Raw genomic sequence first — 54,780 nt, 5'->3', positions numbered from 1 at the left:
CGGGAGAACTCGGCCATGCGCTCCAGCCACAGCGGGATGGAGCGGCTGCGCAGCCCCAGCGTCCGGCCATACTCGAACAGGTCCGCGTACGCCTCGGAGGGCATGGGGCCGAGGCACTGCGTGGCGAAGTAGGTGCGCTCGGAGAAGATGGGGAAGCGGGCGCGCAGCGCGGCGAAGTCCGGGCCGCTCATGGGAAGCTCTGCCGATAGAGGGTGTCGAAGAAGGCGCGCGCCGCGGTGGACAGCGACTTCGCTCCACGCCAGGCGGCCTCGCTGGCCGCACCCGGGGGGATGAGCCGCGCGATGTCCAGGGACTCGTCGACGTGCTCCACCTCCAGGTTCTCGTGCAGGTGCAGCCACTCCAGCGCCGAGGGCGGAATCTGGCTCTGGCGGCGGAACTGCTCCGCGATGAACGTGTCCACCTGCTTGCCATGGACCTCGGCCACGAGGCTCGCGCCCACGCCTTCATACGGCTCGGCGTTCACGTAGCACCGCTCCAGCTCCGCGCCGAACACGCGGCCCGGCGCCAGCACCTCGTCCGTCTCCGGCGGAGCCCAGGGCGACACCACCTCCAGCATCCGCTCGAAGAGCCCGCGGTGGGCGCGCGTGAAGTCGCCATCGCCCAGCTCGTCGTTGAGCTGCTTGGCCAGCTTGCAGCGGATGCGCTCGTCTCCGACGCGAGCGGTGAGCCACGCCAACCGGCGCGAGAAGTCCTGGGTGATGCCCACCCGGAAGTTGCTCAAGATGCGCGCCAGCACCTCCAGCCGCACCGGCTCCCGGCTCAGCCGCGCGAAGAAGGGGTGGTCCGCGATGGAGTGCGTCTCGAAGTGCTCGATGATCTCCGTCGCCGGCCGCACGATCCGCGCCTGGGGTGCTTGTCTCTCGGGCTTCTGCATTCCGTAGATCTCGGGTGAGAAGTAGACGGTCATCCGGGGCCGCCCCTGCCACCGCATCGCGGCGTAGGTGTGGATGCCCGTGCCCGCCTCCAGGGGGCGGCGGGCACAGGCCTCGAGCGCCCCCAGGTACGGTGCGCTGGCCAGCCCCTGCGCGTGGAGGAAGTCGGTGATGCGCTGGCGGATCTCCCGATCGTCGCGCGCATGGTGCGACACGGGGAAGTAGGCCGTCACGGCCTTGGGCCGCGCGTCGGAGGGGTCCGTGAAGCTGAAGCACGTGACCGGACCCTTGCCGCCATAGGGGCCCTCGTCGCCACCGGCCATCTTCCGGCAGAAGCCGGCGGTGGCTCCCGGCGAGTGGTGGTGCGCCACCGCGCACAGCTCGTCGAGGAAGGCCGCGGTCGCCTGGTGGTGACGGAAGTAGAGCTTCACCCGCGCGTCGGAGCGGGAGGACAGGTCCAGCGCGAGGTAGACGAGCTCATCCGCCCCCACCTCCCGGCGCCCCAGGATCGAGGCCACCGTGGGCCAGGCCGCGTGGAAGCCGAGCTGGTGCAGGGCCTCCTCGGCCAGCCTCGGCGCGCGCCCCGGGCCCTGGACGTGGAGGTTGAAGTACGCCTTGAAGTCCAGCGATTGCCCCGGGCTGAACGCCGCCGAGTACCACCCGACGAATCGGCCCCGTGCTCCCGCCGGCAGCAGCGACTTCTCCAACGCGCGCACCCGCTCGAGCTGGAGGCCGTACTCCCTGGCGAGCACCTCGTGCAGGCGCAGACTCGCGGCGCGATTGGCCTCGAGCGAGGGCGGCGCATCCATGGGCTCCACCAGCACGCGCAGCTGCGGCCCTTCGGCGTCGAGGGCCATGGACAGCTCGAAGGGCGAGTGGTCGTCACACACGTCGGAGAGCCACGGCGGAGTCCCCCCCGCGGGAAGCTCGCGCCAGCTCGCCGCCAGCGTTCGAAATACCTCCCGCATCGACTGGGTGTGGGGCTCATCGAACCCCAACACCCGGGCGAGCGCGGTCAGCCGTTCACTCCCCGAGGTGATGAGGGTCCCGGTGGGTTCGTTCCGTGGCATGTCTGTCTCCTCCCAGCAAAGGACGAGGCGAGACCGTGCCCATCGAAAGCGGAACGGTTGGCCCCTCCCCTTTTCTCAAGGCTCGGGAGCCAAGGTACCGCTGGCCTTGGAGAGTTGTCCACGCGAGGCCCCCGCTACCCACCCGGGTCAGCGGGGCTTCACCGCCACGAACATCCCCACCGTGAAGACACCCGCGGCGCGCGCCTCATCCAGGGTCTTCTTTCCCTGCTGGAACATTTCGCCCTCGGGCCCTTCATACCCGAGCCACTGCACCTGTTCCTCGGACGTGGCGCTGCCCTTGGACAGGGTGCCCTCGTACAGGTCCCGGGCCACCAGCACCTGGAGTCCCGCTTCCTCCATCATCCGCGTGTAGCTCCCGACGCTGCCATGTCCGGGAATGGCGGTGGAGTCGTTGAGGGGCTGCATGAACCGGAGGATCTGCTCCTCCGTCTGGTACTGGCCGAAGGGCCGCTGAAGCCAGTCCATGCCCCCCAGACGACCTCCCGGCTTGAGGATGCGAGCGAGCTCGCGGAAGAGCGCCGCCTTATCCGGGATGTGGCACACCGACTCGTAGAAGGTGACGGCGTCGAAGGTGCCCTCCGGGAAGGGAAGGTGCTTGTAGTCGGTGTCGCCGAGGGTGACGAAACGGACCTTGTGGGCGAGACCGGCCTGGGCGGCCTTCTCCCGTGCCTTCTGGTTGAGCCGCTCGTTGTTGGTCACCCCCACGAAGGACGCGGAGGACACCTGGGCCATGTGGAGCGTGGGGCCCCCAATGCCGGAGCCGAAGTCGAGCGCCCAGCTCCCCTCCTTCAGGCCGAGCTGCGAGACGATCTTCTCCTCGAGCACCTCGCAGGCCCGCAGGGGCGGCAGACCACTGGCCTCCGCCTCGGGGTCGCCGTGGTGCCAGCGGTCCCCCATGAACCGCTGATAGCAGTGGAACGCGTTGTCGTAGAACTCCCGAACCTTCGACTCGTAGCTCATCCTGGCCTCGTCCCCGGCGCTGGTGGGGTTCGAGCCGACTGTAGTTCAGCTCGAACCCTGGGACGAGACGGGGCCCCGTACCGCTCAAGCGCTCGCGGAGGCCGAGGCCAGGACCCCCGGGGCTGGGGCAGCCATGACGCGGCGCGGCTGGAGGGCACGCCGCAGCTTGGCGGCCAGCACGTCCGGGTTGACCGGGTAGGTGAGGACGTCATCCGCGCCCGCGTCCAACCCGGCCTCCACCAGCCCGGGATCCTCCGGGGGCGCCAGCACGAAGATGGGCAACGAGGCGGTGTCCGCCACGGAGCGCAGCGAGCGGGTGAGCGCGGCACCGTCCCCGTCCGGAAGCTTCGAGGCCACCACGAGGGCCTGGCTGCCCTCCGACAGCAGCACGCGGGCCCGGGCCGCGGAGTCGGCGAGCACCACCCGCACCCCGTCCGCGAGGAAGCGCGCCTGGAGGGCCGAGGCCCGCGCGGCGTTGGGCTCGGCGAGTACCACCGTATGCGCGGTGCTCTCCCCCAGCACCAGCTCCGTCACCTCCGCGGAGAGGGCCTCGAGGGCCGCCGCGGGCAGCTTGTTCTCCGCGCGCAGCTTCACGAGCGACTGCGAGGCGGCCGAGGCCACCAGGGTGGCCGTCCCCGCCACCTCCAGCAGCGACACCGCCGCGGCCAGCGCGAGCGCGGCCCGGCTGGAGCTGTCCGGCAACGGCGAGGCGTCCCGGGTGCAGGCGCCGATGAGGCCCGCCAGCTCGCCCGCGTCCCGACCGAGGATGGCGCGCATCGCCTCACACGAGGGCCGCGTGAAGGGCGCTCCCTCCTCCGACTCCTGGAAGGCCGCGAGCGCCAGCGCATAGGCCACCGCGGAGGCCCGTTCGGCCTCGGCACGCCCGGCCCCCAACCTGCGGGCCACGCGCCGCGCCAGCTTGGCGAGCGCCGCGCCCTGCACGCCCACGCCTCCGAGTTCGGCGAGCGCCGCGTCCACCACCCGCGCATGCAGCCGTGCCGCGCGGCCCAATGGACCGGCCTCGCCCCCGAGCGCCTCGGCGAACGAGGGCAGTACGCGCACCTCCATCGTGGGCGCCACCGTCATCAGCCGCGCCACCAGCGCCGGCGCGTCCGGGACGGTGTCCGCGGCCACCAGCGCCACCTCGGTACCACCGAGCGCCACGGCCCTCTCCACGTCCGCGGCGCCGCAGCTGGAGGCCGCCACGCCCTGGCGCGTGAGCAGGCGCACCGCGGCCTCGCGCAGCTCCATATCGTCCGACACCACCAGCATGGTGCGCGCCAGCGAGGCGGGCGCGAGCGTCACGGGCTGGGGTGCGGGCGTGGCCACCGGCTCGAGCACGGGTGGTGACGCCGAGGGCGGAGGCGCGGGCACCGCCGCCACCTCCACGAAGGCGGACTCGTCCAGCAGGCGCTCGCGCGTGCGGGTGTGCTTGTCCGCATAGGGCGTCACGCCCGTCTCCGACTCGGAGCCGGCCAGCGGCATCGCGTTGTTGGACCAGTCGCCCATCTGGTCCGGGTCATCGCCCCGGTAGAAGCGGCCGATGCCGCGGCGGATGGCGCCCTCGGTCGCGTAGATGCCGCGCACGGGGCTGCCGGTGATGAACTTCAGCTCGTCGAGCCGGGCCAGGTCGCGCGGCTCGCGCATGGCGCACACCAGCTCCTTGCCCTGCTGCGCCACCGGCACCGCCTCCAGCCGCTCGGCCTTCTCCAGCGGCAGCAGCGACAGCAGCGCCTTGGGCACCGGCATGGTGCGCAGCACCTTGTCCGAGACGAACGGGATGCCGCCCTGCTCGCTCAGCATCCGGACCACGTCCTCCTCGGTGACGAGCCCCTCGGCGACGAGCAGCTCGCCAATGCGTCCGCCGGTGCGCTTCTGCCGCTCCAGCGCGCCCTTGAGCTGCGCCTCCGACAGCTTGCCGAGCGCCATCAGCATCTCGCCCAGCTTGCGACGCGCCGGGCGCATGACGCGCGTGGCCGTCGGCAGGGAGAGGGTGGAGACGGCGCCCGTCACCGCGCGTGCCATCACGGGCGGCGGCACCGTCAGGGTCACCGACGTCCCGGCCGGCGGAGGCGGAGGCTGCATCCGCTGCGATTCCGTCAAGGGCCGCGTGGTGGGAATCGAGGGCGTCCCCGGCCTCGGTCCCCCGGGGAACGGCGGGCGCGAGCGCACCGAGGTGAGCGTCTGCGGGCGTTGGATTCCCGCGTCCGAGCCGAGGCGGATCTCCTCACCCCGCACCTCGCTCTCGCCCTCCAGCGGCGAGCGGCGCTCGGGGAAGCAGCGTGAGAAGAGCGCCGCCACGTCCTGCGGGCCCACGCGCAGCCGGTGGTCGAAGAGGAAGTTCTGGAGCGAGTCGGAGATGTCGCGCGCCCGCTGGAAACGGGCCGTCGGGTCCGGCGCGAGCGCCCGGGTGACGATGCTCCACAGCGCCGGAGGCACGCCCGGCACCGGCGCGAGGCTCTTCACGTCGAACTGGGCGATGTTGCGCAGCGTGGCGAAGTAGTCCGTGCCACCGAAGACCTGCCTGCCGGCGAGCAATTCGTAGAGCATCAGGCCGATGAGGAAGAGGTCCGCGCGCTGATCCACCTCCAGGCCCTTGACCTGCTCCGGGGCGAGGTAGCCCGCCTTGCCCTTCACCACGCCCACCTGCGTGCCGTTCTGCGCGTTGGCCGCCTTGGCGATGCCGAAGTCCGCCAGCTTCACCTCGCCGCTGCTGGCCACCATCACGTTGGATGGGTTCACGTCCCGGTGGATGATGTTGAGAGGGCGGCCCGCCGCGTCCGAGCGCCCGTGCGCGTACGCCAGGCCCTCGGTCACCTGCTGGACGATGAAGCACACCTCGCGCAGCCCCAGCGACACCTGGCTGGACGCCGCGCCGCGCTGCACGGCCCGGAGGTTCTCCCCGTCCACGAACTCCATCACCATGTAGTACTGGCCGTTGATGGAGCCCAGGTCGAACACCTGCACCACGTTCGCGTGCTGGAGGCAGACCGTCAGCTTGGCCTCGCGCAGGAACAGCTCCACGAACTCCCGGTCCTGCGCCATCGACGGCAGGACACGTTTGACAGCGACCGGCTTCTCGAAGCCCTCGGCCCCGACCACCTTGGCCAGGAACACCTCCGCCATGCCGCCCGCTGCCAGCTTGCGGATGAGTCGGTATGTGGCCATGCCGGCACCTCCCCCATCTCCCTAGGTTGCGTGCTCGGTATGGGCACGGGGGGGCGGGTTGGTGAGTGCCCATCGCCGCGGGACAGCATGAACGTCCACCCACGGGCACTCCGCCCTCGCGCCACGCTCTCGCGCCGTTCACCGCTGGGCAGCGGCCTGCGACTCCAGGGACGGTGGGGCCCTCTGCGGCACGGGGGGAGGTGGCGGTACATCCGCCTTCATCCGAAACGCGAAGAGGGCCACGGGGAGGATCTGGAGATCCTCACGCCATGGCCCTCTTTCACGGGGGAACCCGAGGTGGCAGGTCCCCTCACCTGGCTCAGCCGAAGAGCTCGCGCACCTTGTCGAAGAAGTTCTTCGAGTGCGGGTGCGCCTCGTCTCCGCTCGACTCGGCGAACTTCTCGAGCAGGTCGCGCTGCTTCGCCGTCAGCCCCGTCGGCGTCTCCACGATGACGCGCACGTGCTGATCCCCGCGCTGCCCGCTGTGCAGGTGCGGAATCCCCTTGCCCTTGAGCCGGAACACCTTGCCCGACTGCGTGCCCTCGGGGATCGTCATCTTCACCTTCCCATCCAGCGTGGGCACGTCGATCTTCGCCCCCAGCGCCGCCTGCGTGAAGGAGATGGGCACCTCGCAGAAGACGTCGTAGTCCTCGCGCTGGAAGAGCGGGTGCTCGCGCACGATGACCGTCACGTAGAGGTCGCCCGCGGGCCCGCCCCGATCACCCGGCTCGCCCATGCCCGTCAGTCGCACCCGCGTCCCGTTGTCCACGCCCGGGGGGATGTTGACCTCGATGACCTCCTCGTTGGGCACCTTGCCCGAGCCCTTGCACTTGGCGCACGGGTCCGGCACCACCGCGCCCGTGCCGCCGCAGTCGCTGCACGGCCGGCTCACCGCGAAGAAGCCCTGGGTGAAGCGCAGCTCGCCCGAGCCCCCGCACGTGCCACACGCCTTGGGGCCCGCGCCGCTCTTGCTGCCCGAGCCCGTGCACGTCTCGCACTTCTTCGGGCGCGGAATCGGCACCTTCGGGCGGCAGCCGAACGCCGCCTCCTCGAAGGAAATCTCCAGGTTGAAGCGCAGGTCCGAGCCCCGGTTGCTCACCCGGCCCCGGCCACCTCCGCGCCCCCCGAAGATGTCTCCGAAAATCTCCCCGAAGATGTCGTTGATGTTGACGCCCTGGAAGCCGCCGCTGAACGGATCGCCCCCGGCCGCTCCGCCCACGCCCGCGTGGCCGAACCGGTCATAGCGGGCCCGGCGATCCGGGTCGCTCAGCACCTCATAGGCTTCGGAGGCCTCCTTGAACTTCTCCTCGGCCTCCTTGTTCCCGGGGTTCCGGTCCGGGTGGTACTGCAGGGCCACCTTTCGGAACGCGCTCTTCAACTCCTGCGCCGAGACGGTCTTCTGGACCCCCAGTACTTCGTAGTAGTCGCGCTTCTGTGCGCCCGCCGCCGCTGGCATTGCGTCAAACCCCTGGAATTATTGGACTTTCTACGCTCGCGTAGTCTTCGGAACCACTATAACGCAGGCGAGAGGTCCGGCAATCCGCGCCCGCCCCGGTGAAGGGGGCGGGCGCCTGGGGTCGAACGCTCGGACGAGAGAATCAGACAGTCCAGACGCGATTGGCCGTCAGTTCCATGCGTGCGAGCCGCCGCTTGAGCACAGGGTCGACGGCTCCCCTGGGTGCCCACTTGGGGACCACGAAGTGCAGCTCCGCGTTGTAGAGCTTCGCGGCGCTGGACAGCAGGCTCCACCGGTTCTCCGTCGCCGGGTCCTCCACCATATTGGGCGTGACGATCTCCAAGATGATGGGCGTGCGGGCCGAGTCGGACTGACGGCAGGTGAAGTCCGGCCGATGATCCTCGATGGTCCCCGAGAGGATCGGTGGAGGCATGAAGCCGGGGAGCCGGGCTTTGATGTCCGAGCAGCCGATGGTGCGGAAGTACTCCGCCATCAGCCACAGGAGCCGGCGGCGCTCCTCATTCTCCACCACGGGCTCACAGCCCGGACTGAACAGCGCCTCTTTCCCTTGATTGTTGGTGTCCATGGCTGGGACAAAGCTGGCCGCCCCTTCCCGGCTCAGCAATGAAAGGGCCAAACCCGACTAACTGGTGGGCAGCAGTGCAGGCAGGGAAGCATGCCACTTTGTCGTACATCGGGCTTTGAAGTGGAGCGACCAGGATGCGACAGTGGGCGCTCGCCGTGGCCCCCCGACCCTCCTCGCACGTCTACCTCCGCCTGCTGGGCTATCTCCGTCCCTACCGCCGCCTGCTCGCGGCGGGCGTGAGTGCCTCGCTGGTGACCGCCGCCGCCACCTCCGCCTACGCCTGGCTGGTGGGTCCCCTGCTGCGCGCCGTCCTCACCCGGGCCCCGGTGGAGTTCGCCGGCCTCACCCTGCCGAGCGACCGACTGCTCGGCGTGCTGCCCGCCATGGTGGTGGCCGTGGCGGTGGTGAAGGCGACGGCCGGCTTCCTGCAGGGTGGGTTTATGCAGCGGCTGGGGCAGCGGGTGATGGCGGACCTGCGCGGCTTCCTCTACTCGCGGCTGCTCTCCCAGCCCCCGGCCTTCTTCGAGCGGCAGCACTCGGGCGAGCTGCTCACCCGCTTCACCACCGACGTGCCCCTGGTGGAGTTCGCGGTGACGCAGGCGCTCTCCTCGTATGTGAAGGACGGGCTGCAGATCCTCACGCTGCTCGTCACCTGCCTCCTCATCGACGCGAAGCTCTTCCTGCTCACCTTCGTGGTGATGCCCCTCACGGTGCTGCCGGTGCGCAGCTTCGCCCGCTCGCTGAAGAAGGTGGCCAACCGCTCGCAGAACAGCCTCGGGGCCCTCACCGCGCTCACCGCGGAGCAGCTCCAGGCGCTTCCCGTCGTGCAGGCCTACGGCGGCGCGCCCCGGGCGCTGGGGGCCTTCGAGGTCGAGTCGGAGCGCTACCTCGGGGAGATGCGCCGCTCGCTCTTCCTGCGCGGCGCGTACAGCCCCACGGTGGAGGTGATGGGCATTGCCGGCGTCGCGGTGGCGGTGGCCTGGGGCGCGCGCGCCATCTCCGTGGACCCGGGGCTCTCCGGGCGGCTGCTCTCCTTCCTCGCCGCGGTGCTGCTCCTCTACCAGCCGGTGAAGTCGCTCAGCGGTACCCTCTCGCAGGTGCTGACGGGCCTGGTGGGCGCCGAGCGCCTCTTCGCGCTGGCGGACGCGCCGGTGCCGCCCGACGAGGGTGAGCCGGCCGGTGCCCTCACCCGTGCGCTGACGCTGGAGGGCGTGCGCGCCACCTACCCGGACGGCCGCGAGGCCCTGCGGGGAGTGGACCTCACGGTACCGGCGGGCGCCCGGGTGGCGCTGGTGGGGGCCTCGGGGGCGGGCAAGACGACGCTCTTCTCCGTGCTGCTGGGCTTCGTCCCCCCGAGCGGCGGCACGGTGCGCTGGGACGGCACGCCCCTGTCCCAGCTCAAGCCCTCGAGCGTGCGCGGTCAAATGGCGTGGGTGCCCCAGGAGCCGGTGCTCTTCTCCGGCAGCGTGCGGCACAACCTGCTGCTCGGCCGGCCCGAGGCCACCGACGCCGAGCTGTGGGAGGCGCTGCGGCTGGCCCACGCGGAGGACTTCGTGCGCACCCTGCCCGGCGGCCTGGACGAGCCGGTGGGTGAGCGGGGCGCGCGCCTGTCGGGGGGTCAGCGGCAGCGGCTCGCCCTGGCGCGGGCCTTCCTGTGCCGGCCCTCGGTGCTGCTGCTGGACGAGCCCACCAGCGCCCTGGACGCCCAGAGCGAGGCCGCCGTGGGCGCGGGCCTGGCCGCCCTGATGAAGGGCCGCACGGTGCTCGTCATCGCCCACCGCCTCTCCACCGTGCGCGACGCCGACCTCATCGCCGTCCTGGACTCGGGCCGGGTGGTGGAGGCGGGCACCCACACGGAACTCCTCGCCCGCGGGGGGCGCTATGCCCAGCTCCTCGGTGAAGGCGCCGTGGCGGCTTGACGGCCGCTCGCTCGCTCCCCCTTCCACCTACCTTTCGGCATGTCAGACCCCTGGATTACCCTCCGGGCAGGCAGGCAATTCAAACTTCTGCACGAATTCTGGAATTCCTGGCTGAGTCAGTATAGTCCTCCAGGCATGTTGGTCCCCGCCAAGCTGAATCCCCTCCCCGGTCTCGCTCTCGCCGCCCTGCCGCCCGTGTCGGTGCTGGGCTTTGGTCTCGCCTTCCTGTCTTTCGTGGGTGGGCGCACCGAGCTGTGGCGCATGGTGGACGTGGCGGGCGCCTACAGTGTGCTGATGGTGCTGGCCGGGGTGGTGATGACGCTCCTGCTCTCGGCGATGCTGTGCATGGGCCTGACGGGGCGGCACGCGCCGCTGGTGGTGCTGGTGGGGCTGGGCATGCTGCCGTGGCTCCTGGGCATCGCCGGCACCGAGGATGCCGTGGAGAAGGTGCTGGCGGCGCTGCCGGACATGGGCGCGGGCCAGGGCCTCGCCGTGCTGGTGACCGGGACGGGTGAGGCCATGGTGACACGCCTGCTGGGAGCGTGGACGAGCGCGGCGCTGCTGGTGGCCGTGGCGGTGGGCATCGCCCTGCTCTGCAAGCAGGCGGCGTTCCTGGGCGAGGACACGGGCCGACTGCTGGGCGCGGGGCTGAGCCTGGTGCTGGGAGGCATCGCGCTGCTGGTGGCGCTCGAGGCCTACCAACTCTTCGAGCTGCTCACCTCCGTGGCCACCCAGTCCTCGGAGGCGCACGCCGGGCTGATCGCCGCGGGCATCCGGAGGCTCTCGCAGCTCCAGACGTTGCGCTCGGCGACCCAGGGGGCGCTGGGCGTGCTGGCGCTCGCGCTGGTCTGCTGGCAGTTCTTCATTCGCCCGGAGGCCGTGGGGCAGTGGGCGGGCAGCCTGATGCTCGCCGCGCTCGCCGCGGCCGTGCTGATGATGGACGCGCGCCCCCTGCGGCTCGCCGCCACCATGGCCCAGGAGGCGGGCCTGCCCCGCAGCCTGCTGTCGACGCTGGCGCAGAACGACATCCTCGCGCTCGGCAAGGCGTTTCCGGGCCGTCTCCAGGCACCGGCTACCCACTCCCCCACGCCTTGAGCGCGAGGCCCGCGGTGGGCCTCAGATGAGCCAGAGCAGCAGCCCCACGCCCAGGACGAGGCCCACGCCGAGGACGATGAGCATCGTCAGGCCCTCGGTCTTCTGCCGCTGGAGCATGACGGGGTCCACGGACGGCGGCGGCACCTGGGACACGGACGGCGCGAGGGGCGCCGGGCCCTGGGACGGAGCCCTGGAAGGCGCGGAGGGGGTGGTGGCGCCTCCGGAGAGGACGAGTCCCTGGCGCGCGAGCGCGAGCACGCGCTGGATGTGGAGGATGTAGCGGTCGTTGCCCTGGTAGGCCTCGAGGGCGAGCGCGGCGCGCAACAGCCGGGCGGGGACGAGCTCGGCGTCCGGGTGGACGATGTTCGACTCGGTGCGCGCGGCGCCCTCGTGCTCCACGCGGCCGGTGCGCAGGCCCACGCCACTCGTCCACACGCAGTGCTCCTCCAGCAGCGTGAGCTCCTGGCGCTGCACGCGCCCCTCGGGGTCGACGAAGGAGAGCAGCTCCGCGCCCTGGGGGGACAGGTGCCAGACGGAGCGCTGCCCGTCATCCCCGGGAGGACCCTCCACCGGACGCGACTGGAACAGCGCCTGGACGGCGGCCTTCAATCGTTCCGAGGACGGGTCGCTCATATGCGGGGGGCGAGACTAGGGTCGGAAGGGCGGAAACGGAAGGCACTCGTGCATGCCGCTGGCTCCCTGGCCGGTCTACCTGGGGCAACCCGGGCCATGGCGGGCGGGCATCCCTATGGTTGGGGCTGGAGGAGCCCACCCATGGCCAACGACAAGATCAAACCCATCGAAGCGCCCTTCGTGGTGCCCGCCAACCGGACGGCGGTGACAGGGGAGCCGGAGCGCACGAGGACGGGCTATGACCCCCAGTACCCGGACGTGAGCTGGCTCGGCACGGAGCAGTACGGCGGAGGCCACATGCCGGAGGACTACCAATGGCCCACCAACCCCAAGGAGCGCCAGGACGAGCTGATGGGCGACTCGCCGCACTGAGTCGCGTGCCTCCTCGCCGTCCGAGCGCTACGGTGCGCACCCCATGAGCCGCTCCCGTTCCAAGCGAATGGATTTCCTCCACGAGTTCGAGGGCCCGCAGGTGCTCGATGGGCTGCTGGATCTCGCGGGGACCTCCCACGACACCCTGACGGTGCTGACGCACATGAGGCAGGCGCATGCCGAGGGCCGCCCCTCGCAAGAGGTGATTCCCAGCCTCTTCGAGCGCGAGCCCCGCTTCGAGTCCCCCGACCTGGCGCGCCGCCTCTTCCAGAACCTGCTGGGCCTGTGGGACATGGTCCAGGAAGGCAAGTCGGTCCGCCTGGAGGACGGCCCCCGGCCCCCGCGCCCGAAGAAGCAGAAGACCGAGCCGCCCAAGCCCTTCGCCCCGGACGAGCCGGACACGGCATTCGTGGAGGCGGCCTGGCGTTATCTGGAAGACGACGAGAAGGCGCGCACCCGGCTGCACGATGCGTTCGAAAACAAGCAGGACGCGCTGCTGGGTGAACTTGACGCCGCGGGGCTCACCGACGAAGGATACGCTGTCGCCCGTCACCTGCTCTTCGAGCTGCACGGCATGCTGGAGCTCGGCTGGCCGCAGGGGCTCGCGAGCGTGCCCGCGGTGGCGATGCGAGAAGACAAGGGTACGGAGGCTCCCCCCGTGCCCGCGGCCCTCACCGCGTACGCGGACGAGGCGCTGTTCGAGGCGGAGCAGGACGAGGAGCACCCCCTGTCACCCCAGGAGCTGGAGAAGGTCCGCCCCCTGGTGAAGCGCGGCATGGTGGCGCTGTGGAGTGCTCGGAAGGGAAGATGAAGAATGGCACGTGACAATGACGATGATCGGGGCGGCGGGGGCTTCTCCGGCAAGCGGACGAAGACCTGGCGCGAACTCGACGCGTCGCGCGGCAAGGGCCGCGGCCACACCTCACGGCAAGACGACCCGGCGCAGCAGCGCATCGAGCGCAGCGCGTCCTACCAGAAGTACAAGGCGGCGGCGGACTCGCTCTTCACGGGTGGGGAGCTGCCGGAGGGTCTGGCCAAGACGTTCGACCCGGAGGGCAAGCGCAAGGCCCAGAAGCAGGCCATGCAGAAGCTGATGGAGTCCGCCGAGGATCCGCGGGCCTGGGCGCAGGGCGTGCTGGACTACCTGGAGAAGTACCCCGAGCTGCCGGAGGATCCCTACTTCCTGGACAGCCTGCTGGGCCACCCGCGCGAGCGCATCGTCGACAAGGCGCTGGTCAAGCTGGAGGGGCTGGAGGCGGAGGGCAAGCTGGTGAAGACGAAGGTGCCCAGGAGCCTGGATCAGCGGCTGAAGGGAATCGAGATCACCAGCCTGGACCCGGACATGCAGAGCCGGGCCAAGATGCTGCGCGAGAAGCTGCGCGCCTGAGAAGGGCTCAGCGGTTGATGACGAAGCCACAGGCGGAGTCGAGCACCACCTTCGCCCCCGTCAGCGCCGTCAGCAACCGCTCGTAGTGCATGCGCTCGGCGGAGAGCTGCGCCTCCACCGCCGCCGCCTCCAAGCCCTGGTGCGTCAGCGACAGCCGCATCCGCTCCAGTGCCGCGTCCCGCTCGGCTTCGATCGCCTTGCGCGCCCGCCCCTGCAGCTTCGTCAGCTCCGCCTCGGCCGCCTTCTGCGCCACCGGCACGCCGTTCTCCACGAAGGCGCCGAAGCCCGGGAACATGCGCAATAGCTCGTCGCCCTTGAGCGACTTGCCCTCGGCCTCCAGCGCGGAGAGCACCGCGGTGTCCGCCTTCGGGCCCGTGGGGCCTTCCACCACCGCCACGTGCAACAGCGTCCGATCCAGGAACCGGGCGATCTGCCGGCTCGGCACGCGCGCACCCGGCGAGGTGTCCTCGGGCTCGGGGAGCTGCACGTGGTAGAGCAGCTCCACGCCCTTGGCCTTCATCGGCCCCCGCTTCTCGATGAAGCGTGCCCCGCTGCGCCCGTACGGCCCGTCCCGCAGGAAGCCGAACAGTGCCTCGACGATGGGATGGCCCGTCGCGAAGTACTCCAGCTCCTCGGCCTCCACCGCCGTGTCGCGCCAGAAGGAGCCCAGCACCGTCCGGTCCTCGGTGATGTCGATGCCCGGCAACCCCTCCACCTTCAGCGCGTGGCCGAAGTGCAGGGCGCACTGGAAGGCATCCACCTGCTCGTCCGTGTCCACGCCGATGCCCACCCGGCGCGCCAGCTCCGTCACCGACTCCTCGAGCCGCTCGTCGAGGTCTCTCGCCACGCTCCACAGGCCTTCCTCGAGGCTCGACTCCTCCTCCTCGTCGGCCTCCACGCCCATGCGCTCCTGGGCGCGCGTCACCAGCCGCGCCACCGCCTCGCGGTCGAACGAGCGGATGTCCAGCAGCGGGTCATACGCGCGCTTCACGTGCGCCCGAGCCGTCTCCACCTTCTGCTTCAGCTCCGAGGCGTATGCCACCCGTGACTCGCGTGGCAGCAGCGCCAGCTCCGCGAGCCGGGCCTCCACCTCCTCCAACACCGCGTCCAGGCCCCCCACCGTCTCGCCGAACACGCCCACCGCGTCCGCCAGCAGCATCAGCACGTCCGAGGCCAGCGTGCCCGCCGGGTCGAAGACGTGGATCTCCACCGGGTGGTTCTGTCCGATGCGGTCCAGGCGCCCGATCCGCTGCTCCACCGTCGACGGGCTCCACGGCAGATCGTAGTGCACCAGGTGGTGGGCGAACTGGAAGTTGCGGCCCTCGCCGCCGACCTCGGTGCACAGCAGCACCTTGGGGCCCTCGGGGTCGCGGAAGCGCGCCACCTGCCGGTCCCGCTCCACCATGTCCAGGTCGCCATGGTACGCGAGCGCTTCGATGCCCTCGCGCCCCAGCTCCGCGCGCAGGGCCTCCAGGGTGTCGCGGCTCTCGGTGAAGACGAGCACCTTGGCGTTGGGCTCCGAGCCCCACACCCCGCGCAGCACCCCCAGGAAGGTGCTGAACTTCGCATCGCGCGAGGGCAGCTTGAGGCTGTCGGCCACGCCGGCCAGGGACTTGTTGGTGCGCAGGGCCTCACCGAAGGCGGCGGGGCTGGACTCCAGCCGGCGCAGCAGGTTGCCCAGCGGCGCGCCGCGCAGGTTCGAGGAGGCGAGCGCGGCCAGGGCGGCGTCACGCGTCTTCAGCTCCTCGGCGGACAGCGTCACCGGGTGGCGGTGCAGGCGCCGCGTGGAGAAGCCGCCCACCACCGCGCGCCGGTTGCGCACCAGCCGGTCCGACAGGCTGTACGTCTCCGCCAGGTGCTGGAGCAGCGCGTCGCGCTCCTCGAGCCCCTGGAGCTTCGGATCCTCCGGGAAGCGCGCGGCCAGGGCCTTCACCGCGCCCGCCGCGTCCTTGCCCTCCAGCAGCCCGCGCACCGCGGCGCTCAGCTCCTCCTGGCGCGCCAGCCGCTGCTCGAAGCCCTTCACCGTGGGCGCCGTGGCCGCGTCGATGAGCGTGAGCAGCCCGTGGTACTCCGCCGGATCCAACTGCATGGGCGTGGCCGTCAGCAGCAGCAGGCCCCAGCTGTTGCCCGCCAGGCCCTCGGCGGCCTCGAAGGCCTTCTCGCCCTTGAGGTGGTGCGCCTCGTCGATGATGACCAGGTCCCAGAAGGCGCCCTCGTCGGCCACGGCACGCCGGTGCTCCTCGCCGCGCGCGAGCATCTCCAGGCTCGTCACCACCAGGGGGAAGCGCGCCCACGGCGACACCGTGGGCATCTCCTTGAGGGACTGCGCGTAGCGGTCCGAGTCCATCAACGTGAAGAGCTGGTTGAACTTGTGGAAGAGCTCCACCAGCCACTGCACGGAGAGGTGGCTGGGGGCCACCACCAGCACGCGCCGGGCGAGGCCCGACAGGCGCAGGGCGCTGAACACCATGCCCGCTTCGATCGTCTTGCCCAGGCCCACCTCGTCGGCGAGCACGAAGCGCGGCCGGCGCGCGCTCAGCACGCGCTGCACCACGCCCACCTGGTGCGGCTTCACCATCACCCGGCTGGCCAGCAGCGCGCCCAGCGCGTCACACCGCCGCTCGTCGTCCAGCACCAGCGCCTGCTTGCGCAGGGCGAAGGCGCGCGAGTCCCCCACCCGGCCCTCGCGCAGCGTGGAGAGCAGGTCCGAGCGCGGCGCGAGCGCGTGCAGCTCCGACTCGGGCATCTCGTCCTCGCCCCCCCCGTCCGCGTAGCGGATGACGTAGCGGCGCAGACCCCGGGCGCCTTCCTCCTCGCCCAGCACGGTGGCGCGCCGGCCCTTGGCCGTCTGCACCGGCTCGCCCTTGGAGAGCGCGTAGTGCACCAGGGCGCCCCCCTTGGTGGACACCAGCACCGGGTCTCCCTCCCGGGCGGGGAAGAGGACGAGCGCCTTGGCGCCCTCCTCCTGAAGCGACACGAGGTGCCCCACGCCCCACTCGGGCTGGGGGAGATAGCGGACCTTGTTGCCTGGAACGAGGGACATGGTCTGGAGCGGAACCTTCGAGAATCGTTGAAAAGAGGGTCCGCACATAACCTCGGGACATCCCCGATGCCATCCCGCGAACCCCTTGAATTCCGGGGTGGCCTCGTACTCCGGGGCGATGCGGCTGTCACCAATTGGACACCGACCTGTCCGCGAGGGTGATGTCTCGACACCCCCGCCCCAGGCAAGGTGGACGAGCCTGCGGCCCGACGATGGGGCCACTGGGGGGGAAAGCCACATGACGGATCTGCTCGTGGAGAACGCGCGGCTGCGCGCCCAGCTCCAGGCGGCCCTGGAATTGGTGGGCGAGGCCGCGCACGACCTGGGCACCCCATTGATGTCGCTCCAACTCCGCCTGCACCGGCTGCGCACCCTCCTGCCGCCCGATACCCAGGCCCGGGAGGGGCTCGCCAGCGCCGAGCGCGAGGCGACCCGCATGGGCCGGCTGGTGCATGACCTGTTGGACCTCTCGCGCCTGTCCGCCGGCCGGCTCTCGCTGGAGTTGGAGGAGTTGGACCTGGCCGCCCTCGCGCACGAGGTGGCCGAGCGCTTCGCCGACCAGGCCGCCGCCGGGGCCGCCCCGCTGGTGCTGCACACGTCCGGCCCGGTGCGCGGCCTCTGGGACCGGCAGCGACTGGACCGCGTGGCCACCAACCTGTTGAGCAACGCCCTCAAGTTCGGCCAGGGCCAGCCCGTCGAGGTGCACGTCCTCGCCGAGGGCTCCCGCGTCCGCCTCGTGGTACGCGACCACGGCATGGGCATCCCCCTCGAGTCCCAGGGGCGCCTCTTCCGTCGCTTCGAGCGTCTGGGCGATACCGGACACCCCGGCTCCGGGCTCGGCCTCTACATCGTCCGCCAGCTCGTCGAGGCCCACGGCGGCACCGTCCACGTCTCCAGCCGCCCCGGCGACGGCGCCACCTTCACCGTCGAGCTCCCTTCCTCGCCTCCTTGACTGACGCGCTGCGTCCTTTTCCACATCTGACGCGGCGCTTCCTCCAGAACCGCACACATGGAACTTCGCGGAAACCTGAATCTTTACCCCGGAAGTTGAAATTCCAGATGAAAACCCTCTATTCTGTCGTTGCGCGAATAAAGCTGTTTCCTGAGTAACAGGGGATCGCTCGGAAGCCAGCGGTGAGGACCGGGCCGGTCCAGGCGGGGGTCGCTGGCGCGAAGTGAAGCCCGGGCGTGTCCGCGCCCGTCGCAACGACTGCAAGGAGGGGACGCCATGAGCGGAAATGGAGCACTGTGTGTGCCGTCGGAGTCGTCTGTCCGCACCCCGGGTCTGAAGCACTCCCGGCGCGGCCTGTGGCTCGCGGCCCTGGCTCTGTTCGGCACGGCCTGCACCCAGCAGGACGGGGCCTCCGGGACCTCCTCCAGCGCCATCGCCCAGAACGTGGACGAGGTCGCGGCCATGCGCCCCGCGCCCGCCCAGCAGCAGCCCGTGGGACTCGCGCTCGAGGTGGACAACGGGGCCGGCGTTCCCCTGCGCGTCAAGGCCGGGCAGAGCTTCTTCATCAACCAGTTGGACGTGCGCGCCGCCATCCAGACCGCGGTGGACCAGGGCGTGGATGGGCTGCGCACCACGGGCGACTTCGCCTCGCTGGCCTGGCAGGGCGTGAAGCTGGAGGACGATGACCGCCTCCTGGCCGCCAACCCGGACGGCACCTTCACCCGCCGCCGCTTCTTCCGCGCCGCCCACTGGATGGAGCAGCCCAGCGTCTTCACCGTGCAGCCCGTGGACGCCCAGGGCCGCCCCACCGGCAAGGCCCTGCCGCTTCACATCGGCAGCGGTGACCAGCGCAAGTCCAACGACGACTTCTTCATCCGCCGCCTGCGCGCCATCCAGTGGGCCCATGACTGCCGCTCCGGCCAGGAGTGCACGGGCGCCACCCGCTTCACCGAGGAGGCCCTCGTCGAGGTGCGCAACGCTCGCACCGGCTATGCGACCTTCACCTTCTCCCCGGACACCCGTGCCCTGCACTTGAGCTGGTCGGCGCGCCCCGGCGCCCCCTACGTCATCCCCGTGGAGCAGGTGGAGAGCCCGGCCTGGTCCTACGGCTTCGCCATCGACATCAAGCCCGTCACCCCGCCGCGCGCGGATGGCACCTACGCCCCCGGGTCGGCGGTGACCTTCCAGATGACGCTCAAGGACGGGGCAGGCAAGCCCCTGCACCCGGCCGGCAAGCTGCCCACCTACTTCGAGTTCCTCGCGGGGCAGAATGAGTCCGGCATCCAGTACTATCGGGGCTTTTCCGAGCCGTCCGCCACGTACTATCGTCGCAAGCATCGCGAGCGTAACTTCTCGGTGTCCTTCATCGGTCCTGCCCAGCGCATTCAGCCCATCCGCAGCATCGTCGAGTTGGAGTCCTTCCTGGGCCCCGAGGACGTCATCACCATTGCCACGCCCGAGCAGGATGGCGTCTTCGGCCAGGCCATGACGATGCCCCCGGCGAACGACCTCTTCGGAGGCGCCTTCGACCCGACGCACGCGGGCTGGGCCGCGCCCGTGAGCGACTCCTGGACGAACAAGATTCCGGCCAACGCCGAGCCCGGCACCTACCTGGTGACGGTGAAGGCCCGCCGCGTCTACCTGGGCGAGGACGTCCCCGCCACCCGCACCATCGAAATCCAGGTGGGCACGACCCAGCACACCGAGGCGAAGCTCACCACCGGCCCCTGCAACACCTGCCACGCCCAGGGCGGCGAGCTGGGCAAGGTGCTGCACGCCAACGACGACCGCGCCACGTGCACCACCTGCCACGCCCCGCTCTCCTTCGAGCTGGAGGGGCCCGTCGCGGTGCGCACCCACTTCGTCCACTCGCGCGGCCGCTTCGACGCGCCGCTGGCCAAGTGCTCCTCCTGCCACCTGACGCAGGAGAGCACCGAGCGCACCAGCAAGGCCGCCTGCCTCTCGTGCCACAAGAGCTACCCCTCCTCCCACGTGGAGAAGTTCGGGCCCATCGAGAACATGTACGTGGGCGGCGGGCGTGAGTCCTTCCAGCAGTGCACCGGCAGTTGTCACAAAACCCACCCGGGCAGCGGCTTCTAGCGCCGCCGCCCGCCCCCCGGAGGTCTCCTTGGCGATCGTGAAGATGCAGACGGCCCGCACCACGCAGTCGGATCCCATCGCGGCCGCCGAGGACCTCATCAGACAGTTGGAAGGGGGAGCGACCCCCCGGCTCGTCACCCTCTTCGCCTCGCGGGACCGCGACCAGCTCGCGCTCAACCGCGCCGTGCGCGAGCGGCTCCCCGCGGGCACTCGCCTGGTGGGCGCCACCACCGGCGGCGAGCTGGACAACCAGGGCATCTACCAGGGCAGCGTAGTGCTGGGCGCGCTCTCCGGTGACTTCGAGGTGGGCCTGGGCCTGGGCACCGGCCTGTCCGTGGACGCGGTGGGCGCCGGCGGCACCGCCATGAAGCGCGCCGCACAGGACCTGGGCGTGCGCCAGCAGGACATCGACCCGCGCAAGTACGTGGGCCTCGTCATCGACGACGGCTTCCGTTACAAGAAGGAGGAGCTGCTCCTCGGCATCCTCGAGAAGAACCCCACGCTCATCCTCGTGGGCGGCGGCGCCTCCGACCACGAGCTGGACCCGGCCAGGTGTTCCGCCCTCCTCCATGTGGACGGCGAGGTGGCCACGGATGGCGTGCTGGTGGCCCTCTTCAAGACGAGCGCCCCCTGGGCCGCCCTGCGCTCGCACTGGTACCAGCCCACCGGTGAGCGCGTCATCATCACCAAGGTGGACGAGAGCGCCCAGCGCGCCCTGGAGATCGACGGCAAGCCGGCCGCCCTGCGCTACTCCGAGCTGCTCGGCGTCCCCGTGGAGGAGCTGGAGTACGGCAAACCCCGGGGCTTCGCCGGCCACCCCACCGCCCTCAAGGTGGGCCGCGAGTACTTCATCCGCGCCCCCTGGAAGGCGCTGCCCGACAACTCCATCGTCTTCGCCAACCTCCTGGAGGAGGGCACCGAGCTGGAGCTGATGAAGGTGGGCGACATGGCCGCCGCCACCCGCGCCTTCTTCCAGGAGGAGCTGCCCCGCCGCGTCCAGAACCCCCAGGCCGCCCTGCTTTTCCATTGTGGCGGACGCATGTACTATTCCCATACGACTGGAACGACGGCGCAACTGGCCGACACCTTGCGCCACGCACCCACGGCGGCTGGAATGAATGTGCACTTCGAAATCTATTCGGGGTTCCACATCAACACGACGCTGACGGTTCTGGCGTTCGGGGGAAATTGACCGATGAGCACACAGGCTCTTGCTATGCCGGGCGCTGAGCTGCCCCGACTGCTCTTCGTCACGAGCGAAGGTGAGTCCACGCAGATCCTGGAGCTGCTACGCCGCGCGGGCCTGGAGGTGGCCGCCGAGCGCGTGTCCACTCCCGAGGAGCTGAAGGCGGCGCTGGAGAAGTCCTGGGATCTGGCCCTGTGCGGCGAGCTGCCGGGGCTGGGCTTCCGCGAGGTGGCGCCGCTGCTGCGCGAGAAGGCGCCCGAGCAGCCCTTCCTCGTGCTCGCCTCCCGCTGGGACGAGGCGCAGATGCACGTGGCCATGGAGGAGCTCGGCGCCAGCAGCTACCTGGAGCTGGACCGGCTCTCGCTGGTGGTACCCGTGGTGCGCCGCGAGCTCAAGCGCATCATCGAGCGCCGTCAGCACCAGGAGGCCGAGGCCGAGCAGCGGCGCTCGCGCTGGCTGCTCGAGCAGGTCGTCGACAACCTCCCCTTCGTCCTCTTCGCCAAGGACGCCAAGGAGCGGCGCTTCCGGGTCATCAACAAGACCCTGGCCGACAGCTTCCAGCTCTCCAAGGAGGAGCTGATCGGCAAGCGGGATCATGACTACATGCCCGCGGAGATCGCCGACACCTTCGTCGCCATCGATACGGAGATCATCGAGACGAAGCGGATGAAGACCTTCGAGGAGGTGGCGCTCAAGGGCACGGAGGAGCGCATCTTCGCCACCCGCAAGCTGCCGCTGCTGGACGAGGCCGGTGAGGTCCGCTACGTGCTGGGCATCACCGACGACGTCACGGATCGCAAGCGCGCCGAGGAGAACCTGCGCAAGTCCCAGGCCGAGCTGCAGCAGGCCAACAAGCTGCTGGCGGAGAACCTGGAGGAGCTCAAGAAGAGCCGCGCCGTGTCCGCGCGCACGCTGGCCAGCTACCAGCAGCGCGCCCTGCAGATGGAGATCATCCGTCAGCAGAACGAGGATCTGGATCGGCTGGCCACGGAGCTGGCCATCGCCAAGCGCAACGAGGAGGAGCGCGCGCGCGAGGCCGAGTCCTCCGCCCGCCTCAAGAGCGAGTTCCTCGCCAACTTCAGCCATGAGATCCGCACGCCGCTCAACGGCATCATCGGCTACTGCGACCTGCTGGCGCGCGAGGAGGGCAGCCGCCTCACCGCGCACGGCCGGCGCGACCTCAACGTGGTGAAGAAGAACGCCCAGACGCTGCTGGCGCTCATCAACGACATCCTGGACCTGTCGAAGATCGAAGCCGGCCGCGCCGAGGTGGTGGTCGAGCGCGTGGACATGCAGGAGATGGCCGAGGACTGCACCTCCACGGTGAAGGAGTACCTCAAGGGCAAGGACGTCGAGCTCACCGTCAACATCGACGAGCGGGTGCAGTACGTGCGCACCGACGCGCTCAAGCTGCGCCAGGTGCTCCTCAACCTGCTGTCCAACGCGGCCAAGTTCACCGAGTCCGGAGAGATCGCCCTCAGCGCGCGCGTGGAGGGCAACGAGGCCGTCTTCACCGTGGAGGACACGGGCGTCGGCATCCCCGCCGACCAGCTGCCCTTCATCTTCGAGAAGTTCCGCCAGGTGGACGGCTCCTCCACGCGCAAGGTGGGTGGCACCGGCCTGGGGCTGGCCATCGTCCGGGAGCTGAGCAAGGTGCTCGGCGGCTCGGTGGAGGTGCAGAGCATCCTCGGCCGCGGCACCACCTTCACGGTGCGGCTGGCCGGCGTGCTCGAGGGCGACACCATGGGCCAGGCGCGCGAGCTGGACAAGCCCGTGGCCGTGCAGGACGTGGGGGCCACGCTCGCCCCCATGGTCAAGGGCGGCACCATCCTGGTGGTGGATGACGACCTGCTCGTGCAGCAGCTCGTCGCCGGGCAGCTCGGGCCGGCGGGCTTCCAGGTGGTGACGGCCTCCGACGGCCTGGAGGCGCTGAAGAAGGCCCGCGAGATCCGCCCGCAGGCCATCGTGCTCGACATCTACCTGCCCCGGCTGGACGGCTGGAGCGTGCTGTCCACGCTCAAGAGCGAGCCGGACCTGGCGCGCATCCCCGTCATCATCATCTCCGTGGAGGAGCAGCGCGCGCGCGGCTTCTCGCTGGGCGCCTGCGAGTACCTCGTCAAGCCCATCGAGCCGGATCATCTGGTGGACGTGGTGCGCCGCAGCATCAACACCCCCACCGGCGCCGGCGAGGTGCTGGTGGTGGATGACGACTCCTCCACCCGAGAGCTCGTCAGCCGCTCCCTGCGCCGCGCCGGTTTCTCCACCACCGAGGCCCATAACGGAGAGGACGCCATCCTGAAGGCGCGCGTCTCCCCGCCCACGCTCGTGGTGTTGGACTTGATGATGCCCAACCTGGACGGCTTCGAGGTGCTGCGCCGCATGCGCGCCGAGAAGCTCAACGTCCCGGTGGTGGTGCTCACCGGAAAGACCCTCACCAACGAGGAGCAGTCCGTGCTGCGCGACGGCTTCGCTGGCTTCGTGCAGAAGGGCGGCCACGCGCTCGAGGACGTCATCGGCCAGGCCAAGGGCGTGCTGCTCAAGAATAGCGCCCAGCGGGCCGGCCGCCTGCCCCGCATCCTCTACGTGGAGGACAACGCGCAGAACCGCGACATCGTCCGCCGCTACCTCGGGGGCCTCTTCGAGGTGCTGGAGGCCGAGGACGGTGAGCACGGCGTCGAGCGCGCCTCGCGCGACTCGCCGGACCTCATCCTGATGGACCTGTCGCTGCCTCGCATCGACGGCTGGGAGGCCACCCGGCGTCTGCGGCAGCTGCCCGCGGCGGCCTCCATCCCCGTCATCGCCGTCACGGCCCACGCCGGGCGCGAGTACCAGGACAAGGCAACGGCCGCGGGCTGCACCGCCTACATGACCAAGCCCCTGGATCGCGATCAGTTGCTCGACATGATCCGCAAGCATCTGGGGAGCAGTCATGGTTGATGCGGCACCCAACAAGGTCCGTGTGCTCGTGGTGGACGATGATCCAGACCAGCTTGATCTCGTCCGCCGCACCTTGAGCCCCCACGGCTTCGAGGTGCAGACGCACAACTCGGCGCTGGGCGTCTCCAACCTCGTGCGCAGTGGCGAGCCGGACCTGGTGCTGCTGGACGTGAACTTCCCCGCGCTCAAGGGCGACCAGGTGGTGAGCCTGGCCCGCCGCTACGCGCCCCAGGGGACGAAGTTCGTCCTCTACTCGGCGTCGGACGAGGCCCGGCTGCGCTCGCTCGCGCTGGCTGCCGGCGCGGACGGCTACCTCTCCAAGAGTGTCCAGGGGGCCGACCTCATCCGGAAGCTCACCGCCATCCGGAACCAGGGCCGCACCAAGGCTGTCTGAGGTTTCCCCGGGCGACCCAAACGACGGGCCAGGGCAGGGTGGGACGTTCCCTGCCCCAGCCCGGGGGACATTGGACAACACGGCCGCGCGAAGGCGCACTGGAGGGAGACAGGTACGCCCGCGAGCCGGCACCGCCAGAGGATGATGGCGGGCCTGGATTGAAGCTGTGCTCGCGGGGGTGGTTCACCAACGGTCGCGGGTACAACACCCCACGGGACAACGCCGCCCCGGGGCCTAGGGGTGCTGCATGGGAATCTCGGAGCGCGGCACCCCCATCTGGAGGGCCAGCATGGCCATCTCCACCCGGTTGTTCACCCCGAGCTTGCGGTAGAGGTTGGAGACGTGGGCCTTCACCGTGCGCTCGGTGATGTCCAGGCGGGCGGCGATCTGCAGGTTGTCGGCGCCAGAGGCCACGAAGCCCAGCACCTCGCGCTCACGCAGGGTGAGCCGACCCAGCATGTTGCCGCGCTCATCCCGGGCGGCCGGCTGCGTCTGTTCCACGAACTCCGGCGGCACGAGCCACTCGCCCCGGGCCACCCGCTCCACCGCGGACACCACCTCGTCGCAGCTCACGTTGAGCTTGCACAGGTAGCCAGCGGCCCCGGCCTGGAAGCAGCGCTCCAGCAGCGGCAGGTCCCGGTAGGACGTGAGGACGAGCGAGCGGATGTCCGGATGTCGCTCCCGGAGCACCTCCACCACGCGGAGGCCGTCATCCACCTCATGACTCGTCGTGCTCTCGAGCCGCACATCGACGAGCACCACATCCGGCTTCGTCTCCTCGACCTGCGCCAGGAACCCTTGCGCACGCCCATCCCGAGCGACCACCTGCATCCCAGCGGCTTCGAACAGCGATATCAGGCTCTCTCGGAAGATCTGCTGATCCTCCAGGATGGCCAACCGAATGCTTCCCGACTCCATATGAGGGACTCCTTGCTCACGCCCTCCAGCCCTTACTCAAACCCATTGAAACCTGAATGGATTCTAAGCGGGGGACTGTACGCGCGGTACCTCTCCCTTCCCGGCCGGGCACAAGTATGTCCACCAGCAGGCATCCACCATCGAACATCTGTCAGGAGGGCGAGCGGCGAACCAGGAGCCAGGTGGCCTACTCCAAGTGCAATGAAGCGCCCGCGAACGACACCCGCACGCGGCCGATCTGCTCCACCACCACCTTGCGGCTGCCGGGGAGCACGTGGAGGCGGACACAGCAACCCGCCACGTAGGTGCGCAGGCCATCCCCGTCGGGTTGGGCCATCAGGCTCCAGCGCGGATCCTGCGGAGGCAGGTACTCGGCGATCTCCGCGATGCGCTCGAGGTGCTCCTGGAGCGAGGCGCGGATGGGTAGAGGCAACTCCTCGAAGAGAGGAGTCAGGGGTCGGTCGATGTGAATGGAGAAAGACATTTGTCTCCACTCTTGGCAGCGCCGCGCTGAATGGGAATTGTACCAGTGAACATAGCCGCCCCGCGCGTCCGCTTCCCCCCAGCTTCTCAGAAACCCGACCCCGGATGATCCGCTCCGGCCCCCTCCAGATGCTCGCCGATGCCGTCTTCTCCGGCTTTGCCCGGCTCACTGGACTCTTCGCACCGGGTTCTTACCGGGATTGCACGACTCCCTGGACTGCGGACGTCCAATTTCGGGCCTCCCGGCTTCCTTCGCGAGGGGGCAGGCATCACACTTGTCGGGACGGGACGGTATGCTCACCTCCCGCCGCAGCCCCTCGGCTGCTCCGGAAACCATCTCTGCTCAACTCCAAAGGGAGCCCCCATGTCCGAGAGCGAGAACAAGATTCGTGTCCTCGTGGTGGACGACGATGTGGACCAGCTCATGTTGCTGGAGCGCACACTGAACGCGTACGGCTTCGAGGTCCGAACCCACCGCTCCTCACTGGGTGTGTCCAACCTGGTGCGCAATGCGATCCCGGACCTGGTGCTGCTGGACGTGAACATCCCGGCACTCAGCGGTGACAAGGTGCTGGCGCTGGCGCGCAATCAGGCGCCGGCCACCACGCGCTTCATCCTCTATTCGGCCTCGGACGAGTCCAAGCTGCGCTCGCTGGCGCTGTCCTCGGGCGCGGACGGCTACATCTCCAAGAGCGTCCAGGGCGAGGCGCTGGCCCGCAAGCTCATCAGCATCTACAAGAAGAGCAAGCTGCCGGCGGCGAGCGCCCGCTAGGGCCCGCCCGCGCCCCGGCCGCTGTCCCCGGGGCGCTCACAGCAGCGCGGCGACCTCCTCGAAGACGCGGCGGAAGTCTCCGTTCGCGCCAATCAGTCGCAGGTTCTGCGCCAGTCCCCCGGTGGAGCGGAAGAACATCACCGCCTCGGCCGGCGGGCGGATTTTCAGGAAGCGGGGCGCGTTGCGCGCGAAGTGCAGCTTCATGTCGCGGGTGATGGAACACGCGGCGTAGTCGTACGGCGAGGAGCGCATGGGCCGGCCGGCGATGCGCAGGATCTCCTGGATGAGGTCGGCGGCCTCGGCGTCCGGCAACTCCGTGGTGAAGCCCACCTCGCGGCTCAGCCCGAGCACGTCCATGGACTCCAGCCGCACGGCGTGCAGGAACATGCGCCGGTTGGCGTCCACGAAGCGCGGGGTGAAGCGCTTGATGGAGCCGAAGTCCAAGAGCCCCAGCCGCCCGTCCTCCAGCACCATGAAGTTGCCCGGGTGCGGATCGGCGTGCATCTCCCCGTGGGTGAAGAAGGGGCCGTAGATGGCGAGGATGAGCAGGCGCGCCACACGGAAGCGCTCGGCGGAGGAGGGCTCGGAGACGACCCAGTCCTTGAGGGTGCGCCCCTGGAGCAGCTCCAGGGTGAGCACGCGGCCGGTGGTGCGCTCGGGGATGACCTCGGGCACCTTGAGCTCCGGCAGGCCCGCCACGCTGCGGGCGAAGCCCGTGCACAGCTCGGCCTCGCGGCGGTAGTCCGTCTCCAGCAACATCTCCTCGCGCAGCTCACGGAAGTAGGCGGTGCCATCCGTGAGGCGCGAGGCCTTGGACATCGTCTTCACCACCAGCCCGAGGTTCTCCATGTCCCCGACCAGCGTCTCGGCGATGCCGGGGTACTGCACCTTCACCGCCACGGGCCGGCCATCGTGCAGTACCGCGCGGTGCACCTGCCCCAGCGACGCGGCGGCGAGTGGCTGGCGCTCGAACTCGCGGAAGAGGACCCCGGGGGCGTCCCCCAGCTCCTCGCGCACCACGCGCGCCACCACCTCGTAGGGCATGGGCGGGGCCTCGTTCTGGAGGCGGGCGATGACCTGGCGCACCTCGGGGGAGAGGAACTCCGTGTCCATGGACACGACCTGGCCGAGCTTCATGGCCGCGCCCTTGAGCTCTCCCAGGGTGGAGACGAGCTTCTCGGCGGCGGCCTTGCTGAGCAGCTCGGGCTCCTGACCAACGAGCCGCTTCGCCCCACTCATGAGGACGTCCGCGCCAAGCTGCGCGGAGAGGCCGGCCAGCTTGCGGAAGCGGGAGAGACGGCCTTGGGTGGGGAGCTTGTCGTCGACGTCGGAGGGGTCGGAGGCCATGCGTGCGCGGCGATACTAACGGTGGGCCGCGGTCGACGCACTGGGACGAACCCTCGCCTTCACGGCATGCCAACGCTTGAGTGCTTCCAGGTGGAGCGGATCCACCCGCAGGGCGGCCTCGTAGGCGGAGAGGGCCTCGGAGAGCCGTCCGGCGGAGCGGAAGACGTCACCCGAGGCCAAGTGCAGCACGGAGTGCCCTTCCGTCTGGGGATGGCGCGCGATGTAGCGGCGGCGGCACGCCTCCAGGGTGGTGACGGTGAGGCCGGCGGCGAGGCAGCGCAGCACCCCACCCACGTTGTGCAACTCCGCGTCGTACTCCACGCGCCGCTCCACGTGGCCAAGCACGAGGAGCGCCTCGGCCACCCGGGCGAGCGCCCGCTGGACGAGGTCCCGCTGGGCGGGCGACAGGGGGAGCGTGAGCAGGGGCTCCAGGCGGTTGCGAGCCTCGCGAGCGTGGGTGCGGACCGTGTCGGCGTCGGCGTCCCGGGGCAGTCCCAGCACCGCGTAGTGGTCTCCCGCGAGGCGGTGGCGGAACTCGCGCAGCACGGGCTCGGCGCGGGCATCGTCCTGGAGCGGTGCGGAAGGCGTGGTCGCGGCGGGCTTCTCCCCCGCGACCAGTCGGGCGAAGGTCTGCTGGAAGGCGGCGGTGGTGTCGCGCAGCTCCACGCCGAAGCCCGGGACCATGTTCCACGCCTGGGCCTGCTCGGCCGTCACGTGGCGCACCACCTGGCCGGTGCAGGCCAGCTCGCCACCGGGCAGCCGCAGCAAGAGCGACACGTCCTCGAGGAGGGGCGGCGGCGGGTTGCCCGTGCGCAGGACGAGCCCGGTGCGGCCCACGCGCTCGCACGGGTACTCGCGCACGCCCAGGGAGCCATGCACCGGCACGCGCGCGGTGAAGAGGCCGGACTCCGGAAGGGGTGGGGGCGTGCGCGCCGCGGCGAGGGAAGCCTCCAGCGCGGCGCGCATCTGCGAGGCGGTGGAGAAGCGCGCCTCGGGCTGCTTGGCGAGGGCACGCAGCAGCACCGCGGAGAGCGCGGGAGGAATCCCCGGGCGCACCTCGTGAGGCGGGCGCGGAATCTGCTGGAGGTGGGCCACCAGGATCTCCGCGGCGCTGCGGCCGGTGAAGGGCGCGCCGCCAGTGAGCAGTTGGTAGCCGAGTACCCCCACGGCGTAGAGGTCGGTGCGCGCGTCCACCTCCTGACCGCCACACTGCTCGGGGGCCATGAACTCCGGGGTGCCCATGAGCACGCCGGTGCGGGTGGGCGTCTCCCCGTCGGAGCCGACGAGCCGCTTGGCGATGCCGAAGTCGAGCAGCTTCACCCGCTGGCGCCCCTGGGGGCCCTGCACGAGGAAGACGTTGGCGGGCTTGAGGTCGCGGTGGATGATGCCGTGCGCGTGCGCGGCGCCGAGCGCGTCACACACCTGGGCGAGCAGATCCACCACCAGCCGGGGCTCCAGCGGCCCGCGCGCGAAGGCGGCGAGGCTCTGCCCCTCCAGGTACTCCATGACGAAGTAGGGGCGGCCCTCGCGGGTGTCGAGGTCGTACACGGTGACGACGTTCTCGTGCTGCACGAGGCTCATCGCGCGCGCCTCGGCCAGGAAGCGGGAGACGAGCTCCGGCTCCTCGGCGAGGTGGCGGTGGAGCACCTTCACCGCGACGCGCTTGGGGATGAGGACATGCTCGGCGAGCAGCACCGTCCCCATGCCTCCGCGACCCACCTCGCGCTGCGCCATGAAGCTACCGAAGCGCTGACCGACGAGCCGCTCTCCGCCGCGCTCGCCCGTGGGCGGGAGCGTCGGGGGCTGTGGCACCTCGTCCCGGGCCCGCAGCAAGGTAGGGCACTCCGCCAGTTCCGGATGGGCGAGGTGGCAGGAGCAGCTCGGGGAGGAGTGGGGTTTCACGGCACTTTTCTTCTCTTGCCAACTTCATGCCGACGAGCGGGCAAGCACTTCGCGGACTTGGAGTGTCGGGAAGTGGTTGGAAGCCCCAGCCTCCAGGACACTATCGGCGCGCATCCCCTGATTCCGTGGTGCGGGGAGTGGACGGCGAGGCTGTAAAAAGTGGCGAAGCCGGGCTGAAAGTCCTACAGGTTTCCGCGCCCCTCATGCTCCCACCCACCGATCTGCTGATCCTCGTCGGAGCCGCGCTGCTGGCGGGAGCGCTCAACGCGGTGGCGGGCGGGGGCAGCTTCTTCACGGTGCCGGCGATGGTGGTGCTGGGCATCAACCCGGTGGTGGCCAACGCGACGAGCACGGTGGTGCTGTGGCCGGCGTCGGTGGCGAGCGCGTGGGCCTACCGGCGCGAGGTGGCGCAGGTGAAGCGCGAGGCGCTGTCACTGGGAGGGGTGAGCGCGGTGGGAGGGCTGGCCGGAGCGCTGCTGCTGGTGGGGACACCGGGAGAGGTGTTCCTGCGGGTGCTGCCCTTCCTGCTGCTGGTGGCGACGCTGCTGTTCACGTTCGGCAACCGGCTGAAGGCGGTGCTGGGAGCGCACGCGGGAGAGCGAGGCGGACGGCTGGCGGCGCTCGGGCTCCAGGGGTTCATCGCGGTATACGGCGGCTACTTCGGCGGGGGCATCGGGCTGATGATGCTGGCCGGGCTGGCGCTGCTGGGGATGACGGACATCCACCGGATGAACGGGCTGAAGACGCTGCTCAGCAGCCTCATCAACGCGCTGGCCGTGGTGACGTTCGTGCTGTCGGGGGTGGTGGACTACCCCCTGGCGCTGGTGATGGTGACGAGCGCGGTGGTGGGCGGCTTCCTGGGCGCGGTGTGGGCGCGGAAGCTGGACCCGAGGTGGGTGCGGGGCTTCGTCATCGCCGTGGGCTGGTCGATGACGGCGTACTTCTTCCTGCGCACCTGGTGAAACCCGAGACCCGGCTCAGTGCCTGTGGACGGCCAGGAGGTTGGAGGGCTTGGAGACCGTGTCTTCCTCCTCCTGCTCGATGTCGAGCACGGAGACGGTGCGACAGGACTCATCCACCTCGTAGAGGACGGCATACCCCTCCACGACGCAGCGCAGCAGCGGCAGGTCGGTGGCGCCGAGCTTCAACCAGAGCGGGTTGAGGGGCGGAGCGACCTCGGCCAGCTGGGCGATGTCATCGATGCGCCGATGCAATCGCTCGACGAGCTCTGACGGGAGCGCCTTCAAGGTGCTCCACAGCTCCACGGGGATATGGACGCGGTAGGCCATTGCCGCCGAGATGGCCATTGTCCCGCGGAGCGACAAGTGGGGGGCTGCGCATTTCCTGACAAGGAAAGTGTTCCGGGGCTGGGGCTTCACTCGAATCCAGACAGAGGTGGGACCCGGAGTGTAGCCTGTCTGTCATTGAGACCGTGCCAGCGGCAAAAAACGCTGGGGGGGTTTTCTCGGAAGGCGCGCGGCTCCGTGCTCAGATGTAGGCCGGGGTACACGCGCCCCCGCACGCCCATCGGAGCCGACGTCACGTGGAAACCCTCGTTCGCATCGCGGAGGCCCTCGGCCGCTTCTCCGCGCGCTTCGTGCCCAGCGCGTTCGCCATCGCGGTGCTGCTGTCGCTGCTCACCATGGGCCTGGCCCTCGGCTGGGCCGACGCCCCGCCGGCTCGCGTGCTGGCGTCCTGGGGCGGCGGCTTCTGGGAGCTGCTCACCTTCTCCATGCAGATGGCCGTGGTGATGTTCACCGGCTACCTGTTGGCCCTCACCCAGCCGGTGCGGGCCCTGCTGGTGCGCCTGGCGGGGCTGGCGCGCGGCCCGAGCGGCGCGGTGGTGCTCATGGCGCTCGTCTCCATGGGGCTGGCCTACATCAATTGGGGCCTGTCGCTGGTGGCCAGCGCCATGCTGGTGCGCTTCGTGGTGCGGCGCCAGCCGGACGTGGACTACCGCCTGCTGGTGGCGTGCGCCTACTTCGGCCTGGGCGCCACCTGGCACGCCGGCCTGTCCGCCTCGGCGCCCCTGCTGGTGGCCACCCCCGGCCACTTCCTGGAGAAGCAGCTCGGCGTCATCCCCATTGACCGGACGCTCTTCTCCCCCTTCAACCTGGGGCTCACCGTGGGGGTGGTGCTCGTGCTCACGGTGCTCGCGTGGGCCATGCACCCGCGGCCCGAGCGCACCGTGCGGGTGGACCCGGCCACCCTGGAGCAGCTCCAGGACTTCGTGCCGCCCGTGCGCCCGAGCGAGCGGAGCCCCGCCGTCTGGTTGGACTTCTCCCCGCTGCTCAACCTCGTCTTCGGGGCGCTCGGCCTGCTGTGGTTCGGCCACCACCTGTGGGTCAACGGTGGCTGGAAGGCCGTCAACCTCAACGTGGTGAACTTCCTCTTCCTCACGCTGGCGGTGCTGCTGCACGCCACCCCCGCGCGGCTGCTCAAGGCCAGCGAGGAGGCCGCCAGCGTGCTGCACGGCATCGTGCTCCAGTTCCCCCTCTACGCGGGCATCTACGGCATCTTCAAGGCCACCGGCCTCACCGAGCGCATCGGCCAGCTCTTCGTCTCGCTCTCCACCCCCGGCACCTTCCCCGCCATCGTCTACCTCTACAGCGGCGTGGTGAACTACTTCGTGCCCTCGGGCGGCTCCAAGTGGGCCATCGAGGCGCCCTACCTCCTGGAGGCGGCGAGGACCCTGGGGGTGGCCCCGGAGAAGGTGGTGCTGGCGTACGCCTGGGGCGACATGGCCACCGACCTCATCCAGCCCTTCTGGGCCCTGCCCCTGCTCGCGGTGGCGCGGCTCGAGTTCAAGGACATCCTCGGCTTCCTCCTGCTCACCTTCCTCGTCTACCTGCCGCTCGTCACCCTCGCCTTCCTCCTGTGGGGCTGAGGGCTCGCGCCGCTGGCCAGCCCGGGGCCGTCCTGTGCTAGACACTCGCGCGCAACCCAATCGAGGGGGAAACACCATGGCAGGCAATCTGAAGAAGCTGGCGATGTGCGCGGTGGTGGCGTTTGGCGGCGTGGCGATGGCGCAGGATGCGGCGGCGCCCGAGGCCGCGGCGCGCGAGCCCGTGAAGGTGCCGTCCGCCGACGCGGTGAAGAGCACCTGGGACTACTTCTACAAGGGCCAGACCCAGGGTCCGGTGCTGGTGGAGGCCAAGCTGTGCACCGAGGTGGCCAAGGACGGCCCCAACAAGTTCGAGTGCACCGCCGAGGTGGCTCCCGAGGGCGTCAAGGCCAACACCTCGGTGATGCTGTGGCAGTCCTACCTGGTGCCGCAGGGCGACACCGTGGAGGACCTGATGGTCCAGGTGAAGCAGGGCAACGTGGTGCGCGAGACCAAGGACGTGAAGGTCAAGGGCGAGGGCTGGCGCGCCCGTCAGTGGACAGGCGTGCGCCTGAACAAGGCGGGCGACTGGAACATCACCATCATGCGCGGTGACCAGGTCCTCAAGACCCTCAACGTGAAGGTGCTGTAGTCCGTGGCCTGGGACGGTGAGGGGCGCTTCACCCCCTCCCGTCCCGAGAAGCCGCGCTTACCCTGGAGATAAGGCCGGGGGATGAAGGACGGCCCCGGACGGGGTTGAGGTTGACACCCGGGGAATAATCCCTCTCACGGGAATTCGACTTCCTCACCCGGGCCGTGGTACACGCCGGCCGCCTTCAGGCTTGCTCTCTATCCAGCCTGAAGGGCGAGGCTGTGCTGAAGCGTCGGCGTGCGGATTCCCCGCCCGCAGGCGGCCAACCCCTCGACACTCTCTCTTGAGGAGTTGCAACCCCATGAAACCCACTTCACGGATGGACGCTCTCCGCGCGAGCGTCACCGGGACGGCCGCCAGGGTCCTCGGACTCCTGGCCGTGCTGGCCGGCAGCACCGCCCGCGCCAGCGAAGCGGACCTCGTCCTCCCCGACTTCCGCACGGTCCAGTTCATCGGCGGCCTCGACGGCCGCGCGCTGCTGATGGCCGGCATCGTCGTCTGCGTCTTCGGCCTCGTCTTCGGCTTCATGCAGTACACGGCCCTGCGCAACCTGCCGGTCCACAAGTCGATGCTCGAGATCTCCGAGCTCATCTACGAGACCTGCAAGACGTACCTCATCACCCAGGGCAAGTTCATCCTGATGCTCGAGGTGCTCATCGGCGCCGTGATGGTGGTGTACTTCGGCCTGCTGCGGCACATGGAGGCCATCAAGGTCATCACCATCCTCGTGTTCAGCCTCGTCGGCATCGCCGGCAGCTACGGCGTGGCCTGGTTCGGCATCCGGGTGAACACCTTCGCCAACAGCCGCACGGCCTTCGCGTCGCTGCGTGGCAAGCCCTACCCCACCTACGCCATCCCCCTGCAGGCCGGTATGTCCATCGGCATGGTGCTCATCTCCACCGAGCTCCTGCTGATGCTCTTCATCCTCCTGTTCGTCCCGCCCGACTTCGCGGGCCCCTGCTTCATCGGCTTCGCCATCGGTGAGTCGCTGGGCGCCTCGGTGCTCCGCATCGCGGGCGGTATCTTCACGAAGATCGCCGACATCGGCTCGGACCTGATGAAGATCGTCTTCAAGATCAAGGAAGACGACGCGCGCAACCCGGGCGTCATCGCGGACTGCACCGGTGACAACGCCGGTGACTCGGTGGGCCCCTCGGCCGACGGCTTCGAGACCTACGGCGTGACGGGCGTGGCGCTCATCACCTTCATCCTCCTGGCGGTGCCGGGGGCGGATCTCCAGGTCCAGCTGCTCGTGTGGATCTTCATGATGCGCATCGTGATGGTGCTCGCCTCGCTGGGCTCCTACGGCCTCAACGGCATCATCCAGGGCGGCAAGTACAAGAACGCGGACCACATGAACTTCGAGCACCCGCTCACGTTCCTGGTGTGGCTGACGTCCATCGTGTCCGTGGCGCTGACCTTCCTGGTCTCCTACCTGCTCATCCCGAACCTGGCCGGCGACACCACGCTGTGGTGGAAGCTGTCGGCCATCATCACCTGCGGCACGCTGGCGGGCGCCATCATCCCCGAGGCCATCAAGGTCTTCACCTCCACCGAGAGCCGCCATGTGCGCGAGGTCGTCACGGCCTCCCGCGAGGGTGGTGCGTCGCTCAACGTCATCTCGGGCCTCGTGGCCGGTAACTTCTCGGCCTACTGGATGGGCATCATCATCGCGGCGCTGATGGGCGGCGCGTACTTCTTCAGCCTCGACATCCCCAACTCGCTGATGATCGCCCCGGCGGTGTTCGCCTTCGGTCTGGTGGCCTTCGGCTTCCTGGGCATGGGCCCGGTGACGATCGCTGTCGACTCCTACGGCCCGGTGACGGACAACGCGCAGAGCGTGTACGAGCTGTCGCTCATCGAGAACGTCCCCAACGTGAAGGCGGAGGTCCAGAAGGACTTCGGCTTCTCGCCGGACTTCGAGAAGGGCAAGCAGTACCTGGAGGAGAACGACGGCGCGGGCAACACCTTCAAGGCCACGGCCAAGCCGGTGCTCATCGGCACCGCGGTGGTGGGCGCCACGACGATGATCTTCTCCATCATCGTCATCCTGGTGGGCATCACCACGGGCGCGGACGGCATGCGCTCCCTCAACGCGGCCAACGCGGCCAACCTGTCCCTGCTGCACGCCCCCTTCCTGCTGGGCCTCGTGACCGGCGGCGCCATCATCTACTGGTTCTCCGGCGCCTCGATGCAGGCGGTGTCCACCGGCGCCTACCGCGCGGTGGAGTTCATCAAGGCCAACATCAAGCTGGAGGGCGTGGAGAAGGCGAGCGTCGAGGACTCCAAGCGCGTGGTGGAGATCTGCACCCAGTACGCGCAGAAGGGCATGCTCAACATCTTCATGGGCGTGTTCTTCAGCACCCTGGCCTTCGCCTTCCTCGAGCCGTACTTCTTCGTGGGCTACCTCATCTCCATCGCCCTCTTCGGCCTGTACCAGGCGGTCTTCATGGCCAACGCCGGTGGCGCCTGGGACAACGCGAAGAAGCTGGTGGAGACGGAGCTGAAGGCCAAGGGCACGGAGCTGCACGCGGCCACGGTCGTGGGCGACACGGTGGGCGACCCCTTCAAGGACACCTCGTCCGTGGCGCTCAACCCGGTCATCAAGTTCACCACCCTCTTCGGCCTGCTGGCGGTGGAGCTGGCGGTGGAGCTGGTGGCCGGCGGCAACGCCGGCATCACCCGGGTGTTCTCGGTCATCTTCTTCGTCGCCTCGCTCTTCTTCGTGTACCGCTCGTTCTACGGTATGCGCATCGAGACCCCGATGGCGGCCCTCACCGGTGACGAGCCCAAGTCGGGCGTGAAGCCGGCCTAGTCACTCCAGGCCCTCACGGCCTGACGCAGTGACGAGCGGGGGGGAGCCTCGGGCTTCCCGCCGCTTCGCTTTCGCGGGCTCAGCGGATGCGAAAGGCGGGGGGGTCGATCCGGGTGGAGCGACACTCGGGACACGAGCCGGGCCGGGTGAGGCGCTTGCGGTCGCGGAAGACGAAGCCGCACGCGAGGCACTCGGCGGGAATCACCTCCAGCGCGGCCCCGCCCGCCTTGAGGGACTTCTCCAGGTGCTCCAGGTGCCCGGCCACGTCCTTCTCGGAGATGCCCACGCGCGCGGACAGCTCCTTGGCGGTGAAGCCCGTCTCGGGCGCCGTGGCCAGCTCGGCTTCCAGCGCACCGCGCACGGTGGCGCCTCGGGCGGGGGGAACGGGGCTGCGATTCATGGGCCACTACCTCCCTGGCTGAAGCTAGTCATGGGGGCTCGCACCTGCCCACGCGCCAGTCCTGTTTCGGAAACTCTCCTAGGTGGCACATACTGCGTCGGCTATAGCCCCAGGACCTCATCATGACCCCTCGCTACGCCGCTGATTACCGCACCCTGCTCTGGTGCCTCGTGATGCCAGTCGTCGCACTGGCCCAGTACTTCGACCCCGGGCTCATCCCCTACCTCAGCCCGCTCGGTTGCTACCTGGCATTGAGTGCCGGCGTGATGGCGCACAACCACAACCACTGCCCCACGTTCAAGAACCGGCGGATGAACGCCGTGTTCGGGTACTGGCTGTCGCACTTCTACGGCTACCCCACCTTCGCCTGGGTGCCGACGCACAACCTCAACCACCACAAGTACGTGAACAAGGCGGGCGACGCGACCATCACCTGGCGCTACACCGACAAGCACAACTGGTGGGTCGCCTTCACGTACTTCTTCGTCTCCTCCTACTGGCAGAGCGATCCCATCAAGCAGTACATCCGCAAGGCGCGGCAATCCAACCCCACGCTCTTCCGGCAGATCGTCACGCAGTACGTGATGTGGGCCGGCCTGCACCTGGCGCTGCTGGGTCTGGCCATCGCGTGGCACGGGTTCGCGCAGGGCCTGAAGGTGTGGGGCTTCGCCTTCCTCGTCCCGGCGCTCTTCGCGCTGTGGACCATCATGTTCTTCAACTACATCCAGCACGTCCACACGGACCCCTGGAGCGAGCACGACCACTCGCGCAGCTTCGATGGGGTGCTCATCAACTTCTTCCTCTTCAACAATGGCCTGCACGCGGCCCACCATGAGATGCCGGGCGCCCACTGGAGCACCCTGCGCGAGGCCCACGCCAAGATTGCCCCGCTCATCCACCCGGAGCTCATCCACCGCAGCTTCTTCGGGTGGTGCTTCCGCAGCTACGTGCTGGCGCCCTTCTTCCCGCGCTTCGGCACGAAGCAGATCGGCCGCGCCCCCTTCGACCCGCCCACGGGCGAGAAGGTGGAGCTGACGTCAGCGGACGTGGACGCGGTGGAGTCCGGTATCAACGCCGCTCGGGCGTGAAGTGAACAATTGGAGCCCTCCCCTACTCGACTTCCGGCGGGGGAGGGATTACGCCTGAGGCCCCGGCTCAGCTGAGAGCCGAAAGGCGGCGTTGCCGCCGTGTAACGAAAGAAGAACGGATCATGGCAACTGGTGTCGTCAAGTGGTTCAACGATGCGAAGGGCTTCGGGTTCATCACGCAGGACGGCGGTGGTGAGGACGTGTTCTGCCACCACTCGGCCATCACCATGGATGGCTTCCGCTCCCTGGCCGAGGGACAGCGCGTGGAGTTCGACGTGACGCGCGGTCCGAAGGGCCTTCAGGCGGCCAACGTCCGCGCTATCTGAATCACGCCGCGTGTGACTCCTGGAGCCCGACCTCGTCAGGGGTCGGGCTCTTCCTTTTTGGGGGTGAAGATGTCGCGCCTGCCTCCCCTGCCCCGAGTGGCCGGCTTCGATGACGCGCCCTTCGTGAAGCGCGCGGGAGCGGTGGTGCCGCTGGTGGGGACGGTGTGCGGCGGCACGCGCTTCGAGGGGCTCGTCTGGGGGCGGGTGCGCAAGGACGGGTGGAACGCCACGGACGAGGTGTGCCGGCTGCTGGTGGGGGGCAAGTTCCTGCCGCAGCTCCACCTGGTGCTGTTGGATGGGATTGCCTTCGGGGGCTTCAACGTCGTGGACCTGCCGAGGCTGGCGGAGCGGCTGGGCAAGCCGTGCGTGGCGGTGATGCGGCGGATGCCGGACCTGGAGGCGGTGGAGCGCGCGCTGCGCAACCTGCCCCGGGCGGAGCGGCGACTGGAGCTGCTGAAGCGGGCGGGCCCCATCCACCAACGGGGAGGCTTCACCTTCCAGGTCCAGGGCGAGGAGCCCGCGTGGGTGGCGGAGGCATTGAAGCGACTCACGGACCGGGGCCACGTACCGGAGGCCCTGCGGCTGGCGCACCTCATCGGCTCGGCGGTGGTGACGGGAGAGAGCTCCAAGAGGGCTTGAGCTACCTGCGCACCTCGGGCGGCACCTGCGCCAACCACCCCACCTCCAGCGCGCCCCACAGCCCGAGCAACACGGCCTCGGCCGCATCGTGCCGCAGCGAGGTCGGCCGAGGCGCACCGGACCACTCGATGACCCGTCGTGCGAGCACACCGGCGGCGTCCTTCGCCAACCCTCCGGTCCGCTGCTCGCGGGCATACAGCAGCCGAGCGCGCCAGTCCTGGGCGGACACGAGCAGCACGGGGAGTGCCCTCCGAGCGGCCTCGCGCTCCCACACGTCGGCGATGGGCCCGCCCCCCTCCAGCACGAGCCACGTGAGCGGCCCCGCGGAGTGCAACACCGCGGGCACCGCGCGCTTGAGGCGGGAGTGGGAACCGAAGTTCTGCGAGCGGTACCAGCGCAACCGCCCATCGGGCCCATACAGGGCCAGCCCCGAGCGGAGCCCGAGGTCCACCGCGAGCAACCCCGGAGCTGGCGCGGCGTCCGGGCTCACTGCCGTTGCCGCTCTGGCTCCCCTGGCTGCTCGAGCGAGGAGGCGATGCGGCCCGCCGCGGCGGCCAGCTCGACACGGCGGATCTCGACCGTGGCCCGGGCCTGGGCCGCGGCGCTGGCGGCGAGGAAGCGCCGCGTGTCCGCGTCAAACATCTCCAGGCTGGTGGCGACTCCCGCCTTGAAGGCCGCCGCCACCTGCTGCTGCACGCGAGCGGCGAGCTGCGCCTGGGCCTCGGCCTGCACCAGCGCCGCCCGCGACGCCTCCAGGTTGGCCCCCGCCGCCACCCAGTTGGCACGGGCCCTGGCGCGCGATGATTCGTACTGCGCCTTCGCCTGCGCCAGCCGGGCCTGGTCCTCGTGGAGCGCCGCGTAGCGCTGCCCCCGGTCATACAGCGGCATCGTGGCCGCCACGGCGACATCGTACGTGGTGTTCTGCCCGGTGAAGCCGGCGTTGGAGTTGTAGTTGCCGCGGGCGACGGCGGCGACGCTCGGCAGCCACGAGAAGCGGTCGTACGTCACCTTGCCCTCGTTGGCCTGCACCGCCTTGGCCGCCGCGCGCACCGCGAAGGTGTCCTCCCAGGGGTTCTTGTCCTCGGAGGGAACCTCCCAGCGGGCACCCGAGGCCTCCAGCGGGGCCGGCTGCACGGGCTCGCCCACCAGCGCGCCCAGCAGCGCCAGCAGCTGCGCGGACTGGCCGGAGAGCTGCGCGAGCTGCACCCGGGCCTGGGCCGTCTCCGCCTGGGCGCGCAGCAGCGCCGCCTCCACCGTCATGCCCATGCCGAGCTGTGCCTTGGCCTCCCGCTCACGCTGGAGGGCCACCTGCTCCGCCTCGCGCGCCGCGTCCATCATCTGAGAGATGCCCTGAAGCCCGAGGTAGGTGCGCGCCACCGCCAGCAGCACCTGCTCGCGCGCCTCCAGGGCGCCCAGCTCCGCCGCTTCCGCGCCCGCCTTCGCCGGGCCGATGAGGAAGACACCGGCCGGGGTGAAGAGGGGCTGGGAGATCTGCGCCGTCGCATAGCGCGAGTTGCGCGCCGAGATGACGACGGGCTCCGGGATGAGCTGCGGGTTCACCGGCATGAGCTGGAACACGCCGGCCACCAGTTGGACGAAGCCCCCGAGGTCGAGCAGGGCCTCGGCGCTGGAGTGGACGAACTGACCGCTGAGCGTCACCTCGGGCTGCCACGCCGTCCAGGCACGGCGCACACCCACGGCCGCCACGGCGGACTGGGCGCGAGCGGCGGCCACGTCCGGGCTCTGCTTCACGGTGAGGGAGAGCGCCTCCTGGAGCGTCACCGTGCGGAGCGTGCCGGGAGCGGGCGCCGCCACCGTGACGGGCTGCGCGGCGGGCACCTCCTGGGGGGTGAGCTGGGGGGCGGCGGACGACTGGGCGAGCGCGCCCAGCGGAGAGAGGGCCGCGAGGAGGAGGAGGGAGACGGGGCGCCGGGCGGACCCGGCGCTGAGGGGGAGGCTCATAAGGTGCGTGAGACTTCGAGGAGAAAGGAGGGACGGGGCAGCGCCGGGGGCCGCTCAAGCGGCGCGGCCGGGCTGCTGCTCCTCGACGGGCAGGGAGGACGGGGGAACGTCCTCGTCCTTCTTCTTCTGGGCGCCCTTGAAGCCCAGCCGCTCCATGGCCGCGAACACCACCGGCACCACCAGCAGCGTGAGGAAGGTGGAGGTGATGACGCCGCCGATGACCGCGATGGCCATGGGAGCGCGGAACTCGGAGCCCACGCCCTTGCCGATGGCGGTGGGCACCATGCCGATGGCCATGGCGGCGCTCGTCATGAGGATGGGGCGCAGGCGGCGCGGACCCGCCTTCATCAGCGCCTCGTCCACCGAGAGGCCCTCGCGCAGGTACTGGAGCGCGCCATCCACCAGGAGGATGGCGTTCTTCGTCACCAGGCCCATCAGCAGGATGATGCCGATCATCGCGCCCATGGACACGTGGAAGCCGCCGAAGAAGAGGCCCAGCAGCGCGCCCACCAGCGCCAGCGGCAGCGACACCATGATGGTGAAGGGGTGCTTGAGGGACTCGAACTGGCTGGCGAGCACCATGTAGATGAAGACGAAGGCCAGCAGGAAGGCGGTGCCGAACGCGTCGTTCTGCTCGGTCAGCATCTTCATCTGCCCGTCGTAGATGACCGAGTAGCCCGGGGCCAGCGGCTTCTCGGCCACCTTCGCGCGCAGCACGTTGGCCACGTCGCCCAGGGCCGCGCCCTCGAGCTGGGCATAGACGGCGAGCTGGCGCTGGCGGTTCTCGTGCTCGATGACGCTCGGGCCATCGCGCAGTTCCACCTTCGCCACGTCCGTCACCGGGACGAGCCCCCGGGGAGTGGCGATGAGGATCTGCCGTACGCGCTCGGGGGTGTCACGGCCGCTCTCGTTCAGACGCACGCGGATGTCCGTCTCGTCGACGCCCTCGCGCAGCTTGGCGGCCACGTCACCGCCGATGGCCATGCGCATCTGGAGGGCCAGCGCCGCGGCGCTCACGCCGAGGTCCTTGGCCCGCGCCCGGTCGATCTCGATGGCCAGCTCCGGCTTGGGCGGGCTGAACTCCACGCGCACGTCCGCGGTCCCGGGGATGTCGCGGAGGATCCGCGCGATGCGCTCGGCCTCCTCGTGGATCTTCCCCAGCTCCGGACCAATGACGCGCACCATGATGGGATAGAAGTCGCCGCCCAGGCCGTCGATGATGGGCGGGTCCTGCATGATGACGCGGGTGGCCACCAGCGCGGGCGTGAGCACCTCGCGGGCCTGCTCCTTGATGGCCTGGATGCCCCGGGTGCGCGCGTTCTTCTGCACGGTGAGCACGCGCAGGCGCGCCTTGTTCACGTCCCCGTTGTCACCGACGATGGAGTAGACGTCCGTCACCTCGGGGATATCCTTCAGCAGCTTCTCGGCTTCCGCCACGCGCGCCTCCGTCTGCGACAGATTGGAGGCGTCGGGCAGGATGAGCTGCACGATGAACTGCGAGCGATCCTCGGGCGAGATGAACTCCACACCCAGGCGGCTGGCGGCCCCGAAGGACACCACCATCACCGCCGCGGTGATGCCCGTGGTGAGCCACTTGTGGTCCAGCACCCAGCGCAGGATGCGCGCGTAGACACGCTCGCTGTCGTCCAGGAAGCGGCGGATGGCGGCGGCCACCGCGTTCTCCTTGTGGACCTCGCCCGGCTTGCGCTGCTTCGCCAGCCGCGCGGACAGCATCGGATCCAACGTGAAGGAGATGAAGAGCGAGATGATCACCGCCACCGAGATGGTGATGCCGAACTGCTGGAGGAACTGGCCCACCATGCCCGGCATGAAGGCCACCGGGACGAACACCGCCACCAGGGCGAACGTGGTGGCGAGCACCGCCAGGCCCACGTCCTTGGTGCCGTTGGAGGCCGCGGACACCGGATCCTCCCCCTGCTCCAGCCGGTGGGTGATGGCCTCGCGCACCACCACCGCGTCGTCGATGAGCAGACCGATGGCCAGCGACAGCGCCAGCAGCGTCATCTGGTTGAGCGAGTAGCCCAACACGAACATCACGAAGAACGTGCCGATGACGGAGGTGGGCAGCGCCAGCGAGGAGATGAAGGTACCGCGCGGATCCAACAGGAACATCAGGATGATGAGCACCGCCATCGCGCCGCCGAAGATGAGGGCGACCCACACCTCGTGGGCATTCTCCTTGATGTCCACCGACTGATCGACGAGCAGCGTGGTCTTGAAGTCGTGGCCCAGCGAGGGCACCACGCTCTCCAGCTTCTGCTTCACCGCGTCACTCACCGCCACGGTGTTGGAGCCGGGCTGCTTGACGATCTCGAAGATGACGGCGTCCTGGCCATTGAGGCGCGCGAGGGTACGCCGCTCGGCCACGCCATCCGTCACGGTGGCGATCTCCTCCAGCCGCACCTGGGCGCCCGTGCGGCTCTGGGCCACCGGGAGCTGCCGGAGTTCGTCCACGTTCTTGAACTGCCCCAGCGAGCGCACCGTCAGCTCGGTGGGCCCGAGCCGCAGCCGGCCCGCGGGCAGGTCCAGGTTCTCCGCGCCGATGCGCTGGGCGATCTCCATCGGCGACACGCCCACCGCGCGCGCCTTGTCCAGGTCCACCTCCACCTGGATTTCCCGCACATCACCGCCGTTGATGCGCACGTCGGCCACGCCCTCGAGCTGCGCCAGGGTCGGCTTGAGCTGGTCCTCGATGAGCTTGCGCACCGTGCGCGAGTCCGCCTGCGCGCTCGCCGCGTAGGTGAGAACGGCCACCGCGGAGAGGTCCACGCGGCCCACCACCGGCGCGTCCGCGTCTCGCGGCAGCCGGTTGGCGATGCCCGACACCTTGTCCCGCACCTCCTGCACCGACCGGTCCAGGTTGGCCGACAGCTTGAACTGGACGATGACCGTGCCCACGTTCTCGCGGCTGAAGGAGTGGATTTTGTCCACGCCGTTGATGCCCGCGACGGCATCCTCGATGGGCTTGATGACCTGGGTCTCGATCTCCCCCGGGCCCGCGCCCTTGTAGAGGGTGTTGACCACCACCACGGGGAAGGAGACGTCCGGGAAGAGATCCGTACCCAGACGGGTGTAGCCCATCACCCCGAGGACGATGAGGCAGAAGGACAGCATGGCCGTGAAGACAGGCCGGCGGATGGAGACATCGCTGAGGAGCATGGGGAACGCCCTGGGAGCCTGAGGCCTACGACTACTTCACGGAGACGCGCGTCCCCTCGGTGAGGGACGGCAGTGGGTACTCGACGACCTTGTCCAGCGGGGCGGCGGCCTTCACCACCACCTCGCGCATGCGGCGCTCCAGCACCTGCACGTCCACGCGGCGCACCTCGCCCGAGGCCGCCACCACCAGCACATGGTCCCCACCCGAGGAGGACAGCGCGGTGGCCGGAATGGACTGGGCCTCCTGCGCCTCGCCCAGCGGGAGGATGACGCGCGCCAGGGTGTTGGCCACGAAGCGGCCGTCCTTGTTGGGCACGAGGATGTCCACCGGAATCCGCCGCGTGGCCGCATCCGCCGAGGGGATGATGGTGCGGATGATGGCCTCGTCCGTGGAGGCACCACCGCCGATGACCTCGACGCGCACCTTGCTGCCCGGCTTGAGGCGGGCGCGCGCGGACTCGGCCACCGTCGTCTTCAGCAGAAGGCTGTCCAGGTTCTCCACCGAGAACATCGGCACGCCGGGGCCCACGATGGCGCCCACCTGCTCGGGCGCGTCGACGACGGTGCCGGAGAAGGGCACCTTGAGGTCGTGCTTGCGCCGGCCGGCCTGCGCCTGGGCGAGCTGCGCCTTGGCGGCGAGCAGCTGCGCCTCGGCCTGCTTCGCCTGGGTGGAGGTGGTGCGATTCTGCAGGTCGCTCACGTTGCCCTGCTCCTGGAGCTTCGCGTTGCGCTCGGCCACGTCGCTGGCCATGGCGGAGCTCACCTCGGCGGCGGCCACCGCGGCCTGCGCCTGGGCGAGCTGCGCGTCGGAGATCTCCGCGTTGAGCTGCGCGAGCACCTGGCCCTCCTGCACCGCCTGGCCCTTCTTCACGCGCACCTTCTCCAGGCGGCCCCCCACCTCGAAGCCCACCTGGAGCGCCTGGGCGGGGAAGAGCGTGCCCGTCACCTCCTCGCGCTGCGAGGCCCGCACCGGCTTCGTCGTGGCGAGCGTCACCGAGGGCAGCTCCGCCGTGGCGGCCTTGGCGGCGGGGGGTGGAGCGGCGTCCGCCTCGCAGCCGGAGAGGGGAAGCGCGGCGGCGACCACGCCCACGGTGGCGAGCCCGGCGACGAGCGACGTCCTGGAGAGTTTCACGGTCCTGACCTCGGGGTGCTGCGGGTACGGGTACGAGAGAGCGCGCGGGTCTGGGTGGACGGGCGCGAGGAAGTCTTCTTGGGCGCGGGCACGGGCACCGCGAGGAGGCCCGAGGGCTGGCTGCCCTCGCGGATGAGGCGGTGGATGGAGCTGGCCCAGACCGCCAGGTCCGGCTTCTGCTCCATCTGGCTCATCTGCTGCGCCAGCAGCAGGTAGGTGCCGACGATGAGCGAGCCGATGACCGCGGGCGGGACATCCTCCCGGCACACCCCGGTGCCCTGGAGCCGCTGGAAGTCGCGCGCCACCCGCGCCACCTCGCGATCCACCATGCCCCACACCAGCGACTCGAACTCGGTGCCCTGGCTGCCGCGCATGAGCACATGCATCACGTCGCGGTAGGCCCACATCAGCTCCAGCGTCCGCAGGTCGCCCTCGGCGTGGAGGGCCGACAGGCGCGCGGAGCGCTCGGCGCGTTCGGCCACATCCCCCGAGTCCAGCCGCCCGTGCTCCGCGAAGAACCGCTCCGTGTCCTCCATCCGCTGGACGATGAGGCGCTCCATGGCCGCCATGAACGCGTCCACCAGCTCGCGGAAGAGGGCCTCCTTGGAGGAGTAGTGCAGGTAGAAGGCGCCCTTGGAGAGGCCGCACGCGGCGGTGATGTCCTCGATGCGCGCTCCCCGGATGCCCTTCTTCACGAGCTCCACCCGGGCGGCGGCGATGAGTGCTTCACGAGCATGCGGGTCCGCGGGGCGAGCCATGATGCGCGTTCCTAACCCGCCGGTCAGAAACTCCGCCAGCCCGTTTCTGAATCGCGGGTCAGAAATATCCCGAGGCTGGCTTATGGAACCATTAAGGTGAACGAATGGGCATCCCGACTAGCGAGCGGGAGCACCGAGCCGCGCCAGGGCGGTGCAGAGGGGGCACGAGGCGGGCAGGTGGGGCACGTCGCGGCGGTGGAGGTCCAACACCGCGCGGGACACCTCCGCCAGCTCGCGGCGCACCTCGCGGCGCGCGCCCTTCACCCGGGCGATGGAGAGGTTGTCGTAGGCGGTGGTCTGGTGGCGCATCCAGGCGATGACGGCGGCCTCGGCACGGCGCTCGATGGGGATGCGCTCGGTACGGGCCACGGTGCCACTGCCCACCGGGGTGGCATGGGCCGACACCGCCACGGCCAGCAGCTTCGCGTGGGGGGTGAACGTGGGCGCGAAGGCGAGGAAGCGCAGCACGGCGTTGGCGAAGTCCACCTCGTACTCGGACTGCTCGCGCTCGCGGCGGCGCACGTCCGCCTCCCGACGCTTGGCGTAGGCCGGGGTGGCGCGCTCGGACTCCAGGGCGGCCTGGGCGGCGGTGATGTGGGCCTCGGGCGCCCACACCCCGCGCGAGAAGAGCTTGCGCCCCTTCTTCTCCACCACCGTCCAGGAGGGGCCGGCGGCCTTCACCCGGCGCGTGAGTCCCGCGTCTCCCGGGGGCAGCAGGGCCCAGCCGGCGGGGACGGTGTGGATGGAGCCATCGGCCGCGCGCACGCGGCGCGGGTCGCTCGTGGGGGAGAACGTGAGGGAGTCGCTCATTGTCGGGGCGGCGCCTCATACCGCAACCCGTGTCCATGCTAAAGGGGCGTGGCGCTGGCGGACGGACGCCGCGCAGGAGGACTTCCATCGTGGGCAGCGCCGGCATGTCCATCCTCAGGCTCACCTTCCTCGGCACCTCGGCCGCGCAGCCGACGCTGCACCGCAACCTGTCCGGGCTCGCGGTGAAGGCGGACTCGGATCTGCTCTTGTTCGACTGTGGCGAGGGCAGCCAGCGGCAGATGGTGCGCTTCGGCACCGGCTTCACCGTGGATGCCGTCTTCTTCACCCACTTCCACGCGGACCACTACCTGGGAATCATCGGTTTCCTGCGCACCCTGGGGATGATGGGCCGGGACAAGCCCGTGCAGCTCTACGGCCCGCCCCCGGCACGCCGGCTGCTGCACCAGGCCGTCCACCTGGGGGTGGAGTCGCTCTCCTTCCCCGTGGAGTTCCACGAGCTGCGCGACGGCGACAAGGTGGAGCGCGGCGGGTACACGGTGCAGGCGGTGGGGGTGGACCATCGCATCAACGCGCTCGGCTACGTGCTCCAGGAGGACGAGCGCCCGGGCAAGTTCAACCTGGAGAAGGCCCGGGCGATGGGGATTCCCCCGGGGCCCCTCTACGGCCAGCTCCAGCGCGGCGAGCCGGTGACGCTGCCGGACGGGCGTACCCTGCGTCCCGAGGAGGTGGTGGGCGAGCCGCGGCCCGGGCGGCGGCTGGTCATCTCCGGCGACACCCGGCCCTGCCAGTCCCTGGTGCGCGCGGCGAAGGAGGCGGATCTGCTCATCCACGAGTCCACCTTCTCCGACGACGAGCAGGAGCGCGCGCAAGAGACGCGGCATTCGACGGCGCGCGAGGCGGCCCAGGTGGCGCGCGAGGCGGGGGCCAGGCGGCTCATCCTCACGCACCTGTCCAGCCGGCACGACACGGACCCCGCGCGGCTGCTCACCCAGGCGCGCGAGGAGTTCAAGGGGCCCATCGAAGTGGCCTTCGACGGGCTCACCGTGGAGCTGCCCCTGCGCGACTGAGCGCGCGGGGCGGCGGGGGACTACTTGCTCGCCTTCTCAGCCTCCTCGCGCAGCGCCTTGGCCCCCTCGGGGTCCACGCGCTGGAAGAGTTCCCACTCCATCTCCACGTCCCGCCTCAGGTTGGTGGTATCGGTGCCGAGGTTCTGGCGCTGGCCGGTGCGCGAATCCACCGGGCCTGGGCCGGACTCGACGCGGTTCTGCCTGAAGATCTCCACCGCGCACATGACCGGGCTCGGCTGCTTGCCGCGCACCAGATAGCGCACGTAGTTGGTGCCCAGCGACGAGGGGGCCCCCACCATGTGCCAGTCGGTGCTGATCTCATACGAGCCGGGGGCCTCGCGCAGCGGCAGCTCCCTCGCCTGGAGCATCGAGCGCACCTGCGGCCATACCTCGGCGATGGGCTTGCGGTAGACGTGCTGCAGGGTCTTGTTGTGGATGTAGGCCTCGCGGCGAACGGAGGCGCACCCGGCAGCGAGCGAGGCGACGGCGAGCAGCACCAGTGACAGGGACCACGGCGAGCGATTCGACGTCTGCATGTTCGGTCTCCCCCGGAAGGTGTTGAGGTTGGAGGATTTGAAGCAGGGCTTGGTACACTTCGCCACCATGAAGGACGGGCCCTTTCGGCGAATCATCAAACGGCTCGCACTGCTGCGCTATACCGGCGACCTGTGGATCACCCGCCTGGTGCTCAAGGCCCAGGGAGAGCCCCGCTACCGGCTGACGGGCGCCTGCAACGGCTGCGGCGGCTGCTGCGAGACCCCCGTCATCCAGGTGAGCACCCCCGTGTTCCGGCTGCGCTCCCTGCGCTGGCTCACGCTCACGTGGCACCGGCTCGTGAATGGCTTCGAGCACACGGGCGAGGACCGCAAGCTCAAGCTCTTCATCTTCCGCTGCACGCACTACGATCCGGTGACGAAGCAGTGCGACTCGTATGACAGCCGGCCGGGGATGTGCCGGGACTATCCGCGCAACCTCGCCTACTCGGCCCTGCCGGAGTTCCTCCCCGAGTGCGGCTACTCCGCCGTGTACAAGAAGAGCGAGCAGCTCCGGTTGGCCCTGCTGAAGGCCAACCTGCCGCCCGAGAAGTACGAGGAGCTGGTGCGCAAGCTGCACCTCAGGGAGTGAGCCCCGGGCCCTCCTCTTCGTACACCTCCTGCTCGTACACCTCCTCCAGCCCCCAGGTGTCCACGGGATGCTCCTCGGCGAAGTGCTCGAGGAGGAGCGCCGCCACCTTCTCCGGCGCCTCCAGCGGCACGAAGTGGCCCTCCTCGGGCAGGTAGTGCACGACGGGCCGCAGCTCGAAGTACCGCCCCAACCCCCTCGTCAGCGTCTTGCGCAGGGCGGGATCCTGCTCGCCCCAGATGAGCAGGAAGGGCGCGCGGATGCGCGGGTAGTCCCGAGTCTCCTGCCTGCCCCGCCGACTCAACATGCGTCGGAACGCCTGGCGGTAGTAGTCGAGGGCCGCGCGCGCCGCCTCGGGCCGCGAGAAGTTGGCCTCGTACTCCGCCAGCTTTCCCGCGGGCACGCGCGACGGGTCCACCATCGCCCGGCGCAGCAGGCGCGACACCAGCGCCCCCCCCCGCGCGGACAGCAGGCGCTCGGGCAGGAAGGGAAGCTGGAAGAAGAAGATGTACCAGGAGCTCACGAGCTGCGCGGGCTTCCAGATGTCCCGTGCCATCACACTTGGGTGCGGAGCGTTGATGACGGCCAGTCGGTCCACCACCTCCGGGTGCATGGCGGCCACGTGGTAGGCGATGAGGCCGCCCCAGTCGTGCCCCACCAGGTGCACGGGTTGCCCCGGCTGGAGGTGGTGCGCCAACTGGACGACATCGTTGGCCAGCGTGTCGAGGTCATATCCCCCCTCGGTCCGCTCGGTGCCGCCGTAGCCCCGCAGGTCCGGCGCGACGGCGTGGAAGCCGGCGGCGGCCAACCGGGGGAGCACCTCGCGCCAGCTTTCGGACAACTCGGGGAAGCCGTGCAGCAGCAGCACGAGCGGCCCGTCGGCGGGGCCAGCCTCCAGCACCTGCATGCGAAGACCGGGCAGCGGAATGGAACGGGGAACGATGGTTTCCATGTCCCGCACAGCTAGGGACGGCTTCCTCCAGGAGGAAGCGACCCCGGGGCAGGACGTCCGCCGCCTTACAGGGGCGACGAAATCCCTGCCCCCCCACTCCGTCATGGACATGATGGAGGGCCTCGATGATTCCCATCAGCGATGACAACCCCACACTGCGCATCCCGGTCGTCACCTACCTGCTGCTCGGTGCCATCGGTGCCACCTGGGTCTTCGTGCAGGGTGCCGGACTGAACCCCGGAGTGCTGGCCGCCAGCGTGTGCGACCTCGGGCTCGTCCCGGGCGAGTTCACCCGGCTGGCCCGGTTGGGCGAGGGCGTTCCCATCGGTCCCGGCATGGACTGCCTGGTCGACAACGCCCCCATCAACCGCTTCACCCCCCTCACCTCCATGTTCCTCCACGGCGGCTGGGGGCACCTGCTGGGCAACTGCCTCTTCTTCTGGGTGTTCGGCAACAACGTCGAGGACAGCATGGGGCGGCTGCGCTTCCTCGTCTTCTACGTGGTGTGCGGCCTGGCGGCGGCGGCGGCGCAGGTGATGGTGGATCCCTCCTCGCCCATCCCCATGGTGGGCGCCTCGGGCGCCATCTCCGGGGTGATGGGGGCCTACCTGCTCCTCTACCCGCGCGTGCGGGTGAACATGCTGTTCATCTTCATCATCATCATCCGCATCATCCCCCTGCCGGCCTGGGCGGTGCTGCTGTGGTGGTTCTTCGTCCAGCTCTTCAGCGGATTGCCCCAGCTCAATCAGCTCGACTCCCAAGGCGGGGTGGCCGTCTGGGCCCACGTGGGCGGCTTCGTCGCGGGGCTCGTCCTGGTGAAGTTTTTCGAGAACCGCGAGCTCACCTCCCGGCGCACCGGGTGGCGCCACCGGATGCATCCCGACCACCCGTGAACGCACGGCCTGTATCCCGGGAACAGCACCCCCGCGTCCGGGGTTGCTGACGCGCTCGGGGCCTCCCATGTTCGGAGGCCTCCCCTCTTCGGGGCTGTCCCGAAGGCATGGGGTTTGCTGAATGGCATATCGGGGCCTCGTACCGCGGCCTGGGGGACTCGGCGCCCTCGACGGCCGCTCATGAGGGTGTTGCACGATGCGTTGGGGGTCGGTGTTCCAGTCTTGCAATCCGCGGCACTGGGTGTTGCTCCCGGTGCTGCTGACCCTGCTGACGATGGACTCGCCACGGCCGGCCTCGGCCTGGTCGGAGGTCGATCCCCTGCTCACCTCGGGCCCCCGGACGTTGAAGCTGCTGGTCCCTCCCCACCAGACGGTGAACGAGGAGGAGGAGCTGCGCGTCACGGTCCAGCTCCAGGGCGCACAAGCGCCCACTCGGATCTTCGCGGACGGGCTGCCCCCGGGGGCACGGTGGAATGAGCCCTCTCGCACGCTCACCTTCCGGCCGGACTTCATCCAGGGGGGGGCGCATCATGACGTCACCTTCACCGCCTCGGACGGCCACACCACGGCGCGGGCGAGCATGGTGCTCACGGTGAACGACACCGTGCGCCCGCCCGCTCCGCGCATCGTCCAGCGGGAGTCGCAGCCGGGGGGCATCCGCCTGACGCTGGAGCAGAGCACGGACACGTGGCTGGACAGCCCCGGGTACGCCGGGCGCACCTTCGCCGCGGTGGTGACGGTGCCACTGGCGGCCTCGGCCTCGTACCCCATGCCGGTGACGGTGCGCCTGCACGGCGCGGGCAACTGGCCGCCCACGCCCCAGCAGGCCACCGACCACTTCATCATCGAGCCGAGCGATCCGAACCTCACCTACTGGTGGGGCTACTCCGAGCGGTTGCCCCGGGCCTCGGCGCTGGAGGGGGCCGTGCCTCCGTACACCGCGCGCCGGGTGCTGGCGCTGCTGGAGTGGGTGCTGCGCACCTGGCCCGGCGCGGACCCCGAGCGCGTCTTCGTCGAGGGCGACTCCATGGGCGGCGCGGGCTCGCTGACGCTCGGCCTGCTGTACGCGCGGCACTTCGCGGGCGTGCACGCCACGCATGCGCAGACGGTGGCGCGGGCGCACCGGCCCTGGCGCCTGGCGCAGCTCTCCAGCCTGTGGGGCATGCCGGAGGAGGAGGTGCCGGACGCGGACGGCCTGGGCGTCTGGAGCCGTCTGGATTTGACGCGGGCGCTGCGCGACGAGCCCGAGGCTCGCTCGCAGTTCCTCCTGCTGGAGCACGGCAAGGACGACCCCATCATCCACTTCGGCACGGTGGTGGGGCGCAGCCCCCTCACGGGCGCCTCCTTCTACGAGACGCTCCAGGAGCAGCGCATCGGCCACCTCGCCGTCTGGGACGAGGGCGGGCACATCGAACCAGACCCGTGGCTGGGCAAGTACTGGTGGGCCGAGGACTGGAACCCGAGGAGGGACCCGAACACCTTCCTTCGGCGCGACCTGGCCTTCCCGGCCTTCAGCCACTCCACGTGGGATGGAGACCCGGGCAGCGGTAGCAGTGGGCGCCAGCCCTGGCGCGATGACTCCGGGTACGCGGGAGATCCGAAGGTGCCCGGGGACACGGGCTGGGATGGCGACGTGGCGGGCATGTTCAACCGCTCGCTGCGCTGGGACGCCAGCCGGCTCCTCGACACGCACGGGCGCTTCGTCCTGCCGCTGCGCGCGGTGCACGGCCCCGGTGTCTCCGACTCGCCCAGGGTGGACGTGACGCCCCGGCGCGTGCAGCGCTTCCGGTGCCTGCCGGGCGAGCGCATCCGCTGGAGATTCGGTCAGGCACGCGGCACCGTCACCGCCGCCTCGGATGGCAGCGTCACCGTGCCCCGCCTGCGGCTCGGCGAGGAGTGGATGCCCCTGGTGCTCGAGCGCGAGCGCACTTGAGCACCCACTCCTCCCCTCGGGACTACTTCGTGTCGGCGGCCTGGGCCAGGTTGCCCTCCTTCACCAGGAGGTAGCCGCGGTTCTCCGCGGTGTCGGGCGTGCGCATGGACTTGATGAGCGCGTCCGCCTTCACCCACACCCACGACTGCCCATTGGGGTTGACGTCCAGGACGAGGAACGAGTCCGAGGCCTGGTCATAGGCGCCCAGCGGCGAGATGTGGCCGCCCCCCTTCTGGCCCAGCACCGGCCGGAAGTAGTTGAGGATGACGTAGTCGTTGGCCGTCTTCAGGTTCTCCTTCAGCTCGGCCTTGATGGTGGCGTCCGTGAGCGTGTCGTCCGCGACGCGCAGCTTCACGTCGAGCCCCTTGGCCGCGAGCATCCCCTGCAGCTGGCGCAGCTGGATGCCGGCGTCGGACTTGCCCCCCTCGTCCGCGGGCTTGCCGAACACCTGCTCGCGCGCCTTCACCTTCGAGGAGGCCTCGTCGAAGAAGTTGTTCTGCGTGTAGCGGTGGAAGAGCGGATCGAACCCGGCGGGCAGCAGCTCGCGGTCCTCGTCCAGCACGAGGCGCGCGTCCTGCGGCTTCGCAATGGCCTCGTTGCTCGCGCGTAGGGCGTTGAGCACGATGACGGAGGAGGTGGGGCCGCAGAAGGCCTTGTTGCCCTGGCTCTCGAACTGGTTGGCCAGGTGGAAGAAGTCCACCTTGTGCTTGCTGCGCTCCAGGCGCTTCATGGACTCGGGCTCGGTGAAGGACACGAGCGCCGTGGGGGCGGGCGCGGTGGCGTCCCTGGCCAGGGCGGTGAGGGGAGAGACGAGGGCGAGCCCTCCTCCGAGCAGGAGCAGCGAGGTGCGAAGCGTCTTCATGCGGGGGTCATTCCTCGGGGATGTGGCCGGGTGGCGTGGACCCCCAGCCTGCCATGCACCCCCCCTGGGAAGGAAAGGCGCCCCGGACTTGACTACAACCGTAGTCACGGCCTACCTTGCATCGTGACGACACTTGTAGTCACGCGGGTGAGGGGCATGAAGAAGCCGGCAGGAGAGCAGGAGCTGGTGGTGCTGCGCTGGGTGGCGGAGCACGGCCCCGCCACGGTGGGCGAGGTGGCCGAGAAGTTCGGCGAGCCCCAGGGGCTGGCGCGCTCCACCATCCTCACCGTGATGGAGCGGCTGCGGAGCAAGGGGCACCTCACGCGGCGCAAGGTGGAGGGCGTGTACCAGTACAGCTCGGCCGTGCCGCTGGCGGAGCTGCTGAGCGGCGTGGTGGGGGACTTCGTGCGCAAGTCGCTGGCCGGCTCGCTGTCGCCCTTCGCCACGTGGCTGGCCCACGCCGACGAGGTGAGTGACGACGAGCTGCGCCAGTTGGAGGAGGCCGTCGCCCGGCTCAAGTCGAAGAAGGAGGGAGAGGAATGAGCGCCATGGAGCCGCATGCGGTGGCGGAGTGGGGGCTCGGCGTCCTGCGGGCGCTGTGGCAGGTGACGTGGCAGGGAGCGCTGTGGGCCCTGGTGGTGTGGGCCCTCACGCGCGCCCTGCCCAGGCTGCCCTCGTCCGCGCGCGCCGCGCTGTGGTGGCTCGTGGCCCTCAAGTGCCTGGTGGGCCTGTGCGCGCCCACCTCGGTGCGCCTGCCGCTGCTGCCCGCGCCGGAGCCCTCCGTGGCCGTCGTGGAGAAGATGGCTCCGGCGCCCGCGGGTGAGCCGCCCCGGCCGGAGGTGAGGAGGGCCGAGGCCCTCGTCCCGGTGCCCACGCCGGAGCCCTCCGGCACGCACCTGGGCTGGACGCCGCTGGTGCTGGGCGTGCTGCTCGCGTGGCTCGGCGGCCTCGCCTGGCAGGGGCGGGAGCTGCGCCGGGGCCTCGTGCGGCTCCGTCGCCTCCGGCGCGAGGCGCGGCCCCTGGAGGACGCCTCACTCCTCCAGGCCGCCGCGAGGCTCGGGCGGGAGCTGGGGCTCACGCGCATCCCCCGGCTGCTCGTCTCCGAGCACGCCGAGAGCCCACTCGCGCTCGGGCTGCTGAACCCCGAGGTCATCCTGCCGCGCCGGGCGCTGGAGACGCTCTCGCCCCAGGAGCAGCGCATGGCGCTCGCGCACGAGCTCGCCCACGTGCGGCGCGGCGACCTGTGGCTCGGCTGGGTGCCGGCGCTCGCCCAGGCCGCCTTCTTCTTCCACCCGCTGGTGCGCCGCGCGTGCCGTGAGTACGCGCTCGCCCGCGAGGAGGCCTGCGATGCCGCCGCGCTCCAGGCCACCGGGGCCGCGCCCCGCGAGTACGGGCGGCTGCTCCTGCTCTTTGGTGTCGCCCGCGCTCCGGCTGCCGCGGCCGCCTCCGGTGCCTCGTCCCATCTCGCAGCCCTGAAACGGAGAATCGCCATGCTGGAACACGCCGATACCGAGTCGAAGCTCCCTCCCCGCTGGTCTCGCTGGGCCCTGGGAGGCCTCGCGCTGGTGGCCCTCGTGCCCTTCCAGGTGGTGGCCCGGGAAGCGGCCCCTCCCCCTCCGGCCCCGGCGGTCCAGGTCGCCCAGGCGCAGCCGTCCGCGGCACCCGCCACGGCCTCTCCGGTGGTGGTCCCGGTGATTCCCCTGCCGCGCATCGCCGCCGTGGCGCCGCCCGCCCCGCCGCACGAGGACGACGATGAGGACGAGGACGACGGGGCCTATGTCCTCCTGCGCTCCAACGACAGCGCGGCGAT

Annotated in this window: 47 protein-coding genes; 24 read left to right on the top strand and 23 right to left on the bottom strand. The window is 70.1% G+C overall.

From position 1 onward, the window contains the following. The 6 genes from VF794_RS07550 to VF794_RS07525 form a co-directional block, all read right to left on the bottom strand. Nucleotides 1-191 (bottom strand): hypothetical protein (locus tag VF794_RS07550; RefSeq protein WP_331108504.1); only part of this gene is annotated, 191 nt, incomplete at its 3' end. Then, a complete protein-coding gene (locus VF794_RS07545) occupies nt 188-1,963 on the bottom strand; it encodes a tryptophan dimethylallyltransferase family protein (RefSeq protein WP_331108503.1) in 1,776 nt (591 codons plus the stop codon). The genes VF794_RS07545 and VF794_RS07550, both read right to left, overlap by 4 nt. A 147-nt stretch (nt 1,964-2,110) precedes the next feature. Further along, on the bottom strand, nt 2,111-2,944 hold the full coding sequence (locus tag VF794_RS07540; protein WP_331108502.1) for an SAM-dependent methyltransferase: 834 nt from the start codon (nt 2,942-2,944) through the stop codon (nt 2,111-2,113). An 84-nt stretch (nt 2,945-3,028) separates the two neighbouring features. Next, nucleotides 3,029-6,112, bottom strand: coding sequence for a protein kinase domain-containing protein (locus VF794_RS07535; protein ID WP_331108501.1), 3,084 nt, complete (start codon nt 6,110-6,112; stop codon nt 3,029-3,031). A gap of 319 nt (nt 6,113-6,431) precedes the next feature. Continuing rightward, a complete protein-coding gene (dnaJ, locus tag VF794_RS07530) occupies nt 6,432-7,568 on the bottom strand; it encodes a molecular chaperone DnaJ (protein ID WP_331108500.1) in 1,137 nt (378 codons plus the stop codon). A 142-nt stretch (nt 7,569-7,710) separates the two neighbouring features. Beyond that, nucleotides 7,711-8,154, bottom strand: coding sequence for a hypothetical protein (locus VF794_RS07525; protein ID WP_331108499.1), 444 nt, complete (start codon nt 8,152-8,154; stop codon nt 7,711-7,713). A 134-nt stretch (nt 8,155-8,288) separates the two neighbouring features. Here VF794_RS07525 and VF794_RS07520 point away from each other — a divergent pair, with 134 nt between their 5' ends. Continuing rightward, on the top strand, nt 8,289-10,073 hold the full coding sequence (locus VF794_RS07520) for an ABC transporter ATP-binding protein (protein WP_331108498.1): 1,785 nt from the start codon (nt 8,289-8,291) through the stop codon (nt 10,071-10,073). Between the two features lie 135 nt (nt 10,074-10,208). Then, nucleotides 10,209-11,168 carry a hypothetical protein gene (locus VF794_RS07515; protein WP_331108497.1) on the top strand — a complete coding sequence of 320 codons (960 nt, stop codon included), beginning with the start codon at nt 10,209-10,211 and terminating at the stop codon, nt 11,166-11,168. Between the two features lie 21 nt (nt 11,169-11,189). Here VF794_RS07515 and VF794_RS07510 read toward each other — a convergent pair whose 3' ends face one another. Then, nucleotides 11,190-11,777, bottom strand: coding sequence for a hypothetical protein (locus tag VF794_RS07510; protein ID WP_331108496.1), 588 nt, complete (start codon nt 11,775-11,777; stop codon nt 11,190-11,192). A gap of 165 nt (nt 11,778-11,942) precedes the next feature. On the opposite strand from VF794_RS07510, the gene VF794_RS07505 reads away from it, so the two are divergent. From VF794_RS07505 to VF794_RS07495, 3 genes are read left to right on the top strand one after another with little or no spacing between them, the layout of a single operon-like run. Continuing rightward, nucleotides 11,943-12,173, top strand: a complete 231-nt coding sequence (locus VF794_RS07505; RefSeq protein WP_331108495.1) for a hypothetical protein — start codon at nt 11,943-11,945, stop codon at nt 12,171-12,173. 43 nt (nt 12,174-12,216) lie between these two features. Then, nucleotides 12,217-12,984 carry a hypothetical protein gene (locus tag VF794_RS07500; protein WP_331108494.1) on the top strand — a complete coding sequence of 256 codons (768 nt, stop codon included), beginning with the start codon at nt 12,217-12,219 and terminating at the stop codon, nt 12,982-12,984. Between the two features lie 3 nt (nt 12,985-12,987). Beyond that, complete coding sequence (locus tag VF794_RS07495; protein WP_331108493.1) at nt 12,988-13,560, top strand: hypothetical protein; 573 nt, start codon at nt 12,988-12,990, stop codon at nt 13,558-13,560. A 7-nt stretch (nt 13,561-13,567) separates the two neighbouring features. On the opposite strand, the gene VF794_RS07490 is transcribed toward VF794_RS07495, so the two are convergent. Then, a complete protein-coding gene (locus VF794_RS07490) occupies nt 13,568-16,603 on the bottom strand; it encodes a helicase-related protein (RefSeq protein WP_331108492.1) in 3,036 nt (1,011 codons plus the stop codon). A gap of 238 nt (nt 16,604-16,841) precedes the next feature. On the opposite strand from VF794_RS07490, the gene VF794_RS07485 reads away from it, so the two are divergent. The 5 genes from VF794_RS07485 to VF794_RS07465 all read left to right on the top strand — a co-directional run bounded on the left by VF794_RS07485 (nt 16,842) and on the right by VF794_RS07465 (nt 24,172). Continuing rightward, complete coding sequence (locus VF794_RS07485; protein ID WP_331108491.1) at nt 16,842-17,555, top strand: HAMP domain-containing sensor histidine kinase; 714 nt, start codon at nt 16,842-16,844, stop codon at nt 17,553-17,555. A 276-nt stretch (nt 17,556-17,831) separates the two neighbouring features. After that, nucleotides 17,832-19,655, top strand: a complete 1,824-nt coding sequence (locus VF794_RS07480) for a cytochrome c3 family protein (protein WP_331108490.1) — start codon at nt 17,832-17,834, stop codon at nt 19,653-19,655. Between the two features lie 28 nt (nt 19,656-19,683). Continuing rightward, nucleotides 19,684-20,847: an FIST signal transduction protein gene (locus VF794_RS07475; protein WP_331108489.1), complete on the top strand. Its 1,164-nt coding sequence runs from the start codon at nt 19,684-19,686 to the stop codon at nt 20,845-20,847. A 3-nt stretch (nt 20,848-20,850) separates the two neighbouring features. Next, complete coding sequence (locus VF794_RS07470) at nt 20,851-23,778, top strand: response regulator (protein WP_414640882.1); 2,928 nt, start codon at nt 20,851-20,853, stop codon at nt 23,776-23,778. Continuing rightward, nucleotides 23,771-24,172, top strand: a complete 402-nt coding sequence (locus tag VF794_RS07465; protein WP_331108488.1) for a response regulator — start codon at nt 23,771-23,773, stop codon at nt 24,170-24,172. The genes VF794_RS07470 and VF794_RS07465 overlap by 8 nt, the downstream gene beginning before the upstream one ends. Nucleotides 24,173-24,406: 234 nt before the next feature. Here the strand turns inward: VF794_RS07465 and VF794_RS07460 are convergent, their stop codons facing one another. Continuing rightward, nucleotides 24,407-25,090, bottom strand: coding sequence for a response regulator transcription factor (locus VF794_RS07460; protein ID WP_331108487.1), 684 nt, complete (start codon nt 25,088-25,090; stop codon nt 24,407-24,409). 187 nt (nt 25,091-25,277) lie between these two features. Next, on the bottom strand, nt 25,278-25,574 hold the full coding sequence (locus VF794_RS07455) for a hypothetical protein (protein WP_331108486.1): 297 nt from the start codon (nt 25,572-25,574) through the stop codon (nt 25,278-25,280). Between the two features lie 363 nt (nt 25,575-25,937). Between VF794_RS07455 and VF794_RS07450 the strand changes: the two genes are divergently transcribed. Next, a complete protein-coding gene (locus VF794_RS07450; protein WP_331108485.1) occupies nt 25,938-26,345 on the top strand; it encodes a response regulator in 408 nt (135 codons plus the stop codon). A 36-nt stretch (nt 26,346-26,381) separates the two neighbouring features. Here VF794_RS07450 and VF794_RS07445 read toward each other — a convergent pair whose 3' ends face one another. Both VF794_RS07445 and VF794_RS07440 read right to left on the bottom strand, forming a co-directional pair. Continuing rightward, complete coding sequence (locus VF794_RS07445; protein WP_331108484.1) at nt 26,382-27,692, bottom strand: AarF/ABC1/UbiB kinase family protein; 1,311 nt, start codon at nt 27,690-27,692, stop codon at nt 26,382-26,384. Between the two features lie 15 nt (nt 27,693-27,707). Beyond that, entirely contained in the window at nt 27,708-29,594 is a 1,887-nt protein-coding gene (locus VF794_RS07440; protein WP_331108483.1) for a protein kinase domain-containing protein, read from the bottom strand. Between the two features lie 203 nt (nt 29,595-29,797). Between VF794_RS07440 and VF794_RS07435 the strand changes: the two genes are divergently transcribed. Continuing rightward, nucleotides 29,798-30,556 carry a sulfite exporter TauE/SafE family protein gene (locus VF794_RS07435; RefSeq protein WP_331108482.1) on the top strand — a complete coding sequence of 253 codons (759 nt, stop codon included), beginning with the start codon at nt 29,798-29,800 and terminating at the stop codon, nt 30,554-30,556. Between the two features lie 15 nt (nt 30,557-30,571). On the opposite strand, the gene VF794_RS07430 is transcribed toward VF794_RS07435, so the two are convergent. After that, nucleotides 30,572-30,883: a hypothetical protein gene (locus VF794_RS07430; RefSeq protein ID WP_331108481.1), complete on the bottom strand. Its 312-nt coding sequence runs from the start codon at nt 30,881-30,883 to the stop codon at nt 30,572-30,574. A 254-nt stretch (nt 30,884-31,137) separates the two neighbouring features. Between VF794_RS07430 and VF794_RS07425 the strand changes: the two genes are divergently transcribed. From VF794_RS07425 to VF794_RS07415, 3 genes are all read left to right on the top strand, one after another. Next, complete coding sequence (locus VF794_RS07425; protein ID WP_331108480.1) at nt 31,138-32,481, top strand: short-chain fatty acid transporter; 1,344 nt, start codon at nt 31,138-31,140, stop codon at nt 32,479-32,481. 76 nt (nt 32,482-32,557) lie between these two features. Beyond that, nucleotides 32,558-33,070: a hypothetical protein gene (locus VF794_RS07420; RefSeq protein WP_331108479.1), complete on the top strand. Its 513-nt coding sequence runs from the start codon at nt 32,558-32,560 to the stop codon at nt 33,068-33,070. Between the two features lie 301 nt (nt 33,071-33,371). Then, on the top strand, nt 33,372-35,885 hold the full coding sequence (locus VF794_RS07415) for a sodium-translocating pyrophosphatase (protein WP_331108478.1): 2,514 nt from the start codon (nt 33,372-33,374) through the stop codon (nt 35,883-35,885). A 79-nt stretch (nt 35,886-35,964) separates the two neighbouring features. Here VF794_RS07415 and VF794_RS07410 read toward each other — a convergent pair whose 3' ends face one another. Continuing rightward, nucleotides 35,965-36,285, bottom strand: a complete 321-nt coding sequence (locus tag VF794_RS07410) for a transcriptional regulator (RefSeq protein ID WP_331108477.1) — start codon at nt 36,283-36,285, stop codon at nt 35,965-35,967. 122 nt (nt 36,286-36,407) lie between these two features. On the opposite strand from VF794_RS07410, the gene VF794_RS07405 reads away from it, so the two are divergent. The 3 genes from VF794_RS07405 to VF794_RS07395 all read left to right on the top strand — a co-directional run bounded on the left by VF794_RS07405 (nt 36,408) and on the right by VF794_RS07395 (nt 38,338). Next, on the top strand, nt 36,408-37,373 hold the full coding sequence (locus VF794_RS07405) for a fatty acid desaturase (protein ID WP_331108476.1): 966 nt from the start codon (nt 36,408-36,410) through the stop codon (nt 37,371-37,373). Nucleotides 37,374-37,495: 122 nt separating this feature from the next. Beyond that, on the top strand, nt 37,496-37,699 hold the full coding sequence (locus VF794_RS07400; RefSeq protein WP_331108475.1) for a cold-shock protein: 204 nt from the start codon (nt 37,496-37,498) through the stop codon (nt 37,697-37,699). Nucleotides 37,700-37,768: 69 nt separating this feature from the next. After that, complete coding sequence (locus VF794_RS07395) at nt 37,769-38,338, top strand: DUF99 family protein (protein WP_331108474.1); 570 nt, start codon at nt 37,769-37,771, stop codon at nt 38,336-38,338. 1 nt (nt 38,339) lies between these two features. Here the strand turns inward: VF794_RS07395 and VF794_RS07390 are convergent, their stop codons facing one another. The 6 genes from VF794_RS07390 to VF794_RS07365 form a co-directional block, all read right to left on the bottom strand. After that, nucleotides 38,340-38,828 (bottom strand): hypothetical protein, encoded by a 489-nt coding sequence (locus VF794_RS07390; RefSeq protein WP_331108473.1) that lies wholly within the window; start codon nt 38,826-38,828, stop codon nt 38,340-38,342. Beyond that, nucleotides 38,825-40,300, bottom strand: coding sequence for a TolC family protein (locus tag VF794_RS07385; RefSeq protein ID WP_331108472.1), 1,476 nt, complete (start codon nt 40,298-40,300; stop codon nt 38,825-38,827). Before VF794_RS07385 ends, VF794_RS07390 begins: the two co-directional genes overlap by 4 nt. Nucleotides 40,301-40,354: 54 nt before the next feature. Next, a complete protein-coding gene (locus VF794_RS07380; protein ID WP_331108471.1) occupies nt 40,355-43,480 on the bottom strand; it encodes an efflux RND transporter permease subunit in 3,126 nt (1,041 codons plus the stop codon). A gap of 31 nt (nt 43,481-43,511) precedes the next feature. Further along, entirely contained in the window at nt 43,512-44,612 is a 1,101-nt protein-coding gene (locus VF794_RS07375; protein WP_331108470.1) for an efflux RND transporter periplasmic adaptor subunit, read from the bottom strand. Next, the gene (locus VF794_RS07370) at nt 44,609-45,370 is read right to left on the bottom strand and encodes a helix-turn-helix domain-containing protein (protein WP_331108469.1); all 762 of its coding nucleotides are present in this window, start codon (nt 45,368-45,370) and stop codon (nt 44,609-44,611) included. The genes VF794_RS07375 and VF794_RS07370 overlap by 4 nt, the downstream gene beginning before the upstream one ends. A 117-nt stretch (nt 45,371-45,487) precedes the next feature. Beyond that, nucleotides 45,488-46,180 (bottom strand): DUF2293 domain-containing protein, encoded by a 693-nt coding sequence (locus tag VF794_RS07365; protein WP_331108468.1) that lies wholly within the window; start codon nt 46,178-46,180, stop codon nt 45,488-45,490. A gap of 104 nt (nt 46,181-46,284) precedes the next feature. On the opposite strand from VF794_RS07365, the gene rnz reads away from it, so the two are divergent. Continuing rightward, complete coding sequence (gene rnz, locus VF794_RS07360; RefSeq protein WP_331108467.1) at nt 46,285-47,208, top strand: ribonuclease Z; 924 nt, start codon at nt 46,285-46,287, stop codon at nt 47,206-47,208. Nucleotides 47,209-47,228: 20 nt separating this feature from the next. Here rnz and VF794_RS07355 read toward each other — a convergent pair whose 3' ends face one another. Then, nucleotides 47,229-47,744 (bottom strand): hypothetical protein, encoded by a 516-nt coding sequence (locus tag VF794_RS07355; RefSeq protein ID WP_331108466.1) that lies wholly within the window; start codon nt 47,742-47,744, stop codon nt 47,229-47,231. Nucleotides 47,745-47,781: 37 nt separating this feature from the next. Here VF794_RS07355 and VF794_RS07350 point away from each other — a divergent pair, with 37 nt between their 5' ends. Further along, nucleotides 47,782-48,333, top strand: coding sequence for a YkgJ family cysteine cluster protein (locus tag VF794_RS07350; RefSeq protein WP_331108465.1), 552 nt, complete (start codon nt 47,782-47,784; stop codon nt 48,331-48,333). Here the strand turns inward: VF794_RS07350 and VF794_RS07345 are convergent. Continuing rightward, nucleotides 48,323-49,282 (bottom strand): alpha/beta fold hydrolase, encoded by a 960-nt coding sequence (locus VF794_RS07345; protein WP_331108464.1) that lies wholly within the window; start codon nt 49,280-49,282, stop codon nt 48,323-48,325. The two genes, VF794_RS07350 and VF794_RS07345, sit on opposite strands and share 11 nt — an antisense overlap. Nucleotides 49,283-49,407: 125 nt before the next feature. On the opposite strand from VF794_RS07345, the gene VF794_RS07340 reads away from it, so the two are divergent. Beyond that, nucleotides 49,408-50,175: a rhomboid family intramembrane serine protease gene (locus VF794_RS07340; protein WP_331108463.1), complete on the top strand. Its 768-nt coding sequence runs from the start codon at nt 49,408-49,410 to the stop codon at nt 50,173-50,175. 196 nt (nt 50,176-50,371) lie between these two features. Continuing rightward, nucleotides 50,372-52,108 carry a hypothetical protein gene (locus VF794_RS07335; RefSeq protein WP_331108462.1) on the top strand — a complete coding sequence of 579 codons (1,737 nt, stop codon included), beginning with the start codon at nt 50,372-50,374 and terminating at the stop codon, nt 52,106-52,108. Between the two features lie 22 nt (nt 52,109-52,130). On the opposite strand, the gene VF794_RS07330 is transcribed toward VF794_RS07335, so the two are convergent. After that, entirely contained in the window at nt 52,131-52,970 is an 840-nt protein-coding gene (locus tag VF794_RS07330; RefSeq protein ID WP_331108461.1) for a phytochelatin synthase family protein, read from the bottom strand. 156 nt (nt 52,971-53,126) lie between these two features. Here VF794_RS07330 and VF794_RS07325 point away from each other — a divergent pair, with 156 nt between their 5' ends. Together VF794_RS07325 and VF794_RS07320 are read left to right on the top strand one after the other, a co-directional pair. Beyond that, nucleotides 53,127-53,513 (top strand): BlaI/MecI/CopY family transcriptional regulator, encoded by a 387-nt coding sequence (locus VF794_RS07325; RefSeq protein ID WP_331108460.1) that lies wholly within the window; start codon nt 53,127-53,129, stop codon nt 53,511-53,513. Further along, a partial coding sequence (locus VF794_RS07320; protein WP_331108459.1) for a M56 family metallopeptidase occupies nt 53,510-54,780 on the top strand: 1,271 nt, incomplete at its 3' end. The genes VF794_RS07325 and VF794_RS07320, both read left to right, overlap by 4 nt.

The organism is Archangium sp. (assembly GCF_036389735.1).
Lineage (GTDB): Bacteria > Myxococcota > Myxococcia > Myxococcales > Myxococcaceae > Archangium.
Note: the sequence above shows the minus strand (reverse complement) of the source record. Positions and strands in the feature narration are given on the sequence as shown.

What these genes read in the sequence shown, in the direction of transcription:
- VF794_RS07545 (WP_331108503.1), bottom strand. Translation starts at nt 1,963, where the DNA reads ATGCCACGGAACGAACCCACCGGGACCCTCATCACCTCGGGGAGTGAA.
- VF794_RS07540 (WP_331108502.1), bottom strand. Translation starts at nt 2,944, where the DNA reads ATGAGCTACGAGTCGAAGGTTCGGGAGTTCTACGACAACGCGTTCCAC.
- VF794_RS07535 (WP_331108501.1), bottom strand. Translation starts at nt 6,112, where the DNA reads ATGGCCACATACCGACTCATCCGCAAGCTGGCAGCGGGCGGCATGGCG.
- dnaJ (WP_331108500.1), bottom strand. Translation starts at nt 7,568, where the DNA reads ATGCCAGCGGCGGCGGGCGCACAGAAGCGCGACTACTACGAAGTACTG.
- VF794_RS07525 (WP_331108499.1), bottom strand. Translation starts at nt 8,154, where the DNA reads ATGGACACCAACAATCAAGGGAAAGAGGCGCTGTTCAGTCCGGGCTGT.
- VF794_RS07520 (WP_331108498.1), top strand. Translation starts at nt 8,289, where the DNA reads ATGCGACAGTGGGCGCTCGCCGTGGCCCCCCGACCCTCCTCGCACGTC.
- VF794_RS07515 (WP_331108497.1), top strand. Translation starts at nt 10,209, where the DNA reads ATGTTGGTCCCCGCCAAGCTGAATCCCCTCCCCGGTCTCGCTCTCGCC.
- VF794_RS07505 (WP_331108495.1), top strand. Translation starts at nt 11,943, where the DNA reads ATGGCCAACGACAAGATCAAACCCATCGAAGCGCCCTTCGTGGTGCCC.
- VF794_RS07500 (WP_331108494.1), top strand. Translation starts at nt 12,217, where the DNA reads ATGAGCCGCTCCCGTTCCAAGCGAATGGATTTCCTCCACGAGTTCGAG.
- VF794_RS07495 (WP_331108493.1), top strand. Translation starts at nt 12,988, where the DNA reads ATGGCACGTGACAATGACGATGATCGGGGCGGCGGGGGCTTCTCCGGC.
- VF794_RS07490 (WP_331108492.1), bottom strand. Translation starts at nt 16,603, where the DNA reads ATGTCCCTCGTTCCAGGCAACAAGGTCCGCTATCTCCCCCAGCCCGAG.
- VF794_RS07485 (WP_331108491.1), top strand. Translation starts at nt 16,842, where the DNA reads ATGACGGATCTGCTCGTGGAGAACGCGCGGCTGCGCGCCCAGCTCCAG.
- VF794_RS07480 (WP_331108490.1), top strand. Translation starts at nt 17,832, where the DNA reads ATGAGCGGAAATGGAGCACTGTGTGTGCCGTCGGAGTCGTCTGTCCGC.
- VF794_RS07470 (WP_414640882.1), top strand. Translation starts at nt 20,851, where the DNA reads ATGAGCACACAGGCTCTTGCTATGCCGGGCGCTGAGCTGCCCCGACTG.
- VF794_RS07465 (WP_331108488.1), top strand. Translation starts at nt 23,771, where the DNA reads ATGGTTGATGCGGCACCCAACAAGGTCCGTGTGCTCGTGGTGGACGAT.
- VF794_RS07460 (WP_331108487.1), bottom strand. Translation starts at nt 25,090, where the DNA reads ATGGAGTCGGGAAGCATTCGGTTGGCCATCCTGGAGGATCAGCAGATC.
- VF794_RS07455 (WP_331108486.1), bottom strand. Translation starts at nt 25,574, where the DNA reads ATGTCTTTCTCCATTCACATCGACCGACCCCTGACTCCTCTCTTCGAG.
- VF794_RS07450 (WP_331108485.1), top strand. Translation starts at nt 25,938, where the DNA reads ATGTCCGAGAGCGAGAACAAGATTCGTGTCCTCGTGGTGGACGACGAT.
- VF794_RS07445 (WP_331108484.1), bottom strand. Translation starts at nt 27,692, where the DNA reads ATGGCCTCCGACCCCTCCGACGTCGACGACAAGCTCCCCACCCAAGGC.
- VF794_RS07435 (WP_331108482.1), top strand. Translation starts at nt 29,798, where the DNA reads ATGCTCCCACCCACCGATCTGCTGATCCTCGTCGGAGCCGCGCTGCTG.
- VF794_RS07430 (WP_331108481.1), bottom strand. Translation starts at nt 30,883, where the DNA reads ATGGCCTACCGCGTCCATATCCCCGTGGAGCTGTGGAGCACCTTGAAG.
- VF794_RS07420 (WP_331108479.1), top strand. Translation starts at nt 32,558, where the DNA reads ATGGCAGGCAATCTGAAGAAGCTGGCGATGTGCGCGGTGGTGGCGTTT.
- VF794_RS07415 (WP_331108478.1), top strand. Translation starts at nt 33,372, where the DNA reads ATGAAACCCACTTCACGGATGGACGCTCTCCGCGCGAGCGTCACCGGG.
- VF794_RS07410 (WP_331108477.1), bottom strand. Translation starts at nt 36,285, where the DNA reads ATGAATCGCAGCCCCGTTCCCCCCGCCCGAGGCGCCACCGTGCGCGGT.
- VF794_RS07405 (WP_331108476.1), top strand. Translation starts at nt 36,408, where the DNA reads ATGACCCCTCGCTACGCCGCTGATTACCGCACCCTGCTCTGGTGCCTC.
- VF794_RS07400 (WP_331108475.1), top strand. Translation starts at nt 37,496, where the DNA reads ATGGCAACTGGTGTCGTCAAGTGGTTCAACGATGCGAAGGGCTTCGGG.
- VF794_RS07395 (WP_331108474.1), top strand. Translation starts at nt 37,769, where the DNA reads ATGTCGCGCCTGCCTCCCCTGCCCCGAGTGGCCGGCTTCGATGACGCG.
- VF794_RS07385 (WP_331108472.1), bottom strand. Translation starts at nt 40,300, where the DNA reads ATGAGCCTCCCCCTCAGCGCCGGGTCCGCCCGGCGCCCCGTCTCCCTC.
- VF794_RS07380 (WP_331108471.1), bottom strand. Translation starts at nt 43,480, where the DNA reads ATGCTCCTCAGCGATGTCTCCATCCGCCGGCCTGTCTTCACGGCCATG.
- VF794_RS07370 (WP_331108469.1), bottom strand. Translation starts at nt 45,370, where the DNA reads ATGGCTCGCCCCGCGGACCCGCATGCTCGTGAAGCACTCATCGCCGCC.
- VF794_RS07365 (WP_331108468.1), bottom strand. Translation starts at nt 46,180, where the DNA reads ATGAGCGACTCCCTCACGTTCTCCCCCACGAGCGACCCGCGCCGCGTG.
- rnz (WP_331108467.1), top strand. Translation starts at nt 46,285, where the DNA reads ATGTCCATCCTCAGGCTCACCTTCCTCGGCACCTCGGCCGCGCAGCCG.
- VF794_RS07355 (WP_331108466.1), bottom strand. Translation starts at nt 47,744, where the DNA reads ATGCAGACGTCGAATCGCTCGCCGTGGTCCCTGTCACTGGTGCTGCTC.
- VF794_RS07345 (WP_331108464.1), bottom strand. Translation starts at nt 49,282, where the DNA reads ATGGAAACCATCGTTCCCCGTTCCATTCCGCTGCCCGGTCTTCGCATG.
- VF794_RS07340 (WP_331108463.1), top strand. Translation starts at nt 49,408, where the DNA reads ATGATTCCCATCAGCGATGACAACCCCACACTGCGCATCCCGGTCGTC.
- VF794_RS07335 (WP_331108462.1), top strand. Translation starts at nt 50,372, where the DNA reads ATGCGTTGGGGGTCGGTGTTCCAGTCTTGCAATCCGCGGCACTGGGTG.
- VF794_RS07330 (WP_331108461.1), bottom strand. Translation starts at nt 52,970, where the DNA reads ATGAAGACGCTTCGCACCTCGCTGCTCCTGCTCGGAGGAGGGCTCGCC.
- VF794_RS07325 (WP_331108460.1), top strand. Translation starts at nt 53,127, where the DNA reads ATGAAGAAGCCGGCAGGAGAGCAGGAGCTGGTGGTGCTGCGCTGGGTG.